This is a genomic window from Lentzea albidocapillata subsp. violacea (genome assembly GCF_900100275.1).
GTDB classification, from domain to species: Bacteria; Actinomycetota; Actinomycetes; order Mycobacteriales; family Pseudonocardiaceae; genus Lentzea; species Lentzea violacea.
This window is the reverse complement of the sequence record NZ_FNET01000016.1, coordinates 114,306-165,534: the sequence shown is the minus strand read 5'-3', so window position 1 is coordinate 165,534 and position 51,229 is coordinate 114,306. Positions and strand designations below refer to the sequence as shown.

General features: G+C 69.3%; 44 protein-coding genes, 1 tRNA gene, 1 rRNA gene and 1 other RNA gene (1 of these 47 running past the window's edge). 14 read left to right on the top strand and 33 right to left on the bottom strand.

Annotated elements, in window-relative coordinates; translation table 11 throughout:
• The 3 genes from BLR21_RS30195 to glnA form a co-directional block, all read right to left on the bottom strand.
• Nucleotides 1-224: ribosomal RNA gene (locus BLR21_RS30195) — 16S ribosomal RNA — on the bottom strand; the annotation flags it as partial.
• Between the two features lie 470 nt (nucleotides 225-694).
• Complete coding sequence (locus BLR21_RS30190) at nucleotides 695-4,225, bottom strand: FkbM family methyltransferase (protein ID WP_143027918.1); 3,531 nt, start codon at nucleotides 4,223-4,225, stop codon at nucleotides 695-697.
• Between the two features lie 18 nt (nucleotides 4,226-4,243).
• A complete protein-coding gene (gene glnA / locus BLR21_RS30185) occupies nucleotides 4,244-5,587 on the bottom strand; it encodes a type I glutamate--ammonia ligase (protein WP_030481022.1) in 1,344 nt (447 codons plus the stop codon).
• Nucleotides 5,588-5,628: 41 nt separating this feature from the next.
• Here glnA and BLR21_RS30180 point away from each other — a divergent pair, with 41 nt between their 5' ends.
• Together BLR21_RS30180 and BLR21_RS44065 are read left to right on the top strand one after the other, a co-directional pair.
• The gene (locus BLR21_RS30180) at nucleotides 5,629-6,264 is read left to right on the top strand and encodes an LppX_LprAFG lipoprotein (RefSeq protein ID WP_090011259.1); all 636 of its coding nucleotides are present in this window, start codon (nucleotides 5,629-5,631) and stop codon (nucleotides 6,262-6,264) included.
• On the top strand, nucleotides 6,265-7,023 hold the full coding sequence (locus BLR21_RS44065; RefSeq protein WP_256335024.1) for an MFS transporter: 759 nt from the start codon (nucleotides 6,265-6,267) through the stop codon (nucleotides 7,021-7,023).
• A 699-nt stretch (nucleotides 7,024-7,722) separates the two neighbouring features.
• Here the strand turns inward: BLR21_RS44065 and BLR21_RS30170 are convergent.
• Complete coding sequence (locus tag BLR21_RS30170) at nucleotides 7,723-9,246, bottom strand: alpha/beta hydrolase (protein ID WP_090011257.1); 1,524 nt, start codon at nucleotides 9,244-9,246, stop codon at nucleotides 7,723-7,725.
• Nucleotides 9,246-10,808 carry an alpha/beta hydrolase gene (locus BLR21_RS30165; protein WP_090011255.1) on the bottom strand — a complete coding sequence of 521 codons (1,563 nt, stop codon included), beginning with the start codon at nucleotides 10,806-10,808 and terminating at the stop codon, nucleotides 9,246-9,248. Before BLR21_RS30165 ends, BLR21_RS30170 begins: the two co-directional genes overlap by 1 nt.
• Nucleotides 10,809-10,837: 29 nt before the next feature.
• Between BLR21_RS30165 and BLR21_RS30160 the strand changes: the two genes are divergently transcribed.
• From BLR21_RS30160 to BLR21_RS30150, 3 genes are read left to right on the top strand one after another with little or no spacing between them, the layout of a single operon-like run.
• Nucleotides 10,838-12,550: an NAD+ synthase gene (locus BLR21_RS30160; protein WP_090011253.1), complete on the top strand. Its 1,713-nt coding sequence runs from the start codon at nucleotides 10,838-10,840 to the stop codon at nucleotides 12,548-12,550.
• Nucleotides 12,551-12,610: 60 nt separating this feature from the next.
• The gene (locus tag BLR21_RS30155; RefSeq protein WP_090011251.1) at nucleotides 12,611-13,801 is read left to right on the top strand and encodes a sensor histidine kinase; all 1,191 of its coding nucleotides are present in this window, start codon (nucleotides 12,611-12,613) and stop codon (nucleotides 13,799-13,801) included.
• Between the two features lie 4 nt (nucleotides 13,802-13,805).
• Nucleotides 13,806-14,453 (top strand): response regulator, encoded by a 648-nt coding sequence (locus tag BLR21_RS30150; protein WP_090011249.1) that lies wholly within the window; start codon nucleotides 13,806-13,808, stop codon nucleotides 14,451-14,453.
• Here the strand turns inward: BLR21_RS30150 and lysX are convergent.
• Nucleotides 14,447-17,749: a bifunctional lysylphosphatidylglycerol synthetase/lysine--tRNA ligase LysX gene (lysX, locus tag BLR21_RS30145; protein WP_090011247.1), complete on the bottom strand. Its 3,303-nt coding sequence runs from the start codon at nucleotides 17,747-17,749 to the stop codon at nucleotides 14,447-14,449. The two genes, BLR21_RS30150 and lysX, sit on opposite strands and share 7 nt — an antisense overlap.
• Between lysX and BLR21_RS30140 the strand changes: the two genes are divergently transcribed.
• On the top strand, nucleotides 17,711-18,550 hold the full coding sequence (locus tag BLR21_RS30140) for an alpha/beta hydrolase (protein WP_090011245.1): 840 nt from the start codon (nucleotides 17,711-17,713) through the stop codon (nucleotides 18,548-18,550). The genes lysX and BLR21_RS30140 overlap by 39 nt on opposite strands.
• Nucleotides 18,551-18,676: 126 nt before the next feature.
• Nucleotides 18,677-19,531, top strand: a complete 855-nt coding sequence (gene panB / locus BLR21_RS30135) for a 3-methyl-2-oxobutanoate hydroxymethyltransferase (RefSeq protein ID WP_090011243.1) — start codon at nucleotides 18,677-18,679, stop codon at nucleotides 19,529-19,531.
• A 9-nt stretch (nucleotides 19,532-19,540) separates the two neighbouring features.
• On the opposite strand, the gene BLR21_RS30130 is transcribed toward panB, so the two are convergent.
• A complete protein-coding gene (locus BLR21_RS30130) occupies nucleotides 19,541-20,398 on the bottom strand; it encodes a glutathione S-transferase family protein (protein WP_090011241.1) in 858 nt (285 codons plus the stop codon).
• Between the two features lie 18 nt (nucleotides 20,399-20,416).
• On the opposite strand from BLR21_RS30130, the gene pip reads away from it, so the two are divergent.
• Nucleotides 20,417-21,358, top strand: coding sequence for a prolyl aminopeptidase (gene pip / locus BLR21_RS30125; protein WP_090011239.1), 942 nt, complete (start codon nucleotides 20,417-20,419; stop codon nucleotides 21,356-21,358).
• 102 nt (nucleotides 21,359-21,460) lie between these two features.
• Here the strand turns inward: pip and BLR21_RS30120 are convergent, their stop codons facing one another.
• From BLR21_RS30120 to BLR21_RS30065, 12 genes are read right to left on the bottom strand one after another with little or no spacing between them, the layout of a single operon-like run.
• The gene (locus tag BLR21_RS30120; RefSeq protein ID WP_143027917.1) at nucleotides 21,461-21,886 is read right to left on the bottom strand and encodes an RICIN domain-containing protein; all 426 of its coding nucleotides are present in this window, start codon (nucleotides 21,884-21,886) and stop codon (nucleotides 21,461-21,463) included.
• Nucleotides 21,887-21,936: 50 nt separating this feature from the next.
• On the bottom strand, nucleotides 21,937-22,698 hold the full coding sequence (locus BLR21_RS30115) for a helical backbone metal receptor (protein WP_090011235.1): 762 nt from the start codon (nucleotides 22,696-22,698) through the stop codon (nucleotides 21,937-21,939).
• Entirely contained in the window at nucleotides 22,698-23,363 is a 666-nt protein-coding gene (gene npdG, locus BLR21_RS30110) for an NADPH-dependent F420 reductase (protein WP_090011233.1), read from the bottom strand. Before npdG ends, BLR21_RS30115 begins: the two co-directional genes overlap by 1 nt.
• A gap of 56 nt (nucleotides 23,364-23,419) precedes the next feature.
• The gene (locus BLR21_RS30105; RefSeq protein ID WP_090011232.1) at nucleotides 23,420-24,829 is read right to left on the bottom strand and encodes an RNB domain-containing ribonuclease; all 1,410 of its coding nucleotides are present in this window, start codon (nucleotides 24,827-24,829) and stop codon (nucleotides 23,420-23,422) included.
• Between the two features lie 24 nt (nucleotides 24,830-24,853).
• The gene (locus BLR21_RS30100) at nucleotides 24,854-25,048 is read right to left on the bottom strand and encodes a hypothetical protein (protein ID WP_090011230.1); all 195 of its coding nucleotides are present in this window, start codon (nucleotides 25,046-25,048) and stop codon (nucleotides 24,854-24,856) included.
• Nucleotides 25,045-25,518: a hypothetical protein gene (locus BLR21_RS30095; RefSeq protein WP_090011228.1), complete on the bottom strand. Its 474-nt coding sequence runs from the start codon at nucleotides 25,516-25,518 to the stop codon at nucleotides 25,045-25,047. The genes BLR21_RS30100 and BLR21_RS30095 overlap by 4 nt, the downstream gene beginning before the upstream one ends.
• Before the next feature lie 18 nt (nucleotides 25,519-25,536).
• The gene (locus BLR21_RS30090) at nucleotides 25,537-26,538 is read right to left on the bottom strand and encodes a C40 family peptidase (protein ID WP_090011225.1); all 1,002 of its coding nucleotides are present in this window, start codon (nucleotides 26,536-26,538) and stop codon (nucleotides 25,537-25,539) included.
• A 3-nt stretch (nucleotides 26,539-26,541) separates the two neighbouring features.
• On the bottom strand, nucleotides 26,542-27,138 hold the full coding sequence (locus BLR21_RS30085; RefSeq protein WP_090011223.1) for a hypothetical protein: 597 nt from the start codon (nucleotides 27,136-27,138) through the stop codon (nucleotides 26,542-26,544).
• A 12-nt stretch (nucleotides 27,139-27,150) separates the two neighbouring features.
• Complete coding sequence (locus BLR21_RS30080; protein WP_090011221.1) at nucleotides 27,151-29,016, bottom strand: hypothetical protein; 1,866 nt, start codon at nucleotides 29,014-29,016, stop codon at nucleotides 27,151-27,153.
• The gene (locus tag BLR21_RS30075) at nucleotides 29,013-31,874 is read right to left on the bottom strand and encodes an ATP-binding protein (RefSeq protein WP_090011219.1); all 2,862 of its coding nucleotides are present in this window, start codon (nucleotides 31,872-31,874) and stop codon (nucleotides 29,013-29,015) included. The genes BLR21_RS30080 and BLR21_RS30075 overlap by 4 nt, the downstream gene beginning before the upstream one ends.
• Nucleotides 31,849-32,325, bottom strand: coding sequence for a hypothetical protein (locus tag BLR21_RS30070; RefSeq protein WP_090011217.1), 477 nt, complete (start codon nucleotides 32,323-32,325; stop codon nucleotides 31,849-31,851). The genes BLR21_RS30075 and BLR21_RS30070 overlap by 26 nt, the downstream gene beginning before the upstream one ends.
• 3 nt (nucleotides 32,326-32,328) lie before the next feature.
• Nucleotides 32,329-32,607 (bottom strand): hypothetical protein, encoded by a 279-nt coding sequence (locus BLR21_RS30065; protein WP_030480998.1) that lies wholly within the window; start codon nucleotides 32,605-32,607, stop codon nucleotides 32,329-32,331.
• Nucleotides 32,608-32,981: 374 nt separating this feature from the next.
• Here BLR21_RS30065 and BLR21_RS30060 point away from each other — a divergent pair, with 374 nt between their 5' ends.
• On the top strand, nucleotides 32,982-33,314 hold the full coding sequence (locus tag BLR21_RS30060) for a hypothetical protein (protein WP_090011214.1): 333 nt from the start codon (nucleotides 32,982-32,984) through the stop codon (nucleotides 33,312-33,314).
• 49 nt (nucleotides 33,315-33,363) lie between these two features.
• On the opposite strand, the gene BLR21_RS30055 is transcribed toward BLR21_RS30060, so the two are convergent.
• From BLR21_RS30055 to rnpB, 3 genes are all read right to left on the bottom strand, one after another.
• A complete protein-coding gene (locus BLR21_RS30055; protein ID WP_090011212.1) occupies nucleotides 33,364-34,947 on the bottom strand; it encodes a DUF6345 domain-containing protein in 1,584 nt (527 codons plus the stop codon).
• Between the two features lie 156 nt (nucleotides 34,948-35,103).
• A complete protein-coding gene (locus BLR21_RS30050; RefSeq protein WP_090011210.1) occupies nucleotides 35,104-36,228 on the bottom strand; it encodes a threonine synthase in 1,125 nt (374 codons plus the stop codon).
• A gap of 16 nt (nucleotides 36,229-36,244) precedes the next feature.
• Nucleotides 36,245-36,636: RNase P RNA component class A (gene rnpB / locus BLR21_RS30045), an RNA gene on the bottom strand.
• Between the two features lie 175 nt (nucleotides 36,637-36,811).
• Here rnpB and BLR21_RS30040 point away from each other — a divergent pair.
• Nucleotides 36,812-37,333, top strand: coding sequence for an NAD(P)H-dependent oxidoreductase (locus tag BLR21_RS30040; RefSeq protein ID WP_090011208.1), 522 nt, complete (start codon nucleotides 36,812-36,814; stop codon nucleotides 37,331-37,333).
• 39 nt (nucleotides 37,334-37,372) lie between these two features.
• Complete coding sequence (locus BLR21_RS30035; protein WP_090011206.1) at nucleotides 37,373-37,648, top strand: hypothetical protein; 276 nt, start codon at nucleotides 37,373-37,375, stop codon at nucleotides 37,646-37,648.
• A 2-nt stretch (nucleotides 37,649-37,650) separates the two neighbouring features.
• Here the strand turns inward: BLR21_RS30035 and BLR21_RS30030 are convergent, their stop codons facing one another.
• Nucleotides 37,651-38,712: a bifunctional RNase H/acid phosphatase gene (locus BLR21_RS30030; protein ID WP_090011288.1), complete on the bottom strand. Its 1,062-nt coding sequence runs from the start codon at nucleotides 38,710-38,712 to the stop codon at nucleotides 37,651-37,653.
• Nucleotides 38,713-38,777: 65 nt separating this feature from the next.
• Here BLR21_RS30030 and BLR21_RS30025 point away from each other — a divergent pair.
• Nucleotides 38,778-38,863, top strand: a tRNA-Leu gene (locus BLR21_RS30025).
• A gap of 82 nt (nucleotides 38,864-38,945) precedes the next feature.
• On the opposite strand, the gene BLR21_RS30020 is transcribed toward BLR21_RS30025, so the two are convergent.
• The 4 genes from BLR21_RS30020 to BLR21_RS30005 form a co-directional block, all read right to left on the bottom strand.
• Nucleotides 38,946-39,923 (bottom strand): NAD(P)-dependent alcohol dehydrogenase, encoded by a 978-nt coding sequence (locus tag BLR21_RS30020; RefSeq protein ID WP_090011204.1) that lies wholly within the window; start codon nucleotides 39,921-39,923, stop codon nucleotides 38,946-38,948.
• Nucleotides 39,920-40,591 (bottom strand): DUF2306 domain-containing protein, encoded by a 672-nt coding sequence (locus BLR21_RS30015; protein ID WP_090011202.1) that lies wholly within the window; start codon nucleotides 40,589-40,591, stop codon nucleotides 39,920-39,922. The genes BLR21_RS30020 and BLR21_RS30015 overlap by 4 nt, the downstream gene beginning before the upstream one ends.
• 95 nt (nucleotides 40,592-40,686) lie before the next feature.
• A complete protein-coding gene (locus BLR21_RS30010; RefSeq protein WP_090011200.1) occupies nucleotides 40,687-41,358 on the bottom strand; it encodes a response regulator in 672 nt (223 codons plus the stop codon).
• Nucleotides 41,355-42,491 (bottom strand): sensor histidine kinase, encoded by a 1,137-nt coding sequence (locus BLR21_RS30005; RefSeq protein WP_090011286.1) that lies wholly within the window; start codon nucleotides 42,489-42,491, stop codon nucleotides 41,355-41,357. Before BLR21_RS30005 ends, BLR21_RS30010 begins: the two co-directional genes overlap by 4 nt.
• A 104-nt stretch (nucleotides 42,492-42,595) precedes the next feature.
• Between BLR21_RS30005 and BLR21_RS41875 the strand changes: the two genes are divergently transcribed.
• Complete coding sequence (locus tag BLR21_RS41875) at nucleotides 42,596-42,739, top strand: hypothetical protein (protein WP_176929856.1); 144 nt, start codon at nucleotides 42,596-42,598, stop codon at nucleotides 42,737-42,739.
• A 46-nt stretch (nucleotides 42,740-42,785) separates the two neighbouring features.
• On the opposite strand, the gene BLR21_RS30000 is transcribed toward BLR21_RS41875, so the two are convergent.
• The 6 genes from BLR21_RS30000 to BLR21_RS29975 form a co-directional block, all read right to left on the bottom strand.
• Entirely contained in the window at nucleotides 42,786-43,199 is a 414-nt protein-coding gene (locus BLR21_RS30000) for an NlpC/P60 family protein (RefSeq protein WP_090011198.1), read from the bottom strand.
• 66 nt (nucleotides 43,200-43,265) lie between these two features.
• Nucleotides 43,266-44,651: a CHAP domain-containing protein gene (locus BLR21_RS29995; protein WP_090011196.1), complete on the bottom strand. Its 1,386-nt coding sequence runs from the start codon at nucleotides 44,649-44,651 to the stop codon at nucleotides 43,266-43,268.
• 44 nt (nucleotides 44,652-44,695) lie between these two features.
• Entirely contained in the window at nucleotides 44,696-46,147 is a 1,452-nt protein-coding gene (locus BLR21_RS29990; RefSeq protein ID WP_090011193.1) for a glycoside hydrolase family 19 protein, read from the bottom strand.
• A gap of 47 nt (nucleotides 46,148-46,194) precedes the next feature.
• Nucleotides 46,195-47,070 carry a hypothetical protein gene (locus BLR21_RS29985; protein ID WP_090011191.1) on the bottom strand — a complete coding sequence of 292 codons (876 nt, stop codon included), beginning with the start codon at nucleotides 47,068-47,070 and terminating at the stop codon, nucleotides 46,195-46,197.
• A gap of 119 nt (nucleotides 47,071-47,189) precedes the next feature.
• Nucleotides 47,190-50,246: an AfsR/SARP family transcriptional regulator gene (locus BLR21_RS29980; RefSeq protein WP_256335023.1), complete on the bottom strand. Its 3,057-nt coding sequence runs from the start codon at nucleotides 50,244-50,246 to the stop codon at nucleotides 47,190-47,192.
• A gap of 192 nt (nucleotides 50,247-50,438) precedes the next feature.
• Entirely contained in the window at nucleotides 50,439-50,996 is a 558-nt protein-coding gene (locus BLR21_RS29975; protein ID WP_090011284.1) for a TetR/AcrR family transcriptional regulator, read from the bottom strand.
• 113 nt (nucleotides 50,997-51,109) lie between these two features.
• On the opposite strand from BLR21_RS29975, the gene BLR21_RS29970 reads away from it, so the two are divergent.
• Nucleotides 51,110-51,229: the beginning of a hypothetical protein gene (locus BLR21_RS29970; protein ID WP_256335022.1), read on the top strand. The gene runs 426 nt beyond the window's last position; the window shows 120 of its 546 coding nt (coding positions 1-120); the start codon lies at nucleotides 51,110-51,112; its stop codon lies beyond the right edge, outside the window.

The following is a 51,229-nucleotide window of genomic DNA, read 5'->3' as shown; positions in this document are numbered from 1 at the left end:
TCCATCCTGTACCGCCGGAACTTTCCACACCAGATCATGCGATCCAGTGTCGTATCCGGTATTAGACCTCGTTTCCAAGGCTTATCCCAGAGTACAGGGCAGGTTACCCACGTGTTACTCACCCGTTCGCCGCTCGTGTACCCCGAAGGGCCTTACCGCTCGACTTGCATGTGTTAAGCACGCCGCCAGCGTTCGTCCTGAGCCAGGATCAAACTCTCCAATAAGGATTGTGTGATCGCTCCAGACGGAATATGTCTGGCATCTATCTTCTCAAAGGAATACCTCGACGAGGAGGTATTCATATATTACTGGCTGTGTTTCGGCACGCTGTTGAGTTCTCAAAGAACACGCGCTCACCGGTTCCAGTCTCCGTTTCCGGAGGCTATCTCTCGGGGCTTGTGTTGAAAGCTTAGCCAGTTCGTTTTCGCTTTGTCAAATCGCTGTTTCCGGCGATTCAGGCTCTGCGCAAACTCGCTTCGCATTCAGTTTTTCGCTTGGTTCAGAAGTTATCCGAGTGGCTTTCCCGGTGTCAAATCGGGGTCATTTTCAGATCCCGGACAGCACGTTAGGCCGTTCATTTACTTCTGGGGGTTTGACGCCGTGGAACTCTACTCGGCCCGATCCGCGGTGTCAACCGCTCGTTCCGTGGTCCCGCTTGCGACTTGGAGAAAGTTACTCACAGAGAGGATCAAAGTCAAATCGCCTGGTCAGCGGGCTGCTTGATCGGCACGGACGGCGAAGGAGCGGCCGGCTTGGCCCCGACCGGACGCGGTCGCAGCCACAGGGTGATGGAACGAAGTCCCTCCATCGCCCGCACGATCTGGTCCGGCGCGGCGGGCTGACGCGTCGCCACCGGCACCAGGTCGTAGCCCCAGACGCCGAACTCCTTGAGCACCGTCACCGGATCGTCACCGAAGTCCGCCGTCGCGGTCGCGGAGAACTCGAGGAACACGTGCGGCCTGTCGCGACGCAACAACCGGACGAGTCCCGCGAGAGCGCGATGCCCGCGTCCAGGCGTGTCGACCCGTACGACGGAAAGCTTCATGCCCTGCACCAAGGCGATCTCTTCGAGTGCCTTGTCCAGGCGCACCGCTTTCACACGCGCGACCTCGTCGGGAGCGTCGGCGGCCAGCGGCGACACCGACACACCGCCGGTCAGCGTCGGGGACGCCGCCAGCTCCCCCGCGCTCTCCCATGCCGCGCCCTCGACCACGGTCATCCGGTCGGCGACGGCGGCGGGCAGGTTCGCCGAGACGTTGTGCCTCAGCAGAGCGGCCGCGGAGGCATCCGGCTCCACCGCGACAACGGCACCCATCAGTCCGAGCCGCGACAAAACCCGAATCGAGTGGTAGCCGACGTACGCGCCGACGTCGAGGAAGATGCCGTCCGGTTCCAGCACGGAGTCGAGCAGTTCCGCGAGGTCCGGCTCCCACACGCCGTTGGACGACAACAGCGGGAGCATGAACGCGTCGTCGGAGGGCAGCCGCATCATGCCCGCGTCGCACAACACCAGCGACGAACGCACCGCAGGCGCGTCACCAGCGTTCTCGTGCTGGCGAACGACCACCCGCCGCAGCGCGTCGGCGGTCTGTTGTGCCTGGTGAGCGGTGCGCAGAGCGGCGCTCAGCCGGGAGTCGCGCTCGCGGAAGACCTCGACGACCTTGGACTCCAGGCCGTCGATCCGGTCCAGCGTGCGGTCGAGCGCCACGGTCAGCTTGTCGATCCGCTCGGCGAGTACCTCGTCCGACTTCGCGCGCCTGGCCGCCTCGGCGACGACCGCGTCCTCGACGTCGCGCTGCCGGCGGCCCTGACCGGCCATGTCCGCGCGCACGCGCACGACCCCGTCGTCGACGCCGACCAACTGGTCGACGAAGTGCGACTGCCGCCCCGCGACCTGCTCGACCTCGGCGCGGAGCAGTTCCAGCTCACCGGCACCGACGCCGGCCTTCAGCGCGTCCTGCCGGTTGACCAGCTCGGACACCGTGCGCTCGACCCCGTCGATCAGGGTGTGCAGCACCTGGCGCATGTGGTTGTCGTAGTGGTCCAGCGCGCGCAACACGACCTTGCGCAGCGCGGGTGCCATCGGCGTCCGGTGAGGGCCGTCCACGGTCGGCTGCCGCAGTAACGCGTGCTTGGCCGACTGCAGCGCGAGCATCGGGTCGACCTCGGCCTTCTGCTTCGGCCTGCGGGCCCGCCATCCGCGGTACGCGTGCTCGACGCGTTCACGGAGAACTTCGGCGACTCGTGCGACCGACCGCACGGACAGCACGTGCTGACGTGCGGCCGCACCGAGCGCCGCGGCCGTGGGCAGGTCATCGGCCAATGAACGCAGCAGCTTTGCGGCGGCTTGCACGTCCGGTTCGGCGCCTTGGTGACACGGCACGAGAACCGCCGTCTTGCCGAACAGTTCGGCAACGGCGCCGTGGTCCGACGCGACGATCGGGACTCCCCGCACGGCGAGCTCGGCCAGGCGCAACGCGATCCGGTCGTCCGCCCCGTCGCGGTGCAGCGACACCACGGCGTCGGCGGTCGCGGCCACGTCGAGGCCGTCCACCAGCGAGATCCGCTGGTCGGAGGACGTGGCCAGGCGCAGCCGCTCGGCCGCCTCCGGGTGTTCCACCGCACCGGACACGGCGATCTTCAGCTCGACGTCCGTCCGGTCCGGGAACGCGGTCAGGAACGCGGACACGGCGCCCAGCACGTTGCCGGGCCTGTCGAGACCATGGTCCGCAATCGCGGCAAACACCACCACTTCGCCGGACTCGTGCTCACGCGCACCAACGTCGTGCACGGGCACAGGCACCACACGCACGATGGGCCCGCCGATGCGTTCGGCGGCAGCCCGTGACGCCTCGGACGAGAGCCAGAGTTCGTTCACGCCCGTGCGGTCGTCCGCAGCGGTGGCGTCCAACGCGACATCGACGACGAACCGTCCGGAGGGCACCTCGTCGGCAGAAGAGGCGCGCACCACGACGGGATATCCGGCGGCAGCCGACACCGGCAGCCCGGACGCACGCGCGGCGGCGAGCATCAGTTCGGCCAGTGGCCCTGAGCCGATGACGGACACACCAAGCTGGTCGAGCAGTGCCGGCCCCTCCGAGCGGGGCTGCGGCACGGCGGGCGCGGGCAACCGTCCGGAAGCGACGCCGACCCCGGCGCACCACTCGCGCCAGGCCTCCGCGTCCGCACCGAAAGGCGCCGGGAACTGCCGCTGCAGCGCGGCATCCGCACGCCACACGGCGTCGGCCCAGCGCGTGCCACCACTCTCGGTCGGCTCGCACGCCCAGATGAGGAACCCACCACCACCGTCCTCACCGAACGCCGGCGGCGGTGTCGGCACGGAGGCCCGGTAGTCGGCGCGCAGCTCGGACGGGATCTGCGTCCCGTCGATCAAGGAGTCGAATCGGTACGGCACGGGCGCCACGGACCAGCCGTTGCGCACCAGTTCGCCGCGGTAGGACTGGCATAGCTCGGCGACCTCCGTGTGTTCCGAGAGCAGCACACGGGGACGTTCGGCGAAATCGGCGGACAGCAACCAGGGCCGACGCGGGTCGAAACCGCGGAAATGCACCGTCAGCAGGTCCTGGCCGACCACGGCCAGCGAACCGGACTCGGTGCGGTGCAACGGCCGGTCCGCGACGTTCCACACGGACAGACCGATCCGTGCGTCGCGCACGACGTGGTGCGGCACGATCGCCGGCATGTCCAAAGAGTTCAGGTAGGGCTCGGAACCCGGTCCGACGGCGATGAACCCGGGGTCGAAGGCACCCTGGTCGTGCAGGTCGGCGGGACCGGGCTGCAGGCCGTCGGACGCCAACGGCCGTAACGTGCGCGGCAGCATCACGACCGGTGCGGTGCGCAACGCCTCCAGCACGACCTTCGTGAGCGACCCGAACACCTGCACCCACGGGTCGAGGTACAGCACGGGCATGCCCTGCGACAGCAACGCCTCCAGCAGGCGCGGCACCATCGCGGCCTTGAGCTCGGCGGCGTCCAGGGACGTCGCGAGCTCGTGCAGCTCGACCTCGGCGACGCCGATGTCCAGCGGCGTCATCAGTCCAGGCCCCGCGTGCTCCGGCTGCGCGTCGACGACCAGCGCGACGAACCGGCCCTCGGGGTGCTCCGCGAGGAACGAGCTGGACAGGACCTTGACGGCGGGCAGCTCCGCCGCCGTGGCGACGGTGCACGCGCAGATCGTCGGCTGGAACTCGGGTACCTCAGTCACGGAGAGCACGTATCTGCCTCACAGCATGGGGAGAAGTGTGCGCAACTCGTACGGGGTGACGCTACGACGGTACGCGTCCCACTCCGTCCTCTTGTTGCGCAGGAAGAAGTCGTAGACGTGCTCGCCCAGTGCCTCGGGCAGCAGCTCCGAGTTCTCCAGTTCGGTGAGCGCCTCGCCGAGGTTCTGCGGCAGGTTCGCGTACCCCGCCGCGCGCCGTTCGCGGTCCGTCAGCGACCACACGTCGTCCTCGGCGGGCGGCGGCAGTTCGTAGCCCTTCTCGATGCCCCGCAGGCCGGCGGCCAGGATCACCGAGTACGCCAGGTACGGGTTGCACGCGGAGTCCAGCGAACGGACCTCGACGCGGCGCGACGACGACTTGCCGGGCGAGTACATCGGCACGCGAACCAGTGCGGAGCGGTTCGCGTGACCCCAGCACACGGCCGTGGGAGCCTCACCGCCGACGATCAGGCGCTTGTACGAGTTCACCCATTGGTTCGTGACACCGGAGATCTCGCGCGCGTGCTTGAGGATGCCCGCGACGAACTGCTTGCCGATGTCGGAGAGCTGGTACGGGTCTTCCTCGTCGTAGAAGGCGTTGCGGTCGCCCTCGAACAGCGAGAAGTGCGTGTGCATGCCCGACCCCGGCTGGTCGGAGAACGGCTTGGGCATGAACGAGGCGCGCACGCCCTGCGTGATCGCGACCTCCTTCACCAGGTAGCGGAACGTCATGACGTTGTCCGCCATGGTCAACGCGTCGGCGTAGCGCAGGTCGATCTCCTGCTGGCCGGGCGCGCCCTCGTGGTGGCTGAACTCGACCGAGATGCCCATCGCCTCGAGCGCCTCGATGGCGTGGCGGCGGAAGTGCGTCGCGGTCTCGTGCGAGGTCTGGTCGAAGAAGCCGCCGTTGTCCGCGGGCTCGGGCTCGCTCCCGTCGCCGGGCAGGCCCTTGAGCAGGAAGAACTCGATCTCGGGGTGGACATAGCAGGTGAACCCGGCCTCGCTGGCCTTCGACAGGGTGCGGCGCAGCACGTGGCGCGGGTCGGCCCACGACGGGGAGCCGTCCGGCATCGTGATGTCGCAGTACATGCGTGCCGAGTAGTTGCTGCCGTCCGGCGTCTGCCAGGGCAGCACCTGGAACGTCGAGGGGTCCGGCTTCGCGACCATGTCCGACTCGTAGACGCGGGCGAAGCCCTCGATCGCCGACCCGTCGAACCCGATGCCCTCGCTGAAGGCACCTTCGAGCTCGGCCGGTGCGACCGCCACGGACTTCAAGAAGCCCAGGACGTCCGTGAACCAGAGCCGGACGAACCGGATGTCGCGTTCCTCTAGCGTGCGGAGCACGAACTCCTGCTGGCGGTCCATAGGGCGCAGCTTAAGGGCTCCGGAGTCTCTACGATCAACGCATGTCCGCCCGTTGGTTGTTGGTTTGCGCACTCGCCCTGCTCACGAGCTGCACGTCCGGGGGAGATCTCCCCGATGGTGCGACGTTGCTCTCGAAGTCGGCCGAGTCGATGCGCTCCGTCAAGACCGTCCACTTCACCATCAAGGTGGACGGTGAGCTGCCGGACGTGCCGGTGAAGGAGGCCGACGGCGACCTCACCTCGTCCGGTGACTCGAAGGGCACCGCGAAGGTGACGTTCGGTGGGCAGCTGCTGTCCATCGAGTACGTACTGACGGGCGGAAACCTGCACTTCAAGGGCCCGACCGGCGGGTTCACGAAGCTGCCGGCGGCGTTCGCGGGCCAGGTGTACGACCCCTCGGCAATCCTGAACCCGGACAAGGGCGTCGCGCAGGTCCTGGCCAGTGCCAAGGATGCGAAGACCAAGTCGTCCGGTGACGTGTCGGTGGTCGAGGCGACGGTGCCGAAGGACGTGGCGGCCGGGCTGGTGCCGGGCATCTCCGCGGACGTGAAGGCGACGTTCTCGATCGACAAGGACAACAAGCTCAAGAGCGCGCTGTTCGAGCTCCCCGGCGGTCAGAAGATCGACATCGGCCTCACGGACTTCGACAAGCCCGTCACGGTCACGGCACCCGCGTAGATGAGAAAGGTAGCTCTCGCCGCGTCCGGCGCGGCCGTGCTGCTGGGGGCGCTCGACGCGTACGTCGTCGTCGGTGTCCTGACCGACATGGTGCGTGACCTGGGCATCGCGGTGAACGAGCTGGAGCAGGCGACGCCGATCGTCACCGGGTACCTGCTCGGGTACGTGGCGGGCATGCCGTTGCTCGGGCAGCTGTCGGACCGGCTCGGGCGGCGGTTCGTGCTGCAGGTCTCGCTGCTCGGGTTCCTGGTGGGCTCGGTGATCACGGCGATGGCGGCGGACGTGCCGTTGCTCGTGCTCGGACGCGTTGTGCAGGGCCTGGCCGGTGGCGCGCTGCTGCCGGTGACGATGGCGCTGGTCGCGGACCTGTGGGAGGAGCGCCGGCGGTCGACCGCTCTGGGGACCGTTGGTGCCGCTCAGGAGTTGGGGTCTGTTCTCGGCACGCTGTACGGCATCGCTGTTCAACGCGATGCCCCTGTTCGAGGCGTGGGAGCCGCAGAGCTGGCGGTGGATTTTCTGGGTCAACATCCCGTTGGCGGTCATCGCGATGGTGGTCGTGCAACGCACCGTGCCGAACACACGGCGCGAGGTGCGCATCGACGTCGTGGGCGGGGTGTTGCTGGCAGCAGCGTTGTCGTTGCTGGTCGTGGCGCTCTACAACCCGAAGCCCGCCGAGTCCGTGCTGCCGTCGTGGGGCTGGCCGACGCTCATCGCGGCGTTCGTCATGCTGGGTGGCTTCTTCTTCCGGGAACGCCGTAGCGCCGTGCGGCTCATGGACCCGGATGGCGTGCAGTGGCGGCCGTTCTGGGCCGTGCTCGGGGTGTCGCTGGCCGCCGGTGCCGCGTTGATGGTGACGCTGGTCGACGTGGAGTTGTTCGCGCAGACCGTGCTACGGCGCGACTCGGCGGCCGCGGCGACGCTGCTCACCCGGTTCCTGATCGCGTTGCCGGTCGGCGCCGTCCTGGGCGGGTTCCTCGCGTCACGGCTCGGCGACCGCTGGGTGTCCTTCGGCGGGCTCGCGATGGCATCGGTGTCGTACGTGTTCATCGCGCAGTGGCCCGCTGACGTCAGTGGGCTCGTGCTCACGCGTGATCTGGCCATCGCCGGTTTCGGGCTGGGCCTGGTCATCGCGCCGTTGTCCGGTGCCGTGCTGCGTGTCGTGCCTCCCGTCCGGCACGGCGTGGCGTCGGCGTTCGTCGTCGTCGCGCGCATGACGGGCATGCTCGTCGGTGTGGCGGCGTTGTCCGCGTGGGGACTCCACCGGTTCCGCGAGCTCACGGCAGGCCTGAACACACCGCTGCCGTTCGGCGTCGAACCCGCTGAGTTCCAGCGGCGGATGGCCGAGTACCAGCGCGGGCTCACCGAGGCGCTGCTCACCGAGTACCACGAGATCTTCCTGATCACGGCGGTGATTTGCGCTGTCGGCGCGCTGGGTTCGGTTCTCCTGCCTGGGAAACGTCAGCAGACAGGATCTGTTTCGGGCAGCCTCAAATCCACCAGGTAGTTCGTGCCCACGCCGTCCACGCAGCCGATGCCCGCGAGGAACGCCGTGTGCTGGTTTCCGTTGTACGTCAGCAAACGCGCCCCTAGGGCCTGCGCGAGGTCCACACCGGACTGGTAGGGCGTCGCCGGGTCACCGGTCGTCGACACCACCAGCACCTGCGGCAGTCCGTCCACGTTGGGCGGGTGCGGTTCCGACGTGTGCGGGGCCGGCCAGAACGCGCACGGGCCGAGCGCGGTCTCGTCGGTGGGGATCGTGTCGTTGCCCAGCAGTTCCAACAGCCTCCGCCGGTTGGACTCCAGGGTGGCCCGGTCCTTGATCGGCGGTTCGTCGACGCAGCGGATGGCCACGAACGCGTCCTGGATGCGGCTGTAGGTGCCGTCCTGGGCGCGGCCGAGGTACTGGTCGGCGAGCTGCAGCAGGGTGTTGCCCTTGTTCTGCCGCAGCTCCTGAAGACCCTTGAGAGCGGTCTCCCACAGCCGGTCCGTGTACATCGCCTGGATGATCGCGGTGTTCGCGTCCGAGTGGGACAGCTTGCGGTCGCCGACCTGCAGCGGGGTCTTCTTGAGCGGCTCGATCATCTGCCGGAACTGGGACTCCGCCGCGCTCGTGTCCCTGCCGATGGGACAGTCGCGTTGCGCGCACCAGCCGGCGAACCGCTGGAACGACTCCTCGAAGCCCTGCGCCTGGCGTGCCGACGCGGCCACCTTGTCGCTGTTGACCTCCACGGCGCCGTCGAGCACCATTGCGCGCACGTTGCGAGGGAACATCTCGGCGTACAACGTGCCGATGCGCGTGCCGTAGGAGTAGCCGAGGTAGGTCAGCTTGTTCTCCCGCAACGCACCGCGCAGCACGTCGACGTCGCGTACGACGTCACGGGTGCCGACGTTGCGCAGCAGGTCGATGCCGCTGCGTTCGGTACAGCGGTCGACGAAGAACTTGTTCTCCTGCTCGGTCAGGTTCGCGCTCTCGCCCTTGGGCCGCAGCCGTTGCGCGTCCCGTTCGGCGTCGGTCAGGCACTGGACGCGGGGCTGGCTCGCCCCCACGCCACGCGGGTCGAAACCCACCACGTCGAACCGCTTGCCGACCGGGTTGCCCGGCTGCATGTTCGCGACGTGCGACATGCCCGAACCTCCCGGACCGCCGGGGTTCACCACCAGAGAACCGACCCTCCGGTCCTTCTCCGCGGCAGGGCGGCGCAGCAGTCCGACAGTGATCGTCCCCGCGTCCGGATTCTCGTAGTTGAGCGGAACGTACAGCCGAGCGCACTGGATGCCCTCGCGCTCGTACAGGCCCTTGCTCTTCGCGTCGGTCGCGTAGGGCCGGCACGCACCCCACGCCAGCGTCTGCTCGTAGAAGCGCGCCAGGCCCTTGCGCGCGGCGACGGGTGAGCCGTCGATGCGCGCGTAGGACGTGGACGTGCCGAGCAGAACGATCAATGCGAACAAGGCGGCGGTGACTCGGGATCGCCTCTTCGTCATTAGGCGCACCGGGTTCCGTCGGCGGGCAACGTCTGGTCGATCAGGTACCTCACGCCGGCGCCGTCCACGCACTGGTCGCCCTGCAGGAAGACCGTGTGCTGGACGCCTTCGTAGGTGAGCAGCCGCGAGTTGAGCGCTTTGGCCAGGTTCACGCCCGCCTCATAGGGCGTGGCCGGGTCGCCGGTCGTGGAGATGACCAGCAGCGGCGGGATGCCTTCGGCCTTGGGCGGGCCCGTGGGCGCGGTGACCGGGGCGGGCCAGAACGCGCACGAGTCGAGGGCCGCGCCGGCCGGGTTGCCGTCGTCGAGGAACGGTGCCGCCTCCTTGTACTTCTTCTGGGTCTCGAGCAGCGCGTTCTTGTCCGTCAGCCGTGCGTCGTCCACGCAGTGCACCGCATTGAACGCATCCGTGATGGTCGAGTACTTGCCCTGTTCATCGCGGTCGAAGTACGCGTCAGCGAGGCGCAGCAACGTGGTGCCCTTGCCGCTCGTCAGCTCCTGGAGGCCGTTGAGCAGGACGGGCCACAGCTGTTCCGAGTACATCGCCTGGATCGCGGCGGTGATGGCGTCGTTGTAGGACAGCTTGCGACCACCGACGTCGACCGGCTGCTGGATCAACGGTGTGGTGAGCTGCCGGAAGCTCAGGTTCGCATCGCCTCCGAGTGGGCACTCCTTCTTCTCTCGGCACCACTTCACGAACTCGTCGAACGCCTTCTGGAAGCCGGCCGCCTGTGCGACCAGCGACGCGAGCTGGTCCTGGGTCGGGTCGACGGCACCGTCGAGGATGAGCGCGCGCACGTTCTGGGGGAAGGTCTCGGCGTATTCAGTGCCAATGCGGGTGCCGTACGAGTACCCGACGTAGCTCAGCTTCGCGTCGCCGAGCGCAGAGCGGAGGACATCCATGTCCTTAACTACGTCCCGCGTGCCCAAATTGGCGAGCATTGCCGCCCCGAATTTTGTACCGGCGGCACACTTCTCGGCATATGTCCTGTTCTCTTGCTCCGTTTGGGCGATTCCGGCCGGACTTGTGTCGATGTCGAGGTCCAGACGCTCCGCGTCGCGCTCCGGTCCGGTGAGGCAACTGACCGCCGGCTCGCTCGCGCCGATGCCCCTCGGGTCGAATCCGATGAGGTCGAACTTCGCCGCGAGGTCGGTCTTGCGGTAGGCCGGGATCATGCCCGCGGCCGACGCCATGCCGGACGCGCCGGGGCCGCCGGGATTGGTCAGCAACGAGCCGATCTTCTGCCCGGTGGCCTTGTACCGGAGCACGCCGATGGTGATCGTGTCGCCGGTTGGCTTGCTGTAGTCGAGGGGAACCCTCAGGCGGGTGCACTCGACGTCGCGCCTCTTGCCGTAGGCGTCGCGGCTCGACCCTGTCGTCGCGTACGGCTCGCAGTTCTCCCAGGCGAGCTGCTGGCCGTAGAACTCCTCCAACCCGGCCGGAACGACGCCCGCCGGGCCGACCTTCTCGAAGGTCACGCCCGGTTTGGCGGTCCCTTCGATGATCGACGTGCAGGACGCGAGCAGCGGAATGACGAGCAACACGCTCAAGAGACGGACCACAGCCCGATGGTATGGGAGATGATGAGGGCATGCCGCAGCTTCGGATCGCGCTGGCCCAGGTCAACGCCACTGTTGGTGATCTCCAGGGCAACGCTTCGCTGGTCGTCGAGTGGACGCGCAAGGCTCGTGAGGGCGGCGCGCACGTCGCCGTGTTCCCCGAGATGGTGCTGACCGGCTACCCGGTCGAGGACCTGGCGATCCGCACGTCGTTCGCGCGGGCGTCCGCGGAGGCGCTGGAGGCGCTGGCCGGGTCCCTGGAGGCCTCGGGCCTCGGTGACATCGCCGCCGTCGTCGGCTACCTGGAGCACGACTCCGTCGGCCCGCGCAACGCCGTCGCCGTGCTGCACGGCGGGCGTGTGGTCGCGCGGCAGTGCAAGCACCACCTGCCGAACTACGGCGTGTTCGACGAGCGTCGCTACTTCAAGCCGGGTTCGTCGCTGGACATCGTGCGGATCAACGGTGTCGAGGTCGGCATGGTGATCTGCGAGGACCTGTGGCAGGACGGCGGCCCGATCACCGCTCTCGGTGACGCCGGCGTCGACCTCGTGGTCTCGCCCAACGCCTCGCCCTACGAGCGCAACAAGGACGACCAGCGGCTGCCTCTGGTCGCGCGCCGTGCCGCCGAAGCCCACGCGCCCCTCGCCTACTGCAACCTCGTCGGCGGCCAGGACGAGCTGGTGTTCGACGGCGACTCGCTCGTCGTCTCCGCCGACGGCCAGCTGGTCGGGCGGGCGCCGCAGTTCGTCGAGCACCTGATGTTCGTCGACTTCGACGTGCCGGGCGACCGCGAGTACGAGCAGGGCCAGATCGGCGACTTCTACGTGCGCCGTGTGTTCCTCTCCGACGCGATCCCGGCATACGAGCCGTTGCCCGCGCCCCGCGTGTTCGAACCGCTGGCCGATGAGGCAGAGGTGTGGCACGCGCTGGTGACCGGTCTGCGCGACTACGTGCACAAGAACGGCTTCCGGACCGTGGTGCTCGGTCTGTCCGGTGGCATCGACTCTGCCGTGGTGGCTTCTCTGGCGGTGGACGCTCTCGGTGCCGACGCGGTCTACGGCGTCTCGATGCCGTCCTCCTACTCGTCCGAGCACTCGCGTTCGGACGCCTCCGACATGGCCGTGCGGACCGGCCTGCACTTCACCACCCAGCCGATCGGCGAGATGGTGTCGACGTACGTCTCGCAGCTGGAGCTGACCGGCCTCGCCGAGGAGAACATCCAGGCCCGGTGCCGCGGCATGCTGCTGATGGCGCTGTCGAACCAGCACGGTCACCTGGTGCTCGCGACGGGCAACAAGTCCGAGCTCGCGGTCGGCTACTCGACCATCTACGGCGACGCGGTCGGCGGCTACGCCCCGATCAAGGACGTGCTGAAGACCCTGGTCTGGGACCTCGCCCGGTGGCGCAACGCCGAGGCCGAGAAGCGCGGCGAGACCCCGCCGATCCCGGAGAACTCGATCTCCAAGCCGCCGTCGGCCGAACTGCGGCCCGGCCAGGTCGACTCCGACTCGCTGCCGGACTACGAGATCCTCGACGCCCTGCTGGACGACTACGTCCACTGCGACCGCGGGTACGACGACCTGCTGGCCGCCGGGCACGAGCCCGCGCTCGTGGACCGGGTGCTGCGGATGGTCGACAAGGCCGAGTACAAGCGCCGTCAGTACCCGCCGGGCACGAAGATCTCGAACAAGGCGTTCGGGCGGGACCGGCGGCTGCCGATCACGAACGGATGGCGCGAGGGCTGAACTCAGGAGTAGAGCCTGCTCCACCGCGCGAACACAGGGCGCCCAGATACGTTTCTCCACATGAAACGGATCTGGGCGTCGCTGCTCTACCTGGCGACCGGTCTGCTGACGGCCATGGCGGCGTGGCTCGCCATCGGCGTCCTGCTGCTGTCCGTGGTCGTGTTGCCGCTGCTGCCGATCACCGCGCCCTTGATCCGGCGAGTCGTGGACTTCGACCGCCGGCGCCTGGCGCGGTTCACCGGCGCCGAGATTCCGTCGCCGCCACCGCTCGACGGGCCGTGGCTGCACCGGGCACAGCGGGTGCTGACCGATCCGGACAGCCGCCGGGACGGGATGTGGGTGCTGCTGCACGCCCTGTTCGGCACGTTGTCCGGGTCGGTCGCGATCGGCATCGCGGGGGCGCTCGTCCAGCAGCCCGTCGCCTTGTTCCTCTGGTGGACGGTTCCCGGCGGGATGCAGAACTCGTTCGGCCTCCACGTCGACTCGTGGGCGAAGGCGCTGCTGAGCGTGCCGATCGCGGTCGTGCTGGCCCTGCTCCTCACGCAGTTCCCGAGGCTGGCGAACCTCGACGCGACGTGGGCGAGGAAGTTGCTGGCGCCGCCGAAGGCCTCGCTGGAGAAGCGGCTGGCCGAGGTCGTGGCGACCAGGGCGGCGGCGTTGCAGGCGCACGGCGCCGAACTGCGGCGCATCGAGCGGAACCTGCACGACGGCACGCAGAACAAGCTGGTCGGCGTGGTCATGATGCTCGGCATCGCCGAGCGGACGCTCCAGCAGAACCCGGACAACGCGCTGCAGGCGTTGCTGCGTGCGCAGGACGCGGCCGGCGACGCGTTGGAGGAACTTCGCAACGTCGTGCGCAGCATTCACCCGCCGGTCCTGGAGGATCTGGGACTGGACGGGGCCATCCAGGCTCTGGCCGCGCGGTGCCCGGTGCCCTGCGTGCTCACGGCCGAACACCTCGGGCGGCTGCCTGCGGCGGTCGAGGCGGCGGCGTACTTCGCGGTGGCCGAGGCGCTCACCAACGTGGCCAAGCACAGCGGCGCGAAGCGGGCGTGGGTCAGCCTCGACATCATCAACGATCAGCTCACCGTCATCGTCCACGACGACGGCAAGGGCGGCGCCGACGAGAAGCAGGGGACAGGGTTGGACGGGATTCGCGGCAGGGTGGCGGCGTTGGACGGCAACGCGGACGTGAGCAGTCCCGAGGGCGGGCCGACCGTGCTCACCGTCGTGCTGCCGGCGGGGAGGTGAACCCGTGCGCATCGTGATCGCCGAAGACGACGCGCTGCTCCGCGAGGGGCTGACGTTGTTGTTGCGCAACGAAGGCCTCGACGTGGCAGCGGCCGCGGACAACCCCGATGATTTCCTGAAAGCCGTGGCCGAACACGAGCCGGACATCGCCGTGGTCGACGTGCGGATGCCGCCGACGTTCACGGACGAGGGGCTGCGTGCGGCCGTAGAGGCGCGACGGCGGCACCCGAAGCTGGCCGTGCTGGTTCTCAGCGCTTGGGTCGAGCAGAGCTACGCGCACGAACTGCTCGCCGGCTCCGGCGGCGGCGTCGGTTACCTGCTCAAGGAACGCGTCGGCAAGGTCGCGGACTTCCTCGACTCACTGCACCGCGTCGCGAACGGCGGCACGGCGCTCGACCCCGAGGTCGTGTCGCAGCTGCTGGTGCGACGCAGGGCGGACGACGCGCTCGGTGTGCTGTCACCGCGTGAGCGCGAGGTCCTCGGGCTGATGGCGGAGGGGCTGTCGAACGCCGCTATCGGCGAGAAGCTCGTCATCAGCGCGGGAGCCGTGCACAAGCACATCGGCAACGTCTTTCTGAAGCTCGGCCTCAACAGTGAGGACGGGTCGGGTGACCGGCGCGTTCAGGCTGTTCTTGCGTACCTGGATCACTGAGGACGAACAAAGGGGAACAGCACGGTCTGCCTGATGGACGTGCCGGTCAGCATCATCAGCAGCCGGTCGACGCCCATGCCGAGCCCACCGGTCGGCGGCATGCCGTGCTCCAGCGCCCGCAGGAAGTCCTCGTCCAGCTCCATCGCCTCGACGTCACCGGACGCGGCCTTCAGCGACTGCGCCTCCAGCCGCCGCCGCTGCTCCAGGGGGTCGGTCAGCTCCGAGTAGGCCGTGCCGATCTCCGCGCCGAACGCCACCAGGTCCCACCGTTCGGCCAGGCGCGGGTCGAGGCGGTGCTGACGGGTCAGCGGCGACACCGACGTCGGGAAGTCGATGTAGAAGGTCGGGCCGGCGGTCGAGGCCTCCACGAACGTGTCGTAGGCCTCCTGCACGAGCTGGCCGTGGTCCCAGTCCTCGTTGATCTCCACGCCCCGCGCGCCCAGGAGCGCCCTTAGTTCGGAGACGGACGTGTCCGGGGTGATCGACGCGTTCAGAGCCCCGGAAACCGCCGTGTAGACCGGAATCACCGGCCACTGCCCCGACAGGTCGAACGTGCCGTCCGGCCGGTGCGCGACCTCGGTGCCGAACGCCTCGCGTGCCGCGTGCTGGATCAGCGTGCGCACCAGGTCGAGCATGACCCGGTAGTCCGCATAGGACTGGTAGGCCTCCAGCATCGTGAACTCGGGGTTGTGGGTGGCGTCCGCGCCCTCGTTGCGGAAGTTCCGGTTCAGTTCGAACACCCGGTCCACGCCCGCGACGCAGAGCCGTTTCAGGTACAGCTCCGGCGCGATCCGCAGGTACATCCGCATGTCGTAGGCATTGATGTGGGTGACGAACGGCCGTGCGTTCGCGCCGCCGTGCACCGCCTGCAGCATCGGCGTCTCGACCTCGAGGTACTCCTGCGCGTGCAGGAACTCGCGCACGCTGCGGATGACGTCGCTGCGCAGCTTCAGCAGGTGCGCCGAGTCCTGGTTCACGACCAGGTCGAGGTAGCGCTGGCGGACGCGGGCCTCCGGGTCGGTGAAGCCCTTGCGCTTGTCCGGCAACGGGTGCAGGCACTTCGCGGTCATCGTCCACGACGACGCCAGCACCGAGATCTCGCCGTGGTCGGACTTGACCACCTGGCCCGTGACGCCGACGTGGTCGCCGAGGTCGATGTCCGACTTCCATGACGCCAGGGCCTCACCCAGCGAGTCGACGGTGAGCATCAGCTGGATCTCGCCGCTGAAATCCCGGACCCGCGCGAAGCAGAGCTTGCCCATCTCCCGCAACGCCACCACGCGCCCGGTGACCGAGACCTCCTCGCCGAAGCGTTCACGTGCCCCGGCGAGGAGATCGGTGCGCGCGAACCCGACGGGGTACGGGTCGACGCCCTGCGAGACCAGCCGTTCGACCTTCGCGATCCGCACCCGGACCTGCTCCGGCCTGCGCACGGACTTCGGTTCGACCCGGATCGCGTCGATCTCGGCGACGCGCGCCGCGAAGTCGTCGCCGACGTCCGTCTTCTGCAACGCCCGCTTGCGCAACGACCGCAACGACGGCACGAAGCCCTCGGCGACACCGGCGGCGATGCTGACCCGCGGCAACGACCGGGAACGCTGGTAGCAAAGGAACCTCGGCTCCCACTCCGGCAGGTACTTGGCGTTCGACCGGTACAGCGACTCCAGCTGGAAGAACCGCGACGCGAGCGACAGCACCCGCCGCCACGCCCGCAGCACCGGGCCGGCGCCGATCTTCTCGCCCTCCTCGAACACCGCGCGGAACATCGCGAAGTTCAGCGAGATCCGTTGCACGCCAAGGTGTCCGGCGGCGGCCGCGAGCTGGGCGACCATGTACTCGTTGAGGCCGTTCTCGGCCGCACGGTCGCGGCGCATCAGGTCGAGCGACACGCCCCGGCGGCCCCACGGCACGAACGACAGCAAGCCTCGCAACGCACCCGACGCGTCGTAGGCCTCCACCATCACGCACCGGCCGTCGCTCGGATCTCCCAGGCGTCCCAACGCCATCGAGAAACCGCGCTCGGTCTCGGCGCCGCGCCAGGCCTCCGCCAGGTCCAGGATGGACGCCATCTCGTCCGGCGCGATCTCGCTGTGCCGGCGGACGCGGGTGGTGTACCCGGCACGTTCGACGCGCGACACCGCCTGGCGCAGCCCGCGCCGTTCCGGACCGGCGAGCACGAAGCGGCGAACGTCCAGGACCGCCTCGTCGCCGATCTCCAGCGCCTTGAGCCCGGCGCCGGCATAGATCTGCGCGCCTCGTTCGGACGCGCCGAGCACGCCCGGCGTCCAGCCGTACGTGCGCGCCTCGGACAACCACGCCCGCACGGCCTCGGGCCAGTGCTCCTCGTCACCGATCGGGTCGGCGGAGGCCAGCGTCACGCCGCCGATCACCCGGTACGTCAGGGCGGCCCGGCCGGACGCCGCGAACACGACGCTCTTGTCGCGCCTGGTCGCGAAGTACCCCAGCGAGTCGGGCTCACCGTCGGCCGCGAGCAGCCGGCGCACGTCGAGCTCCTGGTCGCCGGTGATCATGCTCTGGCTGCGGACGCCGCGGAAGAACAGGTACATCGCCCGGATCGCGACCAGCACGCCGAACAGGCTCAGCACCACACTCAGCCACTGCGGGCCCTCGGGGATGTCGAGCCGGCCGAGCCGGACCACCTCACCCGTCGCCTGGTTGGCCGCCCACGCGAGCTTGTCGGTCTGCGCGACCAGTTCGCCGGGGAAGATCTCGGTGAGGCCCCAGCCGGCCGCGATCAGCGCGATCATGCCCAGCACGAACGAAGCGAGCGCCCGCCGCCACGCGCCGCGGGCCAGCCGGGCGGGGAACGCCTCGCGCACCACGAACAGCAGCGCCACGAACAGCGCCGAGGTCGTGGCGCCGACACCGAGGAACATCCACTGCGGTTCCTCGCCCGCATCCAGGATTTCTTCAGGCGCCAGGGCCAGGATGACCATGATGAAGCCGACCAGCACCAGGCCCATGACCTGGAACAGCAGCAGCGTCCACAGCGCCGCTCGCTTGTGCCTGCGCAGGGCGGCCCCGAGCACGAAGAACACCATGGCGATGAACAGGTTGCCGTCGATCGGCAGACCGAAGAGGTACCCGATGCCGTCGGCGAGGCCGGTGAACCAGCCGTCCTCCGGCAGAATCACCCTGAGCAGCGACAACACCCCGGCCAGCTGCACGATCGTCGCGATCGTGCCCGCGGTCTTCCACTTCCACGCCGGTGCCACTACCACTCCCGAGGTCAGCCGATGACCGTCATGATCCCGTCTTCGGCCGGAAGGGTGCATGTCGCCACGTCCGGGCGTGTCGAGGGGCCCGTCGTGGTGCTCAGCTCGGGTCTGGGCGGGGCGTGGTTCGACTGGGACCGGACCGTGCGGCTGCTGGCACCCCACGCCAGGGTGGTCGTGTTCGACCGGCCGGGGCTGGGGCTGAGCGGCCCTGCCCGGCGCGGGCCGTCGCTGGCACGGGAGGTGGCGGTCCTCGACGCGGTGCTGCGCGGGGTGCCGCGGGCGGTCCTGGTCGGGCACTCGATGGCGTCGATGCACGTCGAGGCCTACGCGCGGCTGCGGCCGCACCGGGTCGGCGGCATGGTCCTGCTGGACCCGGACGCCGAGACGCCGGGCTCGGGAGCCCCGTTCGACATGTCGGCGGTGGTCGCGCAGGGCGTGCGGGCCATCGGCAGCCGCTGGCTCGGCACCCGGATCACCCAGCGGTACGGGCACTCGTTCCGCAACCTGCTGACCGCCGTCTCGACGCTCGGCGTGACCGATCCGGCACCCTCTGACCTGGTCGAACTCGTCTACCGGCGCCCTGGCGTCGGGCGGGCGGTGCTGTGGGAGCTCGCGTCGTACCCCGGTCAGGTGGCGACGCTCGAACGGCTACGGAAGCGCCGGCCGTTGCCGCGGGTGCCCTGGTTGGTGCTCACGGCCGGACGGAAGGTGTGGCCGGAGCACCGGTCGTTGGCCGCTCTCGTGCCGTGGGGACGCAACGTGCCAGTTCCCGGAAGTAGGCACATGATTCAGATGGACCGGCCGGACGCCGTGGTCATGGCGGTCCGAGAGGCGCTTCGGGGACTACCCGAGGAGTGATTCGTGTGACGGTAGCCGCATCTGCGTTCCGTTTCTCGCCAACGGTGCCACTCTGGTGTTCGGCAACCGTGCACCCAGCGCCCGGGGACCCACACACGTGGGCTTCGAGGAAAGGAACGGTCAACGATGACCAATGCCGAAGTTTCCGCGCCCTACGGCTCCGGAGCGGGCCAGAAGCCCCCGGCCAAGCGGGTTCGCGTTCATCACCTGCGTGAGATGAAGGAACGCGGCGAGCCGTGGCCCATGCTCACCTCGTACGACACCTTCACCGCCTCGATCTTCGACGAGGCCGGCATCCCCGTCCTGCTGGTCGGCGACTCGGCCTCGAACACCGTCTACGGCCACGACACCTCGCTGCCGGTCACCGTGGACGAGCTCGTACCGCTCGTACGCGCGGTGACGCGTTCGGTCAAGCGCTCTCTCGTGGTCGCTGACCTGCCGTTCGGCTCCTACCAGGTGTCGGTCGAACAGGCCGTGGCGACGGCGGTCCGGTTCATGAAGGAAGGCCAGGCGCACGCGGTCAAGCTGGAGGGCGGCGCCTACTTCGCACCGCACATCCGCGCGATCACGGCCGCGGGCATCCCGGTCATGGCGCACATCGGCTTCACCCCGCAGTCCGAGCACCAGCTCGGCGGTTACCGCGTGCAGGGCCGGCACGACAACCACGACGTCGTGGTCCAGGACGCGCTGGCTGTACAGGAGGCGGGCGCGTTCGCGGTCGTGCTGGAGATGGTGACCGCCGAGGTCGCGAAGCAGATCACGCACGACCTCGTCATCCCGACCGTGGGCATCGGTGCCGGTCCGGACACCGACGCCCAGGTGCTGGTGTGGCAGGACATGATGGGCCTGAACCGCGGCAAGGCACCCCGGTTCGTCAAGCGCTACGCGGACATCGGCACCATCATGCTGGGCGCCGCCGCGGAGTTCGCCAACGAGGTGCGCGGCCAGCAGTTCCCCGGCCCCGAGCACACGTTCCACTGAGTTCCGTCGCTAGCGGGTCCAGACCTCCGGGTCTGGGCCCGCCGGCACGATCCCGCTCGGATTGATGTCGTGGTGCGTCACGTAGTAGTGGCGCTTGATGTGGTCCCAGTTCACGGTGTCGCCGAACTGCGCGTAGAGGCGTTTCGCGTACGCCCACAGGTTCGGCATCTCGGTGAGCTTCGTGCGGTTGCACTTGAAGTGGCCGTGGTAGACCGCGTCGAACCTGACCAGCGTGGTCCAGAGCCTGATGTCGGCCTCGGTGAGCTGCTCGCCGACCAGGTACGTGTGGGTGGCGAGGTGGGCCTCGATGCGGTCCAGTTCCGTGAACAGGTTCGTGTAGGCCTGCTCGTAGGCCTCCTGTGACGTGGCGAAACCGGCCTTGTAGACGCCGTTGTTGACGTTGTGGAAGATCGGCTCGATCCAGGCGTCGATCTCCTCGCGCAGGTGTTCCGGGTAGAGCGTGCTCTCCGGGCGCCAGTTCAGGCTGAAGTCCAGGGTGATCTGCGGGTAGTCGTTGGTGACGACCTTCTTCGTGGTCGTGTCGACCAGAGCTGGGACGGTGACCCGGCCCTCGTAGTCCGGGTCGGCGTTGTCGTACGCCTCTTTGAGGTAGTCGATGCCCAGGACCGGGTCCGTCTCGGCGAAACGCCAGCCCTTCTCGTCGCGAATCGGGTCGACGACCGCCAGTGAGATGGCGTCCTCCAGGCCGAGGAGCTTGCGGACGATGACCGCGCGGTGCGCCCACGGACAGGCGAGGCTGACGACGAGCCGGTAGCGGCCCGGCTCGGGCTCCGGCCGTGCGGTGAAGCGGTTCGGCTGCCTGACGAACGCCCCCGTGGTGGAGGTCTCCTGCGAGAACTGGGCCATGTGCTCGACGATAGGCCCATGTACCCGGAGATCGAGCCCCACGCGTCAGGCCACCTGGAAACCGGCGACGGCAACCTCGTGTACTGGGAGGAGTGCGGCAACCCGGCCGGCAAGCCCGTGGTCTTCCTGCACGGCGGTCCCGGCGGCGGCTGCTCGCCGTCGCACCGGCGCCTGTTCGACCCGTCCGCCTACCGGATCGTCCTGTTCGACCAGCGCGGTTGCGGACGTTCGCTGCCGCACGCCGCCGTGTCCGGTGATCTGTCGCTGAACACGACCTGGCACCTCGTGGCCGACATGGAGCAGCTGCGCACGTCGCTGGGGATCGACCGCTGGCAGGTCTTCGGCGGTTCCTGGGGCTCGACGCTGGCGCTGGCGTACGCGGAGACGCATCCGTCGCGCGTGTCGGAGCTGGTGCTGCGTGGCATCTTCACGCTGCGTTCGTCCGAAGTGGACTGGTACTACCGCGGCGGGACGGCGAACCTCTTCCCCGACCTGTGGGAGAAGTTCATGGCCCCGCTGGCCGGTCTGTCGGGTGACCCCGTCGACCTGTACGCGAAGCTGCTGGCTTCCGAGGATCCCGAGGTGCACGGGCCCGCCGCCGTCGCGTGGAGCACGTGGGAGGGCGCGACGGTGACGCTGCTGCCCCGGCCCGAACTGGTGGCGCAGTTCGCCGTGCCGGAGTACGCGCTGGCGTTCGCGCGGATCGAGAACCACTACTTCGCGAATCGCGGGTGGTTCGAGGAGGGGCAGCTGATCCGGGACGCGGTGCGGCTCAAGGACATTCCCGGTGTGATCGTGCAGGGCCGCTACGACGTCGCTACTCCGGCCGTGTCGGCGTGGGACCTGCACAAGGCCTGGCCCGAGTCCGAACTGGTGCTGGTGCCGGATGCCGGGCACGCGTACGACGAGCCCGGCATCCTCGCGGCCCTGCTGGCGGCGACGGACCGGTTCCGTGATTAGTGGTGTGGCCCGGAACGTTGCCGGGCGAGTTCGCGGTCAGACGGGTGCATCGTGGTGCCCTGCTGAGCGTGGACTCGGCCGCCAACGGGCCGGGTCACGCCACTAACGCAGGCCGTTCCACTTCGCGCTGGACGTCGTGCAGGTCGCGACCGTCACCTGCGCGGTGAGGCACTTGTTGGTGCCGACGTTGCGGAACTGGAAGGAGGTACCCGACGCGACGCGGCGCCACCGCTGTTTGCCGCTCGTGGTGCAGGCCTGGCCGAGCACGTCACCTGACGCGGTGGCGGCCAGGCACTTGCCGGTGGCAATGTTGCGCGGCCAGTCGACGCCTCCGCTGATCGGGACGATCCAGCGCTGCTCGCCGGAGAGTTCGTTGCACAGCTTCAGCACGACGTTGCTGCCCGTGTCGGCGAGGCAGCGGTGGCTGCCGGCGAGCTGGTAGACGACGACGGGTTCGGCACTGGCCGGGATGGCGGTGAGCGTGACGGTGACAGCGGCTGTCGCGATGATCGCGGCTAGTTTCCCCATGGACGAGAATCCTGGCAGCTCAGGGGGTTCCGCGAAACCACCCACGGTTGTCAACCATGGCCGTAGTCCAGTGCCCTCCGGAGAGCGGGCTTTGCTTCTACGAGCGAAGGCCCGTACCAGGTCAGGTGTCTGCCGTTGACCAGCGCGTAGGGCAGGCCGGGGAAGCTCTCCGGTCCGTCCTCGTGCGTGAACAGGTACGGCTCGTCGGGCAGGATCACCAGGTCGGGGCGCTTGTCGTTGAGCTCGTCGAGGCTCGGACGCGGGTACCGCTCGTCGTGCGTCGCGTAGACGTTCTCGATTCCGAGGCGCCGCAACACATCGGTGGCGAAGGTATCGCGGCCGACGACCACCCACGGGCGGCGCCAGACCGGGATCAACGCGGTGAGCTTCGCGGGTTTCGTGTCGCGCCACAGCTCTTCGGCTTCGGTCAGCCACTCGGGTACGAGGTCCCAGCCGAGCCCGAAGAGCCTTCTGAGCGACTCCAGCGCCATCGGCACCGTCTTCGGCGCCTCGGTCACCCAGACGTTGATGCCGTTGGCGCGCAACCGGTCCACGTCCTCGGCGCGGTTCTCCTCGGAGTTCGCGATCACGAGATCGGGCTGTAGTGCCATGACCTTGTCGACGTCCGGGTACTTCGAACCACCGACGCGGGGCACGTCGAGATCGGCCGGGTGCGTGCAGTAGTCCGTTGCCCCGGCAAGAGATCCGGGCACGCTCACCGCGACGGCCTCGGTGATCGACGGCACCAGGCTGACCACGCGTCGCGGCTGGTCGAGCGGGACCGGCTCACCGAGGTCGTCGACGGGGAGCATCAGACTCCCGTGATCTTCAGACCGGCGTGGGTCTTGTAGCGGCGGTTGACCGCGATGAGGTTCGCGGTGAACGCCTCGACCTGGTGGGCGTTGCGCAGCCGGCCGCCGTAGACGCCGCGGAAACCGGGCACGAGCTCGGCCAGTTCCCGGACGGTGTCGGTGGCCTCGCGGTCGTCGCCCAGCACCAGGACGTCCATGTCCACTTCGGACACGGTCAGGTCGGCGAGCAGCACGGCGGACACGTGGTGGAACGCGGCGGTGACCTTCGACTCCGGCAGCAGGATCTCGGCCTGCTGCGCCGCGCTGCCCTCGGTGACCGGCAGCGCGAACGGCCCCTGCTTGTCGAAGCCGAGGGGGTTCACGCAGTCGATGACGATCTTCCCGGCGAGCTGGTCGCGCAGACTGGCGAGCAGGTCTCCGTGCCCGTCCCACGGCACCGCGACCAGCACGACGTCGGAGTCGGCGGCGCAGTCGGAGTTGTCCGCGCCCCGGACGTCGCCGCCCGCGGTCTCGACGATCTCCTTGGCCGCCAGCGCGGCCCGGTCGGCGCTGCGGGAGCCGATGATCACCTTGAGACCCGCCTTGGCCCAGCGGATCGCGAGGCCCTTGCCCTGGGCTCCGGTACCGCCCAGGACACCGACGGTGAGGTCACGAATGTCTGTCACCCCTGCATCTTCACACGATCCGCCGGATGCGGGCTGCCCAACGTGACCTTGGGCTCTCAGCGCACGGCCTCGAAGCGCACGCGCCGTTCGACCGGGTCAGCCTCGGCCAGGCGCACGCGAATCGATTCACCTTCCGGCAACCGCTTCCCGGAGCACTTGGCGAGGATCGGCGGCTCCGACACGAACACCTCGGCCTCGTTGTCACCGGACCGCAGCACCACGGCGTCGAACTCCTGCCCGACGCGTCCGGCCAGCACCCACGCCTCGACCTGGTCCAGCGACGCCCGCTCCACCTTCGAGGCGAGGGAGTCGGACGACCCCATCAGCGACGGCAGCTGCGGCAGGGCCTCGGCCAGCCACGACGGCAGCTCCTGCCCGGCCGTGACCGCCAGGCACACCTCGGTGGCGAAGCGGTCGACCAGGCGACGCAGAGGTGCGGTGACGTGCGCGTACGGGGCGGCTACTCCCGCATGCGTCACGAGTTCGGGGACGGGCCCGTTGAACGCCGAGTAGCCCGCACCGCGCAGCAGTCGCGTGGCGTCGGTGAACAGTGCCAATGCTTCCGGCGTCGAGGCGTCCAGGCCGGCCAGGAACGCACCCGGCGACAGGTCCGCGGGCCAGCGCACCTTCAGCGCCGCCGCGGACTTCCGCAGCGAGGCCACGGCAGCGGCGTCCGGGTCGGGCAGCGTGCGCAGGACGCCCACGCGGGCCTCCAGCATGATCGACGCGGCGGCCATGCCGGTCATCAGCGAGATCTCCGCGTTCCACGAGTCGACCTGGGCGCGTGGCCTGGTGACCAGCTGCCAGCCCTCACGGTCGGACTCGATCTCCTGCTCGGGCAGCTGCAACTCGATCGCGCCGCGCTCACGGGCCAGTGCCCGCCGCAACGGCCCGAACTCGGCCAGCGCCGCCACCGACGGGTGCGGATCGCCCGCGTCGAACGACTTCTGCACCGACTCGTAGTCGAACTGGGCCGTCGACCGCACCATCGCCCGCCGCACCTCGACAGCGGTGGAAACGCCATCGGCGCCACACGTGAACGTCCACAGCACAGCGGGGCGCACGACGCCGGGCAGCAGCGACGCCGCGCCCTCGGAGAGCACGGTCGGGTGCAGCGGCACGTTGCCGTCAGGCAGGTAGAGGGTCTGACCGCGCCGCCGGACCTCCAGATCCAGAGGGCCGCCGGGCGTCACGAACAGGCCCAGGTCGGCGATCGCGTAGTGCACGACGAAGCCGTCGCCGGACTTCAGGACGCAGAGCGCCTGGTCCAGGTCCTTGGCGCCGGGCGGGTCGATCGTCACCAGGGGCAGCGAGGTGAGGTCGGGCCGGTCTCCCGGGGAACGGGAGACCGCCGCCTCTGCCTCGGCGAGCACGGCCGCGTCGAAGGAAGAGGGCAGACCGAACTCGGTGCGAATGCCGTCGAAGGACACGTCCGCACGACCCGTGCGGATCACCAGGGAAGCCACCCGCACAGACTAAGTACCCAGCACTCAGTCTTCGTCGTCGCCGCGCCACTTCTTGTCGGACTCGTCGGCTGCCCTGGTCCGTTCGCGGGCGATCTCCAGGGCGCGGGCCGCGGTGGCCTCGTCCGGGTACGGGCCCATCCGGTCCGGGCCCTTGCAGCCCTTGCCCTGCTCCACCGTCTGGTGGGTCAGGCAGAAGTACCAACCGCTGCTGTCACTCATACGCGTTCGCCTCCCAAAGGCGCCGGGAATCCCCGCGGCGGCGTGGACTGGTTGGCGTTGGCGTACTCCGCCGGGATCGGGTCCAGACACGACACCAGCACCGTGCGGTCCTCGGCGTTCTCGATCTTACGTCCGGACCGGTCGCGGTAGACGAGAGAGCCGTCGGAGTCGATCTCCATGATGGCGCCGACCTCGGCCAGCTGTTCCTCGTCGAGGTCGGCGAGCTTCTCGTAGCGGGACGGCACCACCCGGTACACCGGCCACTTCAGGTGGCCGTAGGTGCGGTGGAAGTCGGCCAGCAGGTGCACGAGGTGCTGCTGGAACGGCAACGGCATGGCCTCGGCCAGAGCCCGTGGGATCACCACGTAGTCGGCAGAGACTCCCGGTGCTCCGGCCGCCACGTAGTCACGCACTGGTGCGCTCGACGCGGGCGGTCCGGAAGGCCTCGGGATGGGGTCGTGGTTGAACATGGAGCGCCTCCCCGCGATCTACACGCCCGGCCGGACGGCCAGCGGCATCAACTCGTAATAGTCCCAGTTGAGCTTGCTGATCTTCACGACATCACCCGTCTGGGGGGCGTGGATGTACTCGTCGCCACCGAGGTACATGGCCACGTGATGCACCGTCCTGGGGTTCGACGTGTCCGTCGCCCAGAAGATCAGGTCGCCTGCCTGGGCGTCGCGCACCGGGAGGTGGGCGCCGCCCTTCTCGTACTGGTCGTTCGCCACGCGCGGGATGCTCACGCCGGCCGCGCCGAACGCCTTCACCAGGATGCCGGAGCAGTCCCACGCGTCCGGGCCGTTGCCGCCCCACAGGTACGGCTCGCCCAGCTGTTCCTTGGTGAACCCGATCGCGATGCCCGCCGCGTTCGACGCCAGCAGGAACTCCCCCGCGCCCGAGCCGCAGCCCGCCGGGTCGGTGATCGCGCCGAGTTCGCCGAGCAGGAACGCCGCCATGGACTCCCAGTTGTGGTACCGGTCGGGGTACGCCGACCGCTCCACCGCCTGCGCCGAGTCACCGGGGCGCTTGTTCTCCCAGTCCGGCACCTTGAGCAGCACGTCGTAGAACTTGTTGATCGCGTACGTCGGGTCGATCACCTCGGCCTGGGTGCCCCAGCCCATCGACGGACGCATCTGGAAGATGCCGAGCGAGTCGCGGTCGCCGTAGTTCAACGGGCGCAGGCCCGACTCGGTCATGCCGGCCTGGATCGCGATCTGCCACGCGAGCGGGGGCAGCTTGCGTTCCTGGCCGATGGAGATGATGCGCGCGACGATGTTGCGCTGCTCGTCGTTGAGGCGCGACGCGTCGTGGCGGCCCTTGTCACCGCCGCCCGCGTCCCACGGGCCGATGGCGGCGTTGCAGCTCATCCGCATGAGGTTTGCACCGGCCGCGGGGTTGGTGGAGTTGCTGACAACCTGCGACACGCCCGACGTCGCGACCGCGATCACGACGATCATCGCCAGTGCCCCGACCAGCAACATCACGCGCATGGCTCAGTCCACCTTCGTGTAGCTGGTCACACGCCAGGACCCGTCCGGCGCCTTGACCAGCGTGATCTGCACCTTGCCCTGGTCGGTGGGGATCGCGTAGTCGATCGACGACGTCGTCGACTTCACCGCCGTCACCTTCCCGGTGATCTTGTCCGGCACGTTCCGCGGGTCGATCGTGGCCATCTGCGCCAGGAACTCGGGGGTCGTGTAGTCCTCGAGCTGCTTGAGCCACTTGTTGACGTCGTTGTCCGGCGGTGGCTTGATCCAGGTTTCCGCCCACAGTTCGGCGATCAGCCCCGCGTCGGCCGGGGGCGGTGCCGCCTTCGCGCTGTTGCTCGGCGGCGGCACCTTGGTCGGCAGTGAGGCACCGCTGCCCGGCAGCTGGCCGACCTGCGTGCCCTGCGCGGACGTCGACGGCTGACCGGCGGCGGACGGGTCGGCGGGCTTGCGGTCGAGGACCCTCGGGATGATCACGCCGAGGGCGATGACGAGCAGTACGAAGATGATGATCGAGGCGACCAGGTGACGCGGGGAACGCAGCGGCCAGCCCCACAGCCTGCGGTAGACCGCGGCACGGCCGCGGTTGGTACGGATCGGCACCTACGCCTCCCTTCAGTTGTCCCTGACTTCGAACCCGCGCGACGGCCGGTAGATCACGTGCACTGGACGCCCTGCCACCACTTCCGTCTCTGCTCTGCGAGGTTCCTGCACCGGCGCGGAGTAGGCGCCCGACCGCGACGGCACGAGCACCGCGTCGTCGACCCTGTCCCACTGCCGGTCGGTGACCGTGGGGCTGTCCACCACGCGCGACCGGGCGGGCGGCAACGCCGCCGGACCCGATCCCGAGGGCAACGCACCGGCCCGCACCGACGAGGAGTCGCCACCGTTGACGATCTGGCCCGGCACGGAGTCGCGGTCGAGCCGCTGCGCCGTCGCCATGACCGGGTTGGACGCCTCCGGGCGCACCCGGCCGCGACCGCGCTGCGGCACCTCGTCGCCGCCGGTCTCGTTCTCCCGCACGGACTCCCAGAACTCGTCCTGCGGCGTCGGGCCCGCCTGCTTCCGGCGGCCCGCGAGCTTCGACCAGACGCCGCCGCTCATCGGCAGGACGTTGCTCGCCGAGCCGACGGACATCTCGACCATCTGCCACATGCGGCGCAACGGTTTGCCGATCACGAAGCACACGAGTGTCAGCATCAGGCCGAGCAACGTGCGGGTCAGCAACGACAGCCCGGTCGCGTTGAAGATCGCCTGCAGCAGCAACGCGTGCACACCCGCGAGGACCGCGAGGATCAGCACGTTGAAGATCGTCACGGCGGCCGCACGGGCGACCTTGCGCAGCAGGTCGTGGTGCAGCAACGCGACCAGGCCGATGAGTGGCCCGGCGAGCGTCAAAATGCGCAGCAGCAACTGGGCCAGCAGCACCGCGGCCTTCGCGAACAGCTGGAACAGCGAGAACGCGATGGACTGCAGCAGCGCCAGGAAACCGGCGCCGGTGCGGCTGCCGTCGGCGCCGTCGAAGTAGCCCTTGGCGGTGCCGAGCTGGGCTTCCAGGGCCTTCCACTCGGCCTTCTTGGCGTCCAGGGCGGCCTGGTCGGCGTCCTTGCCCTCGGCGATCTCGGCCGTGGTCCACGCCTGCGCCTTGAGGATCCGCGGGCCGTACTCGGCGGCCTGCGGTGCTTCCGGCGTGCCGAACGCACCGCGCAGCCAGCTTTGATAGACGACCGCGTCGTGGAGTTTCGTCGGTAGTACGTGAAGTGTGCCTTGTTCTTCTGGCGCCTCGATGAACCCCGCCTGGATCTCCGAGGTCTTGGAGACCAGCGTGTTGTCGAGGAGGTTGTAGAACTGTGGCAAGGCCAATGTGGACGTTGCCAGCCACATGGCCGCCAGCGCCCACAGCCCGCGTTTGGAGATCGTGGCGAAGTCGCCGGTCCAGATCTGCCGGAACATCAGGATCGCGAGGAGCAACGCCACCAGGCCGAACCAGCGCAGGTAGACGTTGTCGTAGACCTTCTGCACGCCGTTCTTCACGGCGTCGTCCAGCGGGACCAGCAGACCGCGGCCCATCACCGTGTAGTGCAACGCGTTCGTGGCGCCGACGATGTTCTTGCCGATGCTGAAGAGCTCGTTGCCGGCCCACGTGTCGAGCGTGGCGTTGGCGTCCGGCAGGACACCGCACTTGGGCTGGTAGTTGTGCCAGACCATGCCCGCGTAGCCGTACTCGAGGTACGGCGAGCCGGGCAGGCCGTTGCCGACGGGCGGGTCGAGCGCGCCGACCATGCCGGCGCCGGGCCGTTCCGGGTTCGGTGCCTCGCCACAGGACTGGGCGTGCGCCATCGGGGCGCCGATGACCACCTGCAACGCCAGGATGGCGGCGACGAGGCCGACCGACCTGGTGCGTGCTGACGCGCGCAGCGAGAACCGCCGCCTTGCCCACAGCAAGGCGGCGATCGCGAGCACGATCGTCAGCGCCGTCATGCGCCGCCGTCCCGGTGGCGGTTGGTGCCGTCACCGTGGCCCACCAACTGGGCCTCTTCTTCCGTCAGCCCCAACTCCATGTCCGCCGCCAGTTCGTCGTCGATCTCGTCGGGCACGTAGGCGGGCGGCAGCGGAGCCGCGTCGGCGTCGTCCACCGGCACGAGTTCGCCGTTGCCGTTGTCGCGCTTGGCATCGGGGGTCGTGTCGAGGGCGTTGCGCAGGTGTTCCAGGTGCGGGCCGCTGAAGTCGATGCGGATCCGCTCCACGCCACCGGCACCGTCGCCGAAGATGAACTGCCGCGGCGCGCGGTCGCGTTCGGTCGCGTTGCGCTCGCCACCGGGGCGGCGGCCCAGCGAGGCGATGACCTGCTCGTACCCGGCGCCGATCGGCACCTTGAGCAGCCGCAGGGCGTCCGCCTGCGCCGAGTCGTCGTCGAGCCGGCCGACGAAGACCGAGTCGAGCAGCGTCACGAAGCCCTGGATCTTCAGGAAGTCGGCGGGGATCTGCGACGACAGCAGCACGCGGACGTTCCACTTGCGCGAGTCACGCGCGAAGCGGTTCATCAGCACGCGGCCGGTCGGGACTTCGGAGAGGAAGAACGCCTCGTCGATCCAGACGCCCTTGCGCTGGTCCTTCGGCTTCTCGTAGATCGAGCGCTGGGTGAGCCAGGCGGCGAGGTTCAGCATCTCGACGCCGAGCGACTCCGCGTCCGTCCAGTGCTCGCGGCCGACGCCGTCCTTGGGCAGGTTGAGGCCCGCCATGGTCAGGACGGTGAGGCGGTCGTCGCGCACCTCGTTGTACGGGTCGAGGTTCTCCTCGGGGATCAGCAACGACATGCGCTCGCGCATCTCGTCGAGGAAGTCCGCGACGACGACGGCGTGCTCGTGGTGCTCGGACGCGTCCCGGCGCAGCGCCTCGAAGACGAGACCGGGGTGGGCGTCGAAGCGGCCACCGACCGTGCGGACGGCACGCAGCAGCACGATGCGCGTCTGGGGCAGACGCGCGACCTCGAACGGCAGCAGGCCGCTCAGCACGTCCAGCACGAGGCGGCGGCGGGTGGCGGCCGCGAGGGCCTTCTCCCGGCGCCAGGCCCGTTCCGGGTCGTCCTCGTCGAGGAAGTGCTCGATCATCGGCTCGGCGACCACCCGGTACGGGTTGAGGATGCCGGGCTGGGCGTTGAGCAGGTTGATCGGACGCGCGTAGGGCCGCAGTTCCGGCAGTTCGCACAGCGCGGACAGCGGGCCGGACGGGTCGAGCAACGTCCAGTGCGCGCCGGCCCGCAGGGTCTTGTAGACCATGCCGCCGCCGAGGAACGACTTACCGGCACCCAAGCCCGCGACCATCGCCGTCAGGCCCGAGGCGTCGCGGAGTTCCTGCGCCATCCACGGGTCCCACGCGACCGGGCGGCGGGTGGCCGTGACGGTCTCGCCGAGCAGGATGCCGCGCCGGTCGCCGACCTCGGCCGTGGCCGTGGGGACGGCGGACGCGGCCCACAGCACGCTGCCGCGCCGCAGGTACGCGCCGCTGGACAGCGGTTCGCCCGGAATGAACTCGCGGGCGATCGCGTACTGGGCCTCGGGGTGCTCGATGGCGACCTTCGGCTTGTACAGCTCCAGCAGCGACTGGGCCAGGCGCAGGGCCTCACGCTCGGTCGGGCCGGAGACGGCGAGGCGCCACCACGAGCGGACCCGGGTGCCGAGCGCGGTGAAGCCCGACGTCATCTCGTCGTCGATCTCCAGCACGCGGCCGGCCTGGCGGGCCAGCGACTGCGGCGGTTCCAGCTCGTGCTCGTCGGTGTAGTGCCGGACCTGCGAGCGGACCTTGCTCATCTGCCGCGACAACTCACCCGAGACCTCTTCGGGCTTGCGCACGTAGATGCGGGCGGACCACTCGACCGAGGCCGGCAGCCGGTCGGCGCGCTGCACCCACGGGTCGTCGACCTCGGGGATTTGCAGGCCGTGCATGAGGCCGACGGTCAGGACCGCGACGTGCCGCTTGATGCCCGCGTTCGAGCCCGTGCGGCCGCGCACGGTCACCGTCGGCGAGTAGGGCTCCTGGTGGAAGTCCGCGGCGTCGGTGAACGACGCCAGGTCCTCCGGTTCCCACGCGGCACCGGGTACGGCGGGCAGGTTGCGCGGCGCGGGCAGACCCAGCGAGCACGACCTGTGCATCAGCCAGGACATCTCCTCGGCCGTCGCGGGACGGCCTTCGAGACCGGCGGACCCGATCACCTGGTCGAGGTGCTCGACCTCGGAGTCGAGCGCCACGAGCTCGGCGTCGACGGCGTCCGGGAAGACCTTGCGCAGCACGGGGGCCGCGCGTTCGACGGCGCGGTCCATCATGTTGCGGGTCTGCACCTGAACACCCAGGTAGACCTCTTTCTCCGCCATCGAGCGGCCCATGAGCTGCTGCTGCTCGCCGACCATGTAGTCGTCGAACGACAGCGTGCCGGGGGTGTCCGGCAGGCGCTTGACGGCGTTGTGCACGTGCGCCTCGGCCCACATGCGGATCGGGTACGGCCGCGTGGTCACCCGCAGGTGCATCCAACGGCCCTGCAGCTCGGCGTACTGCCCGGCGATGGCGGCGATCAGGTCCTGGCGCTGCGAGTCGCTGCGGAACGACCAGCGCTGCGGCGCGAGCCGGTACCAGGCGTAGACCTCCTGGCCGGTGCGCAACAGGTGACCGTCGATGCTCCTCGCGGAGATCGACGGCGTGTAGCTCGGCACGGTCTGCTCGCCGGGCAGGCGGCGGCCACGCTTCGAATAGGCGGCCCGGTCGCGGTCGCGGGGGTCAGCCGCGGCGTGCTGGGCGATGTGCTGGGCGGAGCGACGGTCACGGTCTCGCCGGCGTCCGAACACCGCGAACCTCCTTCTTACGGCTGTCTGGCGTCCGGCGGGGCTGGGCCTGCTGTCTCGCCCGTCGTTGTTGTTTCTTGGTCAACTTGGGACGAGGCCGCTGCGGACTGACCCGGATCCGGGCGGCGCTGGCCGCCCCACCGGTGCTGGCCGTGCGCTCTCGAGGTGCGGTGAGCTCGCGGACCCACATCGACATGACGGCCGTGAGGGGCCGTTCATGGCTGATCCGCTGGGTGATGAACCGGGTGAGGATGATCGTCGCGACGAGGGCCCACGCGGTCGAGAAGAACCCGAACCCGATGCCCATCTGCCGTTCGATCGTGAGTACGACGAGGAAAACGACGATCCCGACGCCCCACGCGACGTATCGCGCGCGCCAGGGAAATGTCGCCTTCGGCGGACCGAGCCAGACGGCGTCGACCCGGTAGACCTCGTCGTCGGTGCGGACCCGCACGGATCAGCCTCCGACGAACAAGCCGGCGAGCCACTTGCCGATGTTCGCTCCCGCGTCTGTCGTGACCGCGAGACCGATGATGGCCAGTGCGACGATCACGCCACCGAGGCGGCGCATGACACCCGCGTTGTCGCCCTTGCCTCCGCCGAGCCACAGCAGCAGGAGTGCGACCGTCAGCAGCAGCAGGGGGACGATGTTGCCCAGGATCCAGTCACGGACGTTGCTTGTGCCCGGCACCGTCGGCTGCTGCTGAGCGAGTGTCACCAGGTCCATGGCGATCATTAGGTACTCCAGAGTGCGCTCGGGCTTGCGCTACGAGTAGAACACGAGTTCGTCACGGCGTGTGGGGCTGTTGATGCTGGGTGTAGATCATCTGGCCGTTCCCCCTGGGAGGAATTACGTCTAATCTGGCCGACACATCATCACTGAGGAGACGTCAGTGGGGAACACCGGGCCCAAGATTCTCTCCGTCGCTGACAAGGTTCACCCGACTGCGAACGCCCTGGTCACCCACAGTGCGTGCGGCCTAAACATGCGCACGGGTACACCCACGTGAACGCTCTGAACGGCCGGTTCGCGACCCCTCGGACAGGCACTGCTGGCACTGCTGGCACTGCGGGCGCGCTCCGAATCGACGACTCCGAGGAGATTCGCCCATGCTCGAACCTGACCTCGTGCCGGACGGAAGTGTGGACGGAATCACAGCCTCCCCTAGTGCTCCAGGCGTGGACGAGCCTACCGGGCAGAGCACGCAATCCCGGCGCCGGGTCCAACGGACGATCAACTTCGACAGGTCGGTGCTGGAGCGCGCTCGTGCGGCCGCGACCTACCTCGCTTCGTACGAGCCCCAGGCCGGGGTGAGGTCGCTCGCCGACATCGTGAATCCCGCGGTGCTGGCCTACGTGACCGAGTTGGAGGATCTCTACAACGACGGGGAGCCGTTCCGGCCGGTGCTGCGGATGCCCTCCGGGCGTCCCGCGAACCGGTGAAGCCCGGCGACCATGGGCCGCCGGGCTTCGTGAGGGGTTCGCCGGTTCGCTAGGAGGCGCCGCTGATGCGCCAGAACACGCCGGTCGAGGCGTAGTCGGGGCCCACGGAGCCCTTGCCCCAGAAGTAGTCGTTGTAGTTACCGAGCGCACCCGTCGAGGTGACGGGACCCATGGTCGCCCAGCGGACGGACGCGGGCTGGGTGTCGATGCTGGCCTGCGCCCACGCGTCGCGGACCTTCATCGGGTTGTTCCACCACAGGAACGGCGAGCGCCACATGTAGTGACCGAACTTGCCGCCGTGGTTGGCGGAGTTGTAGCTGATCGTCGTGAAGCTGTTGATCTGGTGCAGGCCGCGGAAGGCCTGGCCCCAGCGCTGCGCCCAGTTCTGGCCGCCGGTGCTGTTCTCGAGGATCAGGCAGGTGAACAGGCTCATCCACTCGACGTCGTGCTGACCCCAGCGCGCGTCGGTGTTGGCGAGCTTGCTGTCGGTGTGGTTGGAGCAGCCGGTGAAGTAGAAGCCGGTGCCGGAGCCGTGGCCCTGCCAGTAGGTGAGGTCGACGTCGTCGGCCCAGTCGGTGTCGTCCCCGCCCGCGAACATCGGGTCCTTGAAGTCGCTCTCCCACGCGTTGCCGTCGAGCCAGCTGAAGTCGCGGGTGATGCCGTGGTTGCTCGCCTCGGTGTTGAACGTGCCGATGTTGGCCGCGGTGTTCGGCAGGCCGGAGCAGTTGCCGGTGCCCTCACTGCCGACCTGGGTACCGATCGCCTGGCTCCTGAACTGGGCGTCCGGGCGGGGCTCCTGGCCCGGTCCCGGCTGCGGCAGCTCGGCGCCGACCGTGGCGGGCAGGGTGATGGCCTGCGGTGCGCCACCGTCGTCGTTGCGGCCAGCGCAGCGGAACGAGGGCTCGATCCTGTCGACCTTGTCCTCCAGCGGCGGGGCCACGTAGACGTAGCTCACCTCGGGCTTCACCGAGGCACCCAGGTACTTCTGGCACAGCTCGGCGCCGTAGGCGAGGTCGTTCACCTCGACCGTGCCGGCCTTGTCGTAGGTGCGCGCCGCGTGGCTGACCGCCGTCACGCCCTGCGCGTCGAACGAGACGCGGATGTTCGCACCCTCGCCCTCCAGCGGAAGACCGTCGAGCTGGAACGTGTACGACACGCTCGTGTCGAGGTTCGCCGTGAGTGCGTTGCGCCCGTTGGCATCCGACAGTTCGAACGTCGTGTGCTGCGCGCTGGGCGTCGCGTTGCCCGGCAGCACACCCGCTGCCCTCAGGCCTTCCTGCGCACGCTTGGTGGCCTCTTCGGCAGGGATGGTCTCGATGCGCTTGATCGCCTCGGTGTCGAGCGCGGTCTGCGTGGTGGCGTTGCCGTCCTCGTCCGGCCTGCCCTGTCCTTTGTCGACGGTCGGCAGGTACTGGTAGCGCTGCTCGTCCGCGAAGGCCACCACGCCGGACTCGGATCTCTGGACGTCCTTGAGGCCGAACGCCCGTTGCAGCCTCTGCGCCTGCTCCTCGTCGAGACCGGAGCTCGTCACCCCGTAGACGGGCAGCTCCGTGGCGTCGGCGGTCGCGACACCGACCGCTCCCGCGGTGACGAGACTGGACAGGGCCAGCACCACCGTCAGCTTGCGTTGCATTGTCTGTTCCCCTCCCTCGGGGACGGCCGGCTGCAGGGGCCGACCGTCTGACAGGAGGATCTGGGTGCGTTCGCGGTGATACCGAGGGTGGCCAGTTGCGGCGGGCGCACCACTCGAACGGCCGAAATTCTGTAACACCCTTGGACAGTGGAAGATCTAGAGGCGGGCAGTTGGGTACTTGATGCCCGCTCCGGTGTTCAGCACGACCACTTCGTCGTCCGCCCCGAGCCAGCCGTCCTCGCGCAGCGAACGGACGGCGCTGATCGTCGCGGCGCCTTCCGGGCACAGGAACACGCCTTCGAGCCGGGCGGTCTCGGCGCGGTCGGCCGCGATCTGCTCGTCGGTCACCGCCACCGCCGTGCCACCGGTCTCCCTGATGGCCTGGAGGATGATGAAGTCCCCCAACGGTTTCGGCACGTTGATGCCGAACGCGCTGGTGTACGCGTCGTGCCAGAAGGCCGATTCCGCCTCCCCCGCCTCGAACGCCCGCACGATCGGCGCGCAGCCGGTGGACTGCACGGCGACGAGCCGGGGCAGGTCGCCGGAGATCCAGCCGAGCTCGCGCATCTCCAGCAGTGCCTTGTGAATCCCGATCAGCCCGACCCCGCCGCCGGTCGGGTAGACGATCACGTCGGGGACGCGCCAGCCGAGTTGCTCGACGATCTCGTAGCCCATCGTCTTCTTGCCTTCGATGCGGTAGGGCTCGCGGAGCGTGGAGGCGTCGAAGAGGTCGACGTCCGCGATGGCCTTGCCCGCGTCGGCGATGGTGCCCGGCACGATCCGCAGTTCGGCGCCGCTCGCCTCGACCTCCTCGCGGGTGATCAGCGGGGCGTCCTCGGGCATCGCGATGACGCTGCGGATGCCGGCGCGGGCCGCGTACAGGGCCCAGGCCGCGCCCGCGTTGCCGTTGGTCGGCATCTTGATGCCCTTGATGCCCAGTTCCCTGGCCCTCGCCACGCCGACGGCCGCGCCACGGGCCTTGAACGAGCCGGTCGGGATGAGCGAGTCGTCCTTCATGAGGACGTTCGCGTCCAGCGCCCGGCTCAGCGCGGGCAACGGCACGAGCGGCGTCATGCCCTCGCCGAGGCTGAACGCCGGGTCGGGGTCGCGGACCGGGAGGACGTCGCGGTAGCGCCACAGCGAGTTCTCGGCCGTCGGCCTTCGGACCTTCGTCAGGTCGTAGCGGGCCAGCAGCGGCGACGCGCACTCGTGGCAGAGGTTCTGGACGGCGTTGGCATCGTGTTCGTGGCCGCAACGGGCGCATTCCAGATGCGTGAGCATTCCCCATGCATACAGGCGGATGAGCCGGCATGTAAGCCGGATCCTGTTCATGGGACCGAGGTCCCAGTCGGCGGCCATCCATCTGGGCCTGCCGTCGCCGACAGGCTCTAGCGGCCTACCCGCGAGCATCGGGCGGGCAGCCCTCGAACGCTCGCGCAGCACCTTCACCTGCGATCCGGTGCCCTCTTGGCCTTGCTCCGGGTGGGGTTTACCTAGCCGCCCCAGTCACCTGGGGCGCTGGTGGTCTCTTACACCACCGTTTCACCCTTACCGCGGCTTTCGCCGAGGCGGTCTGTTTTCTGTGGCACTGTCCCGAGGGTCGCCCCTGGTTGCCGTTAACAACCACCCTGCCCTGTGGAGTCCGGACTTTCCTCGACAGTCTCCTGCCGCGGCCGCCCTGCCGACTCATCCGCACTGACCAGGATATCCCAGCGGCTGGAACCGGTTGTCCACCGGTGCGGACGTTGGTTGACTTCGGCCATGACACGACGACGCCACGTCGACTACGGCCGCGTGGCAGCAAGCCTGTGTTGCCACCTCTGAGTGCGTTCTCCGTAGCCACGAACTCAGGGAGTGCCTTGCCATGTCCAACCTGCTGATCATCTCCGGTGCGCCGTCCCACTCCGCGCCGACAGGTCTCGTCGTGTCGTTCGTGGAGGAACGACTACGGACCGCCGGGCACCGCGTGTCGTTGCTCGACGTGCGCTCTCTACCCACGTTGTCGCTGCTCACCGAGGACGTGCGGGATCCGGAGATCGCCGCGGCCGTGAGCGGGGTACTGGCCGCGGACGGCGTCGTGGTCGCCTCGCCGGTGTACCGCGCGGCGTACAGCGGGCTGGTGAAGGCGTTGCTCGACCTGCTGCCGAAGAAGGCGTTGCGCGGGCGGGCGGTGCTGCCGCTGGCGACGGGCGGCAACCAGGGTTTCCGGGTGGCGATGGACTACGCGCTGCACCCGTTGCTCGCGGCCAAGGGCGCGGACCAGGTGGTGCGCGGTGAGTTCGTGCTGGACCGGAACGTCGGAACGCCCGGCGCGGCGGCGGCTCTGGAGGCGGCGGCCGACCGGTTCACGACGGCGCTGACGCCGCGGTTGCGCAAGGTCGGCTGACACCGGCTCCTTCCTGGGACACTGCCCCGGGGAGGACCGATGGTGAAACCGCTCCACATCGCTTCGGCTTTGGCCTTGGCAGTCGCAGGCGCGCTCCTGCTGTTCAGCAGCCAGGAGAAGACGGCCTCGACCCAGGTGACCTCGACCACGGTGCCGTCCGGCTCGCCCGGCGCGGGCTGGACCGAGGAGGAGATGCGCAACGCAAGCGGCCAGGACATGACAGCCGGCCCCAGCGTCGAGGCACTGGTGGCCGGTGGCGCCGTCCTGGCCGCACTGACGATCCTGCTGGTGGCGCGCCGCCGTTCCGCGCGCTGACCTCAGCCGAGGTGCGAGGTGTCGTTCACGAGCTTCACCGACGCGTGCCCGTCCGGGTAGAACTCGGCGATCGAGACGCCGGTGAGGTCGAGGTGCATCCGGAACAGGAACTGCGGCCCGACGTCCAGCGCCTGGCGGAGCAGCGTCTTGATCGGCGTCACGTGGCTGACCAGCACCAGCGTCTTGCCGCCGTACCGCGCGATGATGTCCGCGCGCGCCTTGCGAACCCGCGCGTGCACCTCGTCGAAGCTCTCGCCGTTCGGCGGCTTCACGGACGTGTCGCCCAGCCACCTGCGGTGCACCTCGGGGTCCTGCTTGCTCGCCTCGGCGAACGTCAGCCCTTCCCACGTGCCGAAGTCGGTCTCGATGAGCCCCTGGTGGGTGACGACCTCGAGCCCGATCCTCTCGGCGAGCTTTCCCGCCGTCTGCTGCGCTCTTTGCAGCGGTGACGAGATCACCGCCGCGATGCCGTCCATCTTGGACAGTCGTGCCGCGGCCTTCTCCGCCTGCTCCAGCCCGAGCTCCGTCAGCGGGTGGTCGCCACGACCCGAGTAACGCCGGTCGACCGACAGCCTCGTCTGCCCGTGCCGCAGCAGGATCAGCCGCGTGGGCTCCCCCGCCGCGCCACTCCAGTGCGGCTGCTTGGCGCCTTCGGCCTGTGGGGGTTTCGCCTCGTCGTCCATGGCCTCGTTCGCGAGCCTGTCCGCCTGCCGGTTGCGCTCGCGTGGGATCCACTCGTACGTGACCTTCTGGAAGTCACGCGCGACCTCCTGCGCTTCCCGCGCGAGGGGCTGCATCGAGGGGTGCTTGATCTTCCAGCGCCCGGACATCTGCTCGACGACGAGCTTGGAGTCCATCCGCACGTCCACGGTCTCGGCGTTCAGCTCGCGCGCGGCCCGGAGCCCGGCGATGAGCCCCTGGTACTCGGCCACGTTGTTGGTGGCGACGCCGATGAACCCCTTGCGCTCGGCCAGCGTCTCACCGCTGAGCTTGTCGCGCACGACCGCGCCGTACCCGGCCGGACCGGGGTTGCCCCGCGAGCCGCCGTCAGCCTCGACGATCACCTTCACGGGCCGATCGTAGCCCCGCGTTCGGGTACCTCCGGACGCCCTGTATTCTGTTCACATCAGTCTGGGTGGCGGAATGGCAGACGCGCTAGCTTGAGGTGCTAGTGCCCGAAAGGGCGTAGGGGTTCAAGTCCCCTCTCGGACACCAGTTTCATCTTTGACGCCGGAGGGCGGATGCTCACATCGAGCATCCGCCCTTCGGCGTTGTGCACCGTCTCAAGGCGTCACGATCACACAGTGATGACGACCTTCGCACGGGCGTGTTCGGTCTCGACGTAGCGGACGGCAGCGGGCACCTCCTCCAGCGAGTAGGTGCGGTCGATGACCGGCGTGAAGCCTCCCGACTCGGCGAGGTGCCGCAGCTCCGCGAGGATCTCCCGGTCGAGCGTCGTGGTGAGCACCAGCAGCCGGTCGCGGACGAACGGGGCCAGCAGCTTCGCCCTGATCATCAGCCACATGGGCCCGACGAGGCTGCCGCCGCCGAACACTCCCCCGCCGGACAGCACGATCGTCCCACCGGGCGTGAGCGCACGCCGCAACCCGGTCAGCGAGTGGTTGCCGACCAGATCGAGGACGAGGTCGTAGCGCGTGCCGTTCCTGGTGAAGTCGTCCACGGTGTAGTCGATGACGTGGTCCGCGCCGAGCGACGCCACCAGTTCGGCGTTCCTCGTGCGGCACACGCCGGTCACGGTGGCGCCCAAGGACTTCGCGATCTGCACGGCGAACGTGCCCACGCCTCCGGACGCTCCGTTGACCAGAACGTGCTGTCCCGGCTGGAGGTCTCGCAGTCCCTTCAGCGCGGTGTGCCCGGCCAGCGGTACGGCGGCGGCCTGCTCGAACGTCAGGTTGGCTGGCTTGGGCTCGACGAGGTCCTCGGACACGCACACGTACTCGGCGAACGCTCCGTCGGCGGTACCGAGGTCGCCGTACACCTCGTCGCCGGGCCGGAAGCGCCGCACGTCCCTGCCCACCGCCTCCACCCTGCCCGCGAAGTCGCGACCGCGGATCTTCCTCCTCGGAGCGGTGACTCCGACCCCGGTGAGCCGGGCCAGGTAGGGGTCTCCGCGCATGACGTGCCAGTCGTACGCGTTGACCGAGGCCGCGTGCACCCGTACGAGGATCTCGTTGCCGGAGGCCGCCGGCGGCTCCACGTCGCGGAACTCCAGCACGTCCGGCGATCCGTACCGGTCCTGGACGACTGCCTTCATCGAGTCTCCCTGAGCGCGAGTCCGGCGCGGGCCGGACGAGTCGGCGACGCCGGGCGGCGGATGATCCACTCCGCGACAGCGAGGTTGACGAGCCAGGCGGCGAGCATCAGCAACGCGTTGCTGAGCCGGTCGGGCTCGCCGACGGCCACATGCCACGCGGTCAGCGTCACCGCCTGGGTGCCGGCGCCGAGCCCGATCGCGAAACCGCGGATCATCCAGGCGCGGTGCCCGGCGACGTCCCGGCGGCGGATGGCGGCGAACCCGAGGACGATGAACACCGCCCATGCCGTGCCGAACACCAGCCGGACGCCGGTGAGAAGAGTGCCCACGTCGGCGGGTTTGGGGTAGAACACGGTCATCCACAGACCTGACAGCGCTCCTATGAGTCCACAAAGGACCAGAAGTCGTCCTGCCGCCCGGTGCCATCCCGGTCTGCGGCGGCGTAAGCCGGGAGCGAACTGGAAGGCACCGAGGACGGAGTACACGCTGACAGTGACGGCATGCACCACCACGGGCACCGGTGAGGCGAAGAACCGCGCGTTGTCCGGTGTGATCTCCGCGCCGCCGCCCAGCTCGGCCAGCCGGAGGGCGCCACCGAGCACCGGGATGACGCTGAACAGGATGATCGCGGCCGGGATGAGCTTGTCCGGCTTGGTGAAGGAGGCCATACGCCAGATCGTGGTGCCTGCGGCGGTGTCGGCTCATCGGCACAAGGGCCGCGATCATCCCGGCCGATGGTCCGACCCGCTCGTCGTACTTTCGGCTACTGGCGCCGGAGTCCACTCCGGACGCGCTTGGTCTCGTAGGCCCAGATGGCGATCTCGACCCGGTTCCTGGCACCGATCTTGGCCATCAGGCTGGCGATGTGGCTCTTGACGGTGCTGAGCGCGATGTGGAGGTCCTTGGCGACCTCGCTGTTGGTACGCCCGCCCGCGACGGCGGCGAGGACCTGCTCCTCCCGTTCGGTGAGCGGATCGATCGGCTGCCCGGCGCGGCCGGCGGGCCCGGTGTCCGCGAAAGCCTCGATCAACCGAGCCGTGACGCTGGGGGCGATCAGGGCGTCGCCGGAGGCCGCGGCGTGGACGGCCTGGGCGAGCAGTGCCGCGCCGGCGTCCTTGAGCAGGAAACCCCTGGCGCCCGCGCGCAGTGCGGCGTAGACGTACTCGTCGAGGTCGAACGTGGTGATCACGACGACGGCCGGCGGGTCGGCGACGCCGGGCCCGGCGAGCAGGCGAGTGGCCTCGATGCCGTCGATTCCGGGCATGCGGATGTCGAAGAGGCACACGTCCGGCCGCAGCCGGCGGGCCAGTTCCACGGCCTGCAGTCCGTCCGGCGCCTGGCCGACGACCTCGATGTCCGGCTGGGCGTCGAGGATCATCGAGAGTCCTGTGCGGACGATCTCCTGGTCGTCGGCGACGATGACCCGGACGCTCATGCGGCCGACCCGGTGAGCGGCAGCACGGCGGTCACGGTCCAGCCCCGGCCTGGGTTCGGGCCCGCCTCGCAACTGCCGCCGAGCAGGCCGGCGCGTTCCGTCATGCCGATCAGCCCGTGCCCCTGCGCCGAGGTGCCGCGGAGGGTGCCGGTGTCGCCGTCGTCGCTCACCCGGAGACGGACCGACGAGTCGCCGACGGTCACCCGCACCTCGATGCGGGTAGCGTGCCGGGCGTGCCGCCGCGCGTTGGTGACCGATTCCTGGGTGAGCCGGTAGATCGCGGTTCCCACCGATCTCGGGAGGTCGTCGACGGCGCCGTCGATCCGCACGTCGACCTCGGGTCCAGGCCGGCCGGGGCTCGCGAGCCGTTCGATGTCGGCAACGTTCGGGCTGGGTGCCAGGTCCGCGGGTTCGTTGTGGCGCAGGGCTCGCACCATCGTGCGCATCTCGGCGAGCGCCCGCGACGCCTCCGATTCGATCAGGCCGAGCGCCTCGATCGCCGCTTCCGGCCGCGACGCGACCGTCGCGAGCCCCGCCTGGGCCCGGATCGCCATCGCCGACACGTGGTGCGCCACCGTGTCGTGCAGGTCCCGTGCCAGCCGCTCCCGTTCCAGCAGCTTGACCTGGTCGAGCTCCCGTGCCCGCGCCCGTCCCCGGTACCGCACCGCGGCGCCAAGGGCGCACGCCGCCCCGAGAACAGCGCTGCCGCCCACCGCCTCCCCCACGCTGATGAAGCCGAGCGCCGCCGACAGCCCGACCTTGCCGACCATGATCGCCAGCCCGATCACCGCCTCACGCCCGGAACCCCACCGGAACAGCGAGAACGGGAAGAGCACCATGAACACCATCACGCTGAGCTCAGGTTCGCCCCCGAGCACCAGCGAGGCGACCGCGGCCACGCCGAACGCGACGGCGACCACGAGCAGCGGCCTGCTCCGGCGCAGCAACAACAGCGGCAGCAGCCCCACCGCCAGCACCAGCGAGCCGGCCCGCGAACTCAGGTCCGGCCGCAGCACCGCCTCGAGCACCGCAACCGGCGCGAGCACGGCGACCAGCACCCAGTCCCACCACAGCCGCGCCGCCGCACGCACCGGCCGGGGCTCATCCCACACCGACCGCAGAAGGGCGAACACGTCCACATCGTACGAGAGCCGGCACCAGGACAGATCCGTCCAAAGTACGAGACCCCGGCCCGTCGCCGAGTTCGAGCGGCCGAAGCCGGTCGAAACTCTTGACCATGTTCGGCGATCGGACCGCCGTCGCCGTGTCGTGGATCGGCGGCACCGTTCTGCCGCAGGGTGCCGGCGATCCGGCGCAGATCGCGGAGGTGCTGACCGCCGTACGCTCGGTGCCTTTGACTGGTTCGCTGCTGGAGGTTTGACCAGCCCGGGCGGCTTCGTCTCCGCGATCGTTCCCTGGCTGGAGGATCAGTCGCGGCGGCGGTAGGGGTGGTAGCCGGAAGTGCTGTGCCGGTAGGGGTAGCTGACGATGTGGTGGACCGTGCCGTGTCCGCTGCACTGCTCGTAGGCCCAGTAGTGCGAGCGGGTTGCGTCGGCCCAGCGGCAGAAGACCGTCACGTGCCGGGTGGTGTGGTCGCCGGTCAGGGTGATCAGCAGGTCGCCGGGGCGGAGGTCGTCCTTGGTGATCAGGGCGCTGATGCCCGCCAGGTCGACGGTGTTGAGGCCGCCTCGGGGGTCCAGTGGTCTGCCGGGCAGGCCCCAGGCCATGGAGGCGAAGCCGGAGCAGTCGGTGCGGTAGGTCCCGTGCTCGTTGGTGTGGAAGTCGTTCTGCGAGTACGGGACGCCAGTCCAGCTGGCTGCGCGGCGGAGGATGTCGTTCATGGTTCTCACCTGGAAACGGCTGTAGGGCCACGACCCCCAGGCGTGGCCCTACAGCGAACGGACGGATCAGTAGTTCGTCAGCGAGAAGTCGCTGACAGCGCTGGTCTGCTCGACCCAGCCGCTGTACGGGCCGCCGTCCTTGACGGTCAGCGAGCCGTCGGTGCGCAGGACGCCGATGCGGGTGGTCTTGGCGTCGACCTCGATGCCGGAGGCGTGGGCAAGCTGGTCGATCCAGCCCGAGTAGAGGTTGCCGACCTTGACGGTGGCCAGGCCGCTGTCCAGCACCACGCCCAGGTAGTCACCGGACAGGTCGACGTCCTTGACGCCGCCGGTCTGCTCGACCCAGCCCGCGTACAGGCCGCCTTCCTTGACGGTCAGGGTGCCGTCGTTGCGGACCACGGCGATGCGGCCGTTGCTCGCGTTCAGCTCCAGGTTCGCGGCGCCGGTCAGCTGCGCGGTCCAGGTCGCCCAGAGGTTGTCCTCCTTGACGAACACCTGGCCGTCGTTGGTGACGACGCCGATGTAGGTACCGGAGAGTTCGATCTCCTTGACGTTGTTGGCCTGCTCGACCCACGTGCCCTGCAGGCCGCCCTCCTTGACGGCGGCGGTGCCGTCGGTGCGCAGGACGGCGACGCGGCCCTTCTCCGACTCGAGCGCGAAGTCCTTGATGTTGCCGGCCATGTGCAGCCAGTTTTGCCAGAGGTTGCCCTGCTTGACGTACAGATCACCGCTCGTGGTCAGCACACCCACCATGTCGCCGTGCGACTCGGACTTCGCAATGCCGCCGCCGTGCACCTCGACCCAGGGCGCGTAGAGGTTGCCTTCCTTGACCTGCACCGAGCTGTTGTTGAACTGGACCCCGAGGCGGGCGGTGGTGGGCTTCACGTCGCTGACGCCCGCCGGGCTGACGAACGCGGAGATCGTCTGGCCGGCGATGACCTGGCCGACGCGGCCGCCACCCGTGGCGTACTGGACCGACGAGCTCATCGGGCCGCTGCCCCCGAAGTTGCCGTTGATCGTGCGGATCGTGCCGTTGGCGTACACCGCGTCGACGAGCGAGACGTGGTCAGCCCAGGCGTTGCCCTGGTAGTTGAGCACCACCGCGTCACCGACCTGCGGGACGTAGCCGGAGTCCTTGTGCAACGTGCCGTGGCGCTCGCCGTAGGTGTAGAAGGTTCCGGCGGACGGGCTGAGTCGGTCGACGTTCAGGTTGCGGTTGCCCCAGACCCATCTCGCGAAGTCCGAGCACCACGCGTGCCGTGCGGCGCAGCTGCCCATGAAGCCCTGGCCGCCGAGACTGTTGGTGCTGCAGGTGTTCTTGTTGAGGTTCGCGGCCGCGAGGTCGCGGATGTCGGTGCGGGTGTCGGCGCTCGCGGGGATCAGGCCGAGTGCCATGAACGAGGCGGCGATGACGGCGGTGGCTGTGCGCTTGGCAGTGGTCTTGACGGACATCGTCGTGCTCCTTGAAGGCTCGGAGTTGTGCGAAGAGGTGGGCGTCAGCGGCGCAGGCACTTGATGGAGCTCTCGGCGACGGGGAGCGAGCCGCCGTTGAAGTACGCGAGCGCCTTCTTGTAGGAGGTGCAGCGGTTCTGCGACTCGGTCGGGTCGAGGTCGTAGGAGTAGCCGATCGCCACGCCCACGCCGCCCATGTCGTACGCGTCAGCGGAGGCGTTGATATTGCGCGCGACGGTCCAGTACCAGCGCGCGATCTTCGCGCTCCACTCGATCTTCGCCGCGTCTTCGGGGTGGTTCATGAAGTCGTGGCCGAAGTAGTTCGTGATGGCCCGGTAGTTGAAGTCGTTGGTGATCTGGATGAAGCCGCGTCCCTTGTAGACGGCGCCGTTGCCGGCTTCTCCCGCGTTGTAACGGAATCCGCTCTCGTGCTTCAGGGTCGCGAGGAGCGCCGCCTTGCGCGTCGGCGAGGTGATGCCGGCCGCTTCCATCTGCTCGTTGAGGCCGGGCAGTCCGGCCGCGACCGTGTCGGTGGCGTAGGCGGAGCCGTAGATGTTCACGATGTCCTGCTGCGACACGTGGGTCCCGCCCTGGCTGGAGGTCGCCGCCGCCAGCCGGAAGCTCTGCGCACCCCCGGACTGGTTGACCCAGGAGCCGTAGAGACCGCCCTCCTTGACGGTCACCAGGCCGCCGGTGGTCAGCACACCGATGCGGTCACCGGCGATCTGCAGGTCGGCCACGTCCGAGGTCTGGTTCACCCACGGCGCGTAGAGGTTGCCCTCCTTGACCGTGGCGAGACCGTCGGTCGTGACGACACCGATCATCGAGCCGGACAGTTCGATCTTCGCCGCGCCGCCGATCTGCTCGACCCAGTTCGACCAGAGGTTGGACTCCTTCACCGCGACGGTGCCGTCGGTGCGCAGCACGCCGACGCGGTCCGCGGAGAGTTCGATGTCCGCCGCCCCGCCCAGCTGGTCGACCCAGGGCGAGTAGAGGGTGCCTTCCTTGACGGTGGCGAGACCGCTGTCGAGGACCACGCCCACGCGGTTGCCGGACAGTTCGAGGTCCTTCACGCCGCTGGTCTGCTCGACCCACGAGGCGTTGAGGTCGCCCTCCTTGACCGCGAGCGTCGTGTCCTGGCGGATCACGCCGATCCGGTTCCCGGTCAGGCGGAAGTCCTTGACGTTCGTGGCCTGCTCGGTCCAGTTGGTCCAGAGGTTGCCCTCCTTGACGAACAGCTTGTTGTCGTTCGTCAGCACACCGATCCGGTCACCGGCGATGTCGAACTTCTGGACACCGCTCCCCATCTCCTCGACCCAGCCGGCGTACAGCGTGCCTTCCTTGACCTGCAGCGCGCCGTTGGCGAGCACGCCGAGGCGGTGGCTGCCAGAAGGGAGCTCACCCGCTGAGGCGGTCGTGTGCATCGTGGTGAGAGCGATTCCGGTGACGAGCGTGGCCGCGGTGAAGCGACCGAGCGCGTTCTTGAACGAGCGCATGGTTGGCTCCTGAATGATTTTTCGAAGATCGAGAAAAGGAGGGGAATTCACGCGCTCGGCGCGGCGAGACCGATCTGCTGCACCCCGGAGGCCTGCTCGACGAGCGCGCCCTGCACGCCGGTCTTGACCGCGGCGGTGCCGTCGGTGCGGAGCAGGCCGATGCGGTCACCGGCGAGTTCGATGGCGGAGATGCCGGAGCCCTGCTCGGACCACGACCCGAACACGCCGTTCTTCACGACCGCGGAACCGTCGGTGCGCACGACACCGATGCGGTCACCGGCCAGCGAAAGCTGCTGCGCGCCGGGGAGCTGCTCGACGAACGAGCCGGTGAGGCCGTCCCTGACGGCGACCGAGCCATCGGTGCGCACGACGCCGACGCGGGTGGCGGTCAGCTCGACGTCCTTGACGCCGGTGGCCTGCTCGACCCAGGCCGAGAAGAGATCACCCTGCTTGACCAGGGCTGTTCCGTCGGCGACGACGCCGACCCGGTTGTTCGTCAGCTCGAAGTCGGTGACTCCGGACGCCTGCTCGACGAACGAGCCGGAGAGGCCTTCCTTCACCGCAAGCGAACCGTCGGTGCGCAGGATGCCGATCCGGCTGCCGGAGAGGCGGAAGTCCTTCAGACCGGAGGCCTGGGCGACCCAGGAGGCATCGAGCGCGCCTTCCTTGACGTGCAGCGTGCCGTCCGTGGTCAGCGCGCCCACCCGGTCGCCGGCGATCTCGAACCTCGCCACGTCACCGCGTTGACTCGACCAACCGGCGAACACGCTTCCCTGCTTGACGGACAGGTCACCGTTCTGCAGCACGCCGATGCGGTCGGCACCGGCGGGCAGCTCACCCGCGGAGGCGGCGATCTGGCTCCCCGTGAGCGCGATTCCGGCGATCAGCGAAGCGGCTGCGATTCGACCCAGTGCGTTCTTCATGACCCTCACCCTTGACCCCTCGTCATTTCCCGCCTTTCGGGATGAGAGAAGCTTCGCGGTGGGGTCTCAAAGAAACCTGAAGCGGAATCTGAAACCGGCCTGCCGATCTCAAAAACGATCTAAAAGACCTCTAAAACTCGACGTCCAGGTGCCGGAACGCGTCTGGGCTCCTGTGCTTCCCTGCAGCCGTGCAGCTGGAAGACGCCCAGCGCCTCCGCCCACGCCCGGTCCGCCGCGACGGCCTCGCCGAGACCGTCCAGCACCGCCGCCAGGTCCCGCAGGGTGCGGGCCCGCCACACCGGCAGGCCGAGCGCGTCCCACCACTGCAACGCACGGTCGAGGTGCCGCCGCGCTTCCGCGAACCGGCCCGCTGCCAGGTCGAGTTCGCCGAGCGTGCGCAGCATCAGCGCCTGGCCGAACCCGTCCTGCATCTCGTTGCAGGTGCTCAGGCACGCCAGCAGGTCGTCGCGCAGGTCGTCGCCCCGGCCCTGCCGGACCCGGACCTTCGCCAGCGCCTGTACCGCGTACGCCGACGCGAGCCGGTTGCCGAGACTGGACAGCACCTCCACCGCCCTCACGGACCAGTGCGCGGCCTGCTCCAGGCGTCCCGCGGCCCGGTGCACGATGCCGACCGACCGCAGAGCGATGGCCCAGCCGCGCTGGTCGCCGATCTCCTCGTACTCCGCGCAGGCCTGTTCGCAGGCGGCCAGCCCGGCGTCGAGCTCGCCCTGTTCGGTCAGCACGCGGCCGAGTCCGTGCCGCGCCTGGGCGATCACGAGCCGGTCCTCCGGCTGCCGGAGCTCGGACAGGACCTGCTCCAGCGACGAACGGGCGGCGGTGAGCTGGCCGTGCTCGCGCTGGACGGTGCTGAGCGCGAGCCTCGTGGTGGCCAGACCGCGCCGGTCACCACTCTGCTCGTAGGCGGTCAACGCCTGCTCGTAGTAGGTGGCGGACTCGTCGAACCGGTCCTGCTCATAGCGCAGCCAGCCCAGCCCCACCAGCAACCGCGCCTCACCGAGGCGGTCACCCGCACGGCGGGCGGCCCCCAGCGCGGCGGTGTGCGTCCGGTACCACTGGCCGAAGAGGTTGCGCACGGAGAAACGGGATGAGCACAGCGTGGCCGCGAGCCGCGTCGCCACGTCGGTCAGATCGAGCTCGCTGACCCGTTCGACGACGCCGACCAGCCCACCCTGCTCGGCGTCGAACCACGACTCGGGGTCGGCGACGATCTCGTCGACCTGGGCCTCGTCGAGGTAGCGGTCGAGCAGCCCGGACCGCTCGGAGTCGAAGGTGGCGTGCGGCATCCGTCTGCCCGCGGCCTCGACCAGCCCGAGCCAGCACTCCGCGGCGCGGGACACCGCCGCGCGGATCGTCTCGGCGGTCTCCTCTTCCTCGCCGCGTTCCCGCGCGAAGGCACGGGTGAGGTCGTGGATCTGATAACGCAACGCGTCGCTGTCGTCCGTTGTGGACACATCGAGCAGCTGGGCGTCGACGAGCCGTTCGACGACGTCCTCCGCGTCCGTCGCGGAACAGCCGAGCAGCGGCGCGACGACCCAGCCGCCGAACGACGACAGGTCGAGCAAGCCCAGGCGCCGCAACGCCATCCGCTCGCGTTCGGACAGTCCGTCGTAGCTCAGCGCGAGGCTGCCGCGCACTTCGAGGTCTCCGATGGAGAGCTCCTGCAGCACGCGCCGCTGCACGCGCAACCGGTCGGCCAGGCGACTGAGCTGCCAGCGTTGCCGTGCGGCGAGCCGTGCTCCCGCGATGCGCACGGCCAGCGGCAACCGGCCGCACAGCCGCACGATCTCCTGTGCCGCCAGCGGTTCCGCCGCGACCCGGTCGCCGCCCACCACCCGGTCGAGCAGTTGCACGGCTTCCTCGTCGGCGAGCACGCGCAGATCGAGGTGCGCCGCGCCGTCGAGCGCGCTGAGCCGTTCACGGCTCGTCACCAGCACGGCCGCGGTGTGCCCGCCCGGCAGCAGGGGCCTGACCTGCTTCTCGTCCGCCACGTCGTCGAGCACGACCAGTATTCGCCGGTCGGCGAGCATCGTGCGGTAGAGACGCGCCCGCTCGTCCGCCTCGTCCGGGATCGCCGTGTCCGCGACCCCGAGCGCGCGCAGGAACCCGGCCAGCACCTCGACCGGTTCCGGGCGAACGGCACGGGTGCCGCGCAACGACACGTACAGCTGGCCGTCTGGGAAGTGCTCGCGCACGCGGTGGGCGACGTGCATCGCGAGCGTGCTCTTGCCCGCACCGGGCTTGCCGAAGACCGTGCACAGCCGCGAGCCGCTCCCCTCCTCCGCCAGGCGCCGGCTCAGCGTCGCGACCTCGACGGTGCGCCCGGTGAAGTCGGCGATGTCGAACGGCAGCTGGCTCGGTGTGCGGACGAACCGCCCCGGTTCGCCGGATTCCTCCGCCGGCGCTTCGTCCTCCGCCGCGGGCACGGGTTCCGCCTCGTCCCGCAGGACGCGCTCGTGCGCGCCGCGCAGCAGCGGGCCGGGTTCGACGCCCAGTTCGTCGAGCAGCACCCGTCTGCCCTCCTGATAGCACTCCAGCGCGTCGGCCCGCCGTCCCGCCTGGCGCAACGCCAGCATCAGCTGGGCGCGCAGGCGTTCCCGCAGCGGCTCTTCGGCGACCGCGGTGGTGAGCTCGGCCACGAGCGCTTCGTTCTTGCCCAGCACGAGGTCGGCGTCGACGCGGTCCTCCAACGCGGCCAGCCGCAGTTCTTCCAGGCGCGCTCGTTCGTTGTCCGCCCAAGTGCCCTGCGTGCCACCGAGCGCGGCTCCCCGCCACAGACCGAGTGCGTTCTCGAAGTGGGTGACCGCCTGGACGAGCTTGCCCTCGGCTCGTGCTCGCCTGGCCGCCGCGATCTCGCGGAGGAAGATGTGCAGGTCGATCTGGTCGAACGAGGCTTCGAGCCGGTATCCCCCACCGGTGCGCACGATCACGTCGGCGCCGTCGGCCGCGGCGAGCTTGCGGCGCAACGTGGAGATGTAGGTGTAGATCGCGGCCTTGGCCTGCTCCGGCGGGTCCTCACCCCAGACCGCGTCGACCAGGCGCTCCAGCGGCACGACCCGGCTGGCCTGCGCGGCGAGCAGTGCGAGCAGCGTTCGCGGTTTCGGCCCACCGAGAGGTACGGGTTCCCCCGACACCAGGGCTTCGACCGGACCCAGCACGCGGAACTCCATGTACCCCCCAAGACGCGGGGTCACCACCGGAGGCCCACGACCGCGGCCCTCCGACGGTCCCCCCAGATCCGCCAGGCCGGGCGAGGCCACACGTTCGTGTGGTCTTCATCCGGCGACGATCGACACTATGAACCGGCCGCGGCGGTGTCAAGCAAGGTCAACGGGGGCATGACACGAGTCTCAGATCAGCCGCGCTCGGAGGATGCCTTCCACCGCTTCGAGGAGGGTGTCGGCGATCGGATCTGGATCCGAGAGACAGCCGGCCGCCATCGCACCGTCGCGCAGCATCACGAAATGCCTGCCGTCGCGCTCCGCGGGACCGTCTCCCACGCGGGCGAGCAGGGCGGTGACGGTGTCGAGGAACCATTGGCGGTGTGCCAGAACCGCCTTGTGCACCGGGTGTTCGGGATCGGCGTACTCCGCCGCGGCGTTGAGGAAGGCGCAACCGCGGAACTCTTCCAGGCGGATGTGCGCGGCGATCCCCCTCGCGACGGAACGCACGGCGTCCGCGTCGTCCGCCGCCGCTGCCACGCCCGCCTCGACGTTGCGGCGAGTCGCCTTGTCGGCCTCGGTCAGGTACTCGAGGACGAGGTCCTCCTTGCCGGCGAAGTGGCGGTACATCGTCGCGCGGGTCACCTTCGCCTCGGCGAGGATGCGGTCGACTCCGACAGAGTGCAGGCCCTCCGCGTAGAACAGCCGGCTGGCCGTTCCCAGCAGGCGGTTCCTGGCGTCGGACACGGTGCGGGTCACCCTTCCGACGCTAGCAGAGAGAACGTTCGGTCTTGACAGGTCCGGGGTCGGCTGACACTGTCGAAGCAGAAAGAACGTTCTCCCTACTTCAAGGACGCCTCGTGAGCATCGACGCAGCGTCACCCGCAGGCCTCGCCCCCACTCTCCGCGCGCTTTACCTGGTCCGCTTCGGGTTCGCGGTCGTGTGGGCGGTGCTGGTGTTCCTCACCGCGACGGAGATC

Excerpts from the sequence above, each read along its gene's own strand:
- BLR21_RS30050 (WP_090011210.1), bottom strand. The coding sequence starts at position 36,228 with ATGCTCACGCATCTGGAATGCGCCCGTTGCGGCCACGAACACGATGCC.
- BLR21_RS29985 (WP_090011191.1), bottom strand. The coding sequence starts at position 47,070 with ATGAAGAACGCACTGGGTCGAATCGCAGCCGCTTCGCTGATCGCCGGA.
- BLR21_RS29995 (WP_090011196.1), bottom strand. The coding sequence starts at position 44,651 with ATGTCCGTCAAGACCACTGCCAAGCGCACAGCCACCGCCGTCATCGCC.
- BLR21_RS30065 (WP_030480998.1), bottom strand. The coding sequence starts at position 32,607 with ATGATCGCCATGGACCTGGTGACACTCGCTCAGCAGCAGCCGACGGTG.
- BLR21_RS30035 (WP_090011206.1), top strand. The coding sequence starts at position 37,373 with ATGGTGAAACCGCTCCACATCGCTTCGGCTTTGGCCTTGGCAGTCGCA.
- BLR21_RS30080 (WP_090011221.1), bottom strand. The coding sequence starts at position 29,016 with ATGACGGCGCTGACGATCGTGCTCGCGATCGCCGCCTTGCTGTGGGCA.
- BLR21_RS30100 (WP_090011230.1), bottom strand. The coding sequence starts at position 25,048 with ATGAGTGACAGCAGCGGTTGGTACTTCTGCCTGACCCACCAGACGGTG.
- BLR21_RS30140 (WP_090011245.1), top strand. The coding sequence starts at position 17,711 with ATGACCGTCATGATCCCGTCTTCGGCCGGAAGGGTGCATGTCGCCACG.
- BLR21_RS30060 (WP_090011214.1), top strand. The coding sequence starts at position 32,982 with ATGCTCGAACCTGACCTCGTGCCGGACGGAAGTGTGGACGGAATCACA.
- BLR21_RS30160 (WP_090011253.1), top strand. The coding sequence starts at position 10,838 with ATGCCGCAGCTTCGGATCGCGCTGGCCCAGGTCAACGCCACTGTTGGT.
- BLR21_RS30015 (WP_090011202.1), bottom strand. The coding sequence starts at position 40,591 with ATGGCCTCCTTCACCAAGCCGGACAAGCTCATCCCGGCCGCGATCATC.
- glnA (WP_030481022.1), bottom strand. The coding sequence starts at position 5,587 with ATGGACCGCCAGCAGGAGTTCGTGCTCCGCACGCTAGAGGAACGCGAC.
- BLR21_RS30095 (WP_090011228.1), bottom strand. The coding sequence starts at position 25,518 with ATGTTCAACCACGACCCCATCCCGAGGCCTTCCGGACCGCCCGCGTCG.
- lysX (WP_090011247.1), bottom strand. The coding sequence starts at position 17,749 with ATGCACCCTTCCGGCCGAAGACGGGATCATGACGGTCATCGGCTGACC.
- panB (WP_090011243.1), top strand. The coding sequence starts at position 18,677 with ATGACCAATGCCGAAGTTTCCGCGCCCTACGGCTCCGGAGCGGGCCAG.
- BLR21_RS30155 (WP_090011251.1), top strand. The coding sequence starts at position 12,611 with ATGAAACGGATCTGGGCGTCGCTGCTCTACCTGGCGACCGGTCTGCTG.
- BLR21_RS30020 (WP_090011204.1), bottom strand. The coding sequence starts at position 39,923 with ATGAAGGCAGTCGTCCAGGACCGGTACGGATCGCCGGACGTGCTGGAG.
- BLR21_RS30130 (WP_090011241.1), bottom strand. The coding sequence starts at position 20,398 with ATGGCCCAGTTCTCGCAGGAGACCTCCACCACGGGGGCGTTCGTCAGG.
- BLR21_RS30115 (WP_090011235.1), bottom strand. The coding sequence starts at position 22,698 with ATGCTCCCCGTCGACGACCTCGGTGAGCCGGTCCCGCTCGACCAGCCG.
- BLR21_RS30120 (WP_143027917.1), bottom strand. The coding sequence starts at position 21,886 with ATGGGGAAACTAGCCGCGATCATCGCGACAGCCGCTGTCACCGTCACG.
- BLR21_RS29990 (WP_090011193.1), bottom strand. The coding sequence starts at position 46,147 with ATGCGCTCGTTCAAGAACGCGCTCGGTCGCTTCACCGCGGCCACGCTC.
- BLR21_RS41875 (WP_176929856.1), top strand. The coding sequence starts at position 42,596 with ATGTTCGGCGATCGGACCGCCGTCGCCGTGTCGTGGATCGGCGGCACC.
- BLR21_RS30000 (WP_090011198.1), bottom strand. The coding sequence starts at position 43,199 with ATGAACGACATCCTCCGCCGCGCAGCCAGCTGGACTGGCGTCCCGTAC.
- BLR21_RS44065 (WP_256335024.1), top strand. The coding sequence starts at position 6,265 with ATGAGAAAGGTAGCTCTCGCCGCGTCCGGCGCGGCCGTGCTGCTGGGG.
- BLR21_RS30170 (WP_090011257.1), bottom strand. The coding sequence starts at position 9,246 with ATGACGAAGAGGCGATCCCGAGTCACCGCCGCCTTGTTCGCATTGATC.
- BLR21_RS30055 (WP_090011212.1), bottom strand. The coding sequence starts at position 34,947 with ATGCAACGCAAGCTGACGGTGGTGCTGGCCCTGTCCAGTCTCGTCACC.
- BLR21_RS30040 (WP_090011208.1), top strand. The coding sequence starts at position 36,812 with ATGTCCAACCTGCTGATCATCTCCGGTGCGCCGTCCCACTCCGCGCCG.
- BLR21_RS30090 (WP_090011225.1), bottom strand. The coding sequence starts at position 26,538 with ATGCGCGTGATGTTGCTGGTCGGGGCACTGGCGATGATCGTCGTGATC.
- BLR21_RS30010 (WP_090011200.1), bottom strand. The coding sequence starts at position 41,358 with ATGAGCGTCCGGGTCATCGTCGCCGACGACCAGGAGATCGTCCGCACA.
- BLR21_RS30180 (WP_090011259.1), top strand. The coding sequence starts at position 5,629 with ATGTCCGCCCGTTGGTTGTTGGTTTGCGCACTCGCCCTGCTCACGAGC.
- pip (WP_090011239.1), top strand. The coding sequence starts at position 20,417 with ATGTACCCGGAGATCGAGCCCCACGCGTCAGGCCACCTGGAAACCGGC.